At 46.5% G+C, this 57,671-nt stretch carries 46 protein-coding genes and 4 riboswitches (2 of these 50 cut by a window edge); of the genes, 38 read left to right on the plus strand and 8 right to left on the minus strand.

Going from position 1 to position 57,671, the window contains the following annotated elements; all coding sequences use genetic code 11:
- The 27 genes from MHH56_RS08020 to metE all read left to right on the plus strand — a co-directional run.
- Window positions 1-13 carry the final stretch of a hypothetical protein gene (locus MHH56_RS08020; protein ID WP_339207614.1) on the plus strand. The gene continues 194 nt to the left of window position 1, outside the view, so only the last 13 of its 207 coding nucleotides appear in the window; its start codon lies off the left edge, out of view; the stop codon is at window positions 11-13.
- Window positions 14-193: 180 nt separating this feature from the next.
- Window positions 194-2,026 carry a histidine kinase gene (locus tag MHH56_RS08025; protein ID WP_339207615.1) on the plus strand — a complete coding sequence of 611 codons (1,833 nt, stop codon included), beginning with the start codon at window positions 194-196 and terminating at the stop codon, window positions 2,024-2,026.
- A 3-nt stretch (window positions 2,027-2,029) separates the two neighbouring features.
- Window positions 2,030-3,595, plus strand: a complete 1,566-nt coding sequence (locus MHH56_RS08030) for a response regulator (protein ID WP_339207616.1) — start codon at window positions 2,030-2,032, stop codon at window positions 3,593-3,595.
- On the plus strand, window positions 3,573-4,901 hold the full coding sequence (locus MHH56_RS08035) for an ABC transporter substrate-binding protein (protein WP_339207617.1): 1,329 nt from the start codon (window positions 3,573-3,575) through the stop codon (window positions 4,899-4,901). Before MHH56_RS08030 ends, MHH56_RS08035 begins: the two co-directional genes overlap by 23 nt.
- Before the next feature lie 112 nt (window positions 4,902-5,013).
- Window positions 5,014-6,381 (plus strand): extracellular solute-binding protein, encoded by a 1,368-nt coding sequence (locus MHH56_RS08040; RefSeq protein WP_339207618.1) that lies wholly within the window; start codon window positions 5,014-5,016, stop codon window positions 6,379-6,381.
- Window positions 6,382-6,441: 60 nt separating this feature from the next.
- Window positions 6,442-7,335, plus strand: coding sequence for a sugar ABC transporter permease (locus tag MHH56_RS08045; RefSeq protein ID WP_054028439.1), 894 nt, complete (start codon window positions 6,442-6,444; stop codon window positions 7,333-7,335).
- The gene (locus MHH56_RS08050; protein ID WP_339207619.1) at window positions 7,332-8,147 is read left to right on the plus strand and encodes a carbohydrate ABC transporter permease; all 816 of its coding nucleotides are present in this window, start codon (window positions 7,332-7,334) and stop codon (window positions 8,145-8,147) included. Before MHH56_RS08045 ends, MHH56_RS08050 begins: the two co-directional genes overlap by 4 nt.
- Before the next feature lie 41 nt (window positions 8,148-8,188).
- Entirely contained in the window at window positions 8,189-10,318 is a 2,130-nt protein-coding gene (locus MHH56_RS08055; RefSeq protein WP_339207620.1) for a right-handed parallel beta-helix repeat-containing protein, read from the plus strand.
- Between the two features lie 334 nt (window positions 10,319-10,652).
- Window positions 10,653-15,083: an S-layer homology domain-containing protein gene (locus MHH56_RS08060; protein WP_339207621.1), complete on the plus strand. Its 4,431-nt coding sequence runs from the start codon at window positions 10,653-10,655 to the stop codon at window positions 15,081-15,083.
- A gap of 39 nt (window positions 15,084-15,122) precedes the next feature.
- Entirely contained in the window at window positions 15,123-16,145 is a 1,023-nt protein-coding gene (locus MHH56_RS08065; protein ID WP_339207622.1) for a discoidin domain-containing protein, read from the plus strand.
- A gap of 283 nt (window positions 16,146-16,428) precedes the next feature.
- Complete coding sequence (locus tag MHH56_RS08070) at window positions 16,429-16,755, plus strand: hypothetical protein (RefSeq protein ID WP_339207623.1); 327 nt, start codon at window positions 16,429-16,431, stop codon at window positions 16,753-16,755.
- A 139-nt stretch (window positions 16,756-16,894) separates the two neighbouring features.
- Complete coding sequence (locus MHH56_RS08075; protein ID WP_339207624.1) at window positions 16,895-17,689, plus strand: Nif3-like dinuclear metal center hexameric protein; 795 nt, start codon at window positions 16,895-16,897, stop codon at window positions 17,687-17,689.
- A gap of 20 nt (window positions 17,690-17,709) precedes the next feature.
- The gene (locus MHH56_RS08080; protein ID WP_339207625.1) at window positions 17,710-19,293 is read left to right on the plus strand and encodes a response regulator; all 1,584 of its coding nucleotides are present in this window, start codon (window positions 17,710-17,712) and stop codon (window positions 19,291-19,293) included.
- 47 nt (window positions 19,294-19,340) lie between these two features.
- Window positions 19,341-21,116 carry a sensor histidine kinase gene (locus tag MHH56_RS08085; protein WP_339207626.1) on the plus strand — a complete coding sequence of 592 codons (1,776 nt, stop codon included), beginning with the start codon at window positions 19,341-19,343 and terminating at the stop codon, window positions 21,114-21,116.
- Window positions 21,117-21,248: 132 nt separating this feature from the next.
- Entirely contained in the window at window positions 21,249-22,958 is a 1,710-nt protein-coding gene (locus tag MHH56_RS08090) for an ABC transporter substrate-binding protein (protein ID WP_339207627.1), read from the plus strand.
- Window positions 22,959-23,150: 192 nt separating this feature from the next.
- Window positions 23,151-24,125 carry an ABC transporter permease subunit gene (locus MHH56_RS08095; RefSeq protein WP_339207628.1) on the plus strand — a complete coding sequence of 325 codons (975 nt, stop codon included), beginning with the start codon at window positions 23,151-23,153 and terminating at the stop codon, window positions 24,123-24,125.
- Window positions 24,126-24,140: 15 nt separating this feature from the next.
- A complete protein-coding gene (locus MHH56_RS08100) occupies window positions 24,141-25,085 on the plus strand; it encodes a carbohydrate ABC transporter permease (protein ID WP_339207630.1) in 945 nt (314 codons plus the stop codon).
- 18 nt (window positions 25,086-25,103) lie between these two features.
- A complete protein-coding gene (locus MHH56_RS08105; RefSeq protein WP_339207631.1) occupies window positions 25,104-26,123 on the plus strand; it encodes an endo-1,4-beta-xylanase in 1,020 nt (339 codons plus the stop codon).
- 28 nt (window positions 26,124-26,151) lie between these two features.
- Entirely contained in the window at window positions 26,152-28,200 is a 2,049-nt protein-coding gene (locus MHH56_RS08110) for an alpha-glucuronidase family glycosyl hydrolase (RefSeq protein WP_339207632.1), read from the plus strand.
- Between the two features lie 185 nt (window positions 28,201-28,385).
- Window positions 28,386-28,871, plus strand: coding sequence for a hypothetical protein (locus MHH56_RS08115; RefSeq protein WP_339207633.1), 486 nt, complete (start codon window positions 28,386-28,388; stop codon window positions 28,869-28,871).
- Between the two features lie 32 nt (window positions 28,872-28,903).
- Window positions 28,904-29,683, plus strand: coding sequence for an SDR family oxidoreductase (locus tag MHH56_RS08120; protein ID WP_339207634.1), 780 nt, complete (start codon window positions 28,904-28,906; stop codon window positions 29,681-29,683).
- Between the two features lie 123 nt (window positions 29,684-29,806).
- The gene (locus MHH56_RS08125) at window positions 29,807-30,838 is read left to right on the plus strand and encodes a DUF2332 domain-containing protein (protein WP_339207635.1); all 1,032 of its coding nucleotides are present in this window, start codon (window positions 29,807-29,809) and stop codon (window positions 30,836-30,838) included.
- 270 nt (window positions 30,839-31,108) lie between these two features.
- Window positions 31,109-31,717: a TVP38/TMEM64 family protein gene (locus MHH56_RS08130; protein WP_339207636.1), complete on the plus strand. Its 609-nt coding sequence runs from the start codon at window positions 31,109-31,111 to the stop codon at window positions 31,715-31,717.
- A gap of 227 nt (window positions 31,718-31,944) precedes the next feature.
- On the plus strand, window positions 31,945-32,775 hold the full coding sequence (gene kduI / locus MHH56_RS08135) for a 5-dehydro-4-deoxy-D-glucuronate isomerase (RefSeq protein WP_076267940.1): 831 nt from the start codon (window positions 31,945-31,947) through the stop codon (window positions 32,773-32,775).
- Window positions 32,776-32,800: 25 nt separating this feature from the next.
- Window positions 32,801-33,595 carry a DeoR/GlpR family DNA-binding transcription regulator gene (locus MHH56_RS08140; RefSeq protein WP_339207637.1) on the plus strand — a complete coding sequence of 265 codons (795 nt, stop codon included), beginning with the start codon at window positions 32,801-32,803 and terminating at the stop codon, window positions 33,593-33,595.
- A gap of 4 nt (window positions 33,596-33,599) precedes the next feature.
- Entirely contained in the window at window positions 33,600-34,355 is a 756-nt protein-coding gene (gene kduD / locus MHH56_RS08145; protein WP_339207638.1) for a 2-dehydro-3-deoxy-D-gluconate 5-dehydrogenase KduD, read from the plus strand.
- Window positions 34,356-34,498: 143 nt separating this feature from the next.
- A riboswitch (cobalamin riboswitch) is annotated at window positions 34,499-34,693 on the plus strand.
- A 142-nt stretch (window positions 34,694-34,835) separates the two neighbouring features.
- Window positions 34,836-37,148, plus strand: coding sequence for a 5-methyltetrahydropteroyltriglutamate--homocysteine S-methyltransferase (gene metE / locus MHH56_RS08150; protein WP_339207639.1), 2,313 nt, complete (start codon window positions 34,836-34,838; stop codon window positions 37,146-37,148).
- A gap of 73 nt (window positions 37,149-37,221) precedes the next feature.
- Here metE and MHH56_RS08155 read toward each other — a convergent pair whose 3' ends face one another.
- Both MHH56_RS08155 and MHH56_RS08160 read right to left on the minus strand, forming a co-directional pair.
- Entirely contained in the window at window positions 37,222-37,647 is a 426-nt protein-coding gene (locus tag MHH56_RS08155; RefSeq protein WP_339207640.1) for a hypothetical protein, read from the minus strand.
- A gap of 3 nt (window positions 37,648-37,650) precedes the next feature.
- Window positions 37,651-37,812, minus strand: a riboswitch (cyclic di-AMP (ydaO/yuaA leader).
- A gap of 46 nt (window positions 37,813-37,858) precedes the next feature.
- Entirely contained in the window at window positions 37,859-38,287 is a 429-nt protein-coding gene (locus MHH56_RS08160) for a hypothetical protein (protein WP_339207641.1), read from the minus strand.
- A 439-nt stretch (window positions 38,288-38,726) separates the two neighbouring features.
- Window positions 38,727-38,925, plus strand: a riboswitch (cyclic di-AMP (ydaO/yuaA leader).
- Window positions 38,926-39,016: 91 nt separating this feature from the next.
- Window positions 39,017-39,187, plus strand: a riboswitch (cyclic di-AMP (ydaO/yuaA leader).
- Window positions 39,188-39,305: 118 nt separating this feature from the next.
- Between MHH56_RS08160 and MHH56_RS08165 the strand changes: the two genes are divergently transcribed.
- The 5 genes from MHH56_RS08165 (at window position 39,306) to MHH56_RS08185 (ending at window position 46,621) form a co-directional block, all read left to right on the plus strand.
- Window positions 39,306-39,704 (plus strand): NAD-binding protein, encoded by a 399-nt coding sequence (locus MHH56_RS08165; RefSeq protein WP_339207642.1) that lies wholly within the window; start codon window positions 39,306-39,308, stop codon window positions 39,702-39,704.
- A 219-nt stretch (window positions 39,705-39,923) separates the two neighbouring features.
- A complete protein-coding gene (kdpA, locus tag MHH56_RS08170; protein WP_339207644.1) occupies window positions 39,924-41,603 on the plus strand; it encodes a potassium-transporting ATPase subunit KdpA in 1,680 nt (559 codons plus the stop codon).
- Between the two features lie 18 nt (window positions 41,604-41,621).
- Window positions 41,622-43,655 (plus strand): potassium-transporting ATPase subunit KdpB, encoded by a 2,034-nt coding sequence (gene kdpB / locus MHH56_RS08175; RefSeq protein ID WP_339207645.1) that lies wholly within the window; start codon window positions 41,622-41,624, stop codon window positions 43,653-43,655.
- Window positions 43,656-43,686: 31 nt separating this feature from the next.
- A complete protein-coding gene (gene kdpC / locus MHH56_RS08180; RefSeq protein WP_339207646.1) occupies window positions 43,687-44,295 on the plus strand; it encodes a potassium-transporting ATPase subunit KdpC in 609 nt (202 codons plus the stop codon).
- 4 nt (window positions 44,296-44,299) lie between these two features.
- On the plus strand, window positions 44,300-46,621 hold the full coding sequence (locus MHH56_RS08185) for a histidine kinase (RefSeq protein ID WP_339207647.1): 2,322 nt from the start codon (window positions 44,300-44,302) through the stop codon (window positions 46,619-46,621).
- A gap of 71 nt (window positions 46,622-46,692) precedes the next feature.
- On the opposite strand, the gene MHH56_RS08190 is transcribed toward MHH56_RS08185, so the two are convergent.
- Window positions 46,693-47,016 (minus strand): helix-turn-helix domain-containing protein, encoded by a 324-nt coding sequence (locus tag MHH56_RS08190; protein WP_076267930.1) that lies wholly within the window; start codon window positions 47,014-47,016, stop codon window positions 46,693-46,695.
- A gap of 147 nt (window positions 47,017-47,163) precedes the next feature.
- Between MHH56_RS08190 and MHH56_RS08195 the strand changes: the two genes are divergently transcribed.
- From MHH56_RS08195 to MHH56_RS08205, 3 genes are all read left to right on the plus strand, one after another.
- Entirely contained in the window at window positions 47,164-47,928 is a 765-nt protein-coding gene (locus MHH56_RS08195; RefSeq protein WP_339207648.1) for a class III extradiol ring-cleavage dioxygenase, read from the plus strand.
- 31 nt (window positions 47,929-47,959) lie between these two features.
- On the plus strand, window positions 47,960-48,706 hold the full coding sequence (locus MHH56_RS08200) for a GTP cyclohydrolase II (RefSeq protein WP_339207649.1): 747 nt from the start codon (window positions 47,960-47,962) through the stop codon (window positions 48,704-48,706).
- 245 nt (window positions 48,707-48,951) lie between these two features.
- Window positions 48,952-49,914 (plus strand): aldolase catalytic domain-containing protein, encoded by a 963-nt coding sequence (locus MHH56_RS08205; RefSeq protein ID WP_339207650.1) that lies wholly within the window; start codon window positions 48,952-48,954, stop codon window positions 49,912-49,914.
- Between the two features lie 67 nt (window positions 49,915-49,981).
- Here MHH56_RS08205 and MHH56_RS08210 read toward each other — a convergent pair whose 3' ends face one another.
- Window positions 49,982-50,284 carry a hypothetical protein gene (locus MHH56_RS08210; protein WP_339207651.1) on the minus strand — a complete coding sequence of 101 codons (303 nt, stop codon included), beginning with the start codon at window positions 50,282-50,284 and terminating at the stop codon, window positions 49,982-49,984.
- 158 nt (window positions 50,285-50,442) lie between these two features.
- Between MHH56_RS08210 and MHH56_RS08215 the strand changes: the two genes are divergently transcribed.
- Entirely contained in the window at window positions 50,443-51,762 is a 1,320-nt protein-coding gene (locus MHH56_RS08215) for a VWA domain-containing protein (protein ID WP_339207653.1), read from the plus strand.
- Window positions 51,763-51,900: 138 nt separating this feature from the next.
- On the opposite strand, the gene MHH56_RS08220 is transcribed toward MHH56_RS08215, so the two are convergent.
- The 3 genes from MHH56_RS08220 to MHH56_RS08230 form a co-directional block, all read right to left on the minus strand.
- Entirely contained in the window at window positions 51,901-53,280 is a 1,380-nt protein-coding gene (locus MHH56_RS08220) for a Glu/Leu/Phe/Val dehydrogenase (protein ID WP_339207654.1), read from the minus strand.
- A gap of 279 nt (window positions 53,281-53,559) precedes the next feature.
- A complete protein-coding gene (locus tag MHH56_RS08225; RefSeq protein ID WP_339207655.1) occupies window positions 53,560-54,846 on the minus strand; it encodes a glycoside hydrolase family 27 protein in 1,287 nt (428 codons plus the stop codon).
- A gap of 109 nt (window positions 54,847-54,955) precedes the next feature.
- Entirely contained in the window at window positions 54,956-55,837 is an 882-nt protein-coding gene (locus MHH56_RS08230) for an AraC family transcriptional regulator (protein ID WP_339209532.1), read from the minus strand.
- 50 nt (window positions 55,838-55,887) lie between these two features.
- Here MHH56_RS08230 and MHH56_RS08235 point away from each other — a divergent pair, with 50 nt between their 5' ends.
- Window positions 55,888-56,322: a gamma-glutamylcyclotransferase family protein gene (locus tag MHH56_RS08235; protein ID WP_339207656.1), complete on the plus strand. Its 435-nt coding sequence runs from the start codon at window positions 55,888-55,890 to the stop codon at window positions 56,320-56,322.
- 65 nt (window positions 56,323-56,387) lie between these two features.
- On the opposite strand, the gene MHH56_RS08240 is transcribed toward MHH56_RS08235, so the two are convergent.
- Window positions 56,388-56,546, minus strand: coding sequence for a hypothetical protein (locus MHH56_RS08240; protein ID WP_339207657.1), 159 nt, complete (start codon window positions 56,544-56,546; stop codon window positions 56,388-56,390).
- Between the two features lie 149 nt (window positions 56,547-56,695).
- Here MHH56_RS08240 and MHH56_RS08245 point away from each other — a divergent pair, with 149 nt between their 5' ends.
- Window positions 56,696-57,671 carry the 5' portion of a CopD family protein gene (locus MHH56_RS08245; protein ID WP_339207658.1) on the plus strand. Its footprint extends 434 nt past the window's final position, so 976 of the gene's 1,410 nt are visible here — the first part of the coding sequence; its start codon is at window positions 56,696-56,698; its stop codon lies off the right edge, out of view.

The raw sequence follows: 57,671 nt of genomic DNA on the forward strand, positions 1-57,671 counted from the left end.
AGGCATTGAATAAGATTAGATAGCGAGAAGGCCATTCACGTTGGGGAGACCCGACTTGATGGCCTTTTTTCTGCTCCGTAAATTTTCCATACCGCCATCTGTAGATTGTCCTGTTCACTCAACACTCCTTATTTGTTACATTAGTAGAAGCAATATAGAATGCGCTTACTTTTTCGCGCGGCAAGGGGGCGGCATGTTCGGATCGTTAAGATATCAGACTAGTATATTTTTGACATTGTCCATCTTCCTGTTCTCCGTGATTACGATCGTTAACGTCATTCATTATTTCCGTAATGAATCGTTGATCGAAAACGATATGGCGCAAAACAAGCAGCAGACGACGATCAAGCTTCAGGAGCAAGTCGACGACATGCTGGAGGAAATGGACAAGCTTTCAATCTCCGTCAATGCATCAGACTCGATTTTGGGTGTGCTGAAGGGGATCGCGTCCAATTCCGAGGAGAACTACTTCACCGCACACCCGGAAATTAGTGCGGAAGTGCGCAATACACTGCTATCCTTCACGTCGCTGCAGCCGCTCAAAGGACGAATTAGCATCGTCAGTCGCTTCGGCGATTATTTGGGATTAAGCAATAAGATGGACAATGTGAAAGCCGACAAATTCCAAGTTCGCGCCATGCCTATGTTTCGAGAATACTTGAACATGGACGATTATAAACGGTTTTTACCGCCCCATCCTGATCCATGGTCCGAATCGGGAGATAAGGTCGTCTCGATCGTACGTCCGCTTAGGGATAACTACAATGTGTACGGATACGTGGAGGTCAGCTATTCGGTAAAAGAGCTGGAAAACCTCTTTTTCTTCCGCAACGACCTGTCCTTCGGCAACGTGCTTATTCTCGGTCCCGACCGCAGCGAATTGTTCAGCAGCTTAAGTCCGGACATTGCCGGCAATATTGAGGAGAACGACCGCTTGAAGATGCTGCTGGATGAAGAATTCGGGCATTTTCAGATGCAGTTTTCCGGGACAAACGAGATGTTGTTTTATTCGAAGCTGACGGAGGTGGATTGGACTGTGCTGCTGATCGAGGACGTATCCGTTTACCGCAGGCCTATCGCGTATTTGCGCCATAGTTCCGTTACGATTTTTTTGGCGGTGATGGCCGTATTGTTGCTGGCGCTCTATCTCTATACCAGCCGCGTGACAAGACCGCTAAGTAGACTGAAGGATTCTCTGGCTAATGTCGATCTTGCGAAGCTGGAGCTGCTCCCCTCAAAGCTGAGAACCCGCAACGAAATTACACTGCTCGGCTTGGCGTTTCAGGGCTTGCTCGACGAGCTGAAGCGGACGATGCGCCAAGAGGAGGTGGCCAAGCAACGAGAGATGGTCGCGCAGATGAACGCGCTGCAAGCGCAGGTCAACCCTCACTTCCTCCATAATACGCTGACGGTAATCGCGGCCAATGGCAGAAGCTCGGGCAATCCGAAGGTGGTGGAAATGTGCATTGCGCTTTCGGATATGCTTCGCTACACGATGAAGTTCGACCGAAAGGATTCCACCGTCGGGGCGGAGATGGAACATGTGGAGCAATATTTAACGTTGATGCGGAGCAAGTACGAAGGATTTCTGGAGATCGAAATGAACATCGATCAGGCGATCGGTCCCGTTTCCATTCCGCGATTATCTTTGCAGCCTCTCGTCGAAAACGCATTCCAGCACGGATTCGCGGGAATCGAACCGCCATGGAAGCTTGCCGTGTCGGGTACGGTCGGCGAAAGCACGTGGACCGTCTCTATCGCCGATAATGGAATCGGCTTGTCGCCGGAGCTGCTGGAGAGAGTACGACAGCAAATCGGGCGACTCCGAGACGACCCCGGAGCGGAAACGGATCGTCTTGCTGAAGTGGCAGAAGCGGATGGCGGCTTGTCGATACGCGAGGGCAATGGCATCGGCCTGGCGAATGTGGTTGCCCGACTACACTTATTTTATGGCGAGGCCGTCGAGGTTCGGGTGGATCAATCTCCGGCCGGCGGCACGGTATTTACGATAACGGGGAGGCGATAAGGCATGAACCGAATTATGCTCATTGAAGACGAACCGCCCATCCTTCAAATGATTAAGGGAATGATCGAGTCTTCTCCCCAAGGCTTTGCCGTATCGCATACGGCGTTCAACGGTGCGAAAGCGCTAAAGCTGCTGGAGGACGGAGCGAAGCCGGACTTGATCGTGACAGATATCCGGATGCCGGTTATGGACGGGCTTCAATTGATGAGGGTGCTGTCCGGTAGAGGGTACGAGATCCCTTGCATCATCTTGTCCGGATACAGCGACTTTAACTACGCCCGCGAAGCCCTGCAGCAAAACGCATGGGATTATTTGCTTAAGCCGCTGAAAGAAGACCATCTGGAGCAAGCGCTGGCCAAAGCTTCCGTCATGCTTCGCAAGCGCAAATCTAAAGCGGAACGAGCCTATATAAAGCGGGCATTGCAGCTCTCTGATGACTTTGGAGAGGAACCCGCTAATCCGGGGTATCTGCATTATCAGCTGCTGCTTATAAGGAGAGGACCCTACCGGACAGGCGCTTGGGAAGATCGGCTGCCTTCGCCAGGCGACTTCTATAGCCAATGGGATGATGACGCCATGGAGGCGGAGATAAGCCCCGAATGGAAAGCGGATCCCGTATGGTGGATGAGCGGTTGGGCGTCGAATGAGAGAGTCATGGTTCGCGCCTTAATGGGCCCCAAATCGGGAAACGTTCACCGGGAGGCTGCGGAATCCATGCTGGCTGCATGGACATCCCGTGCGAAAGCGGATGAAGGGGTTGTTAATATGGCCGTCTCCGAGCCTGTTGCCGAGGAGAATCTCGCGGTTACGCTTCGTAAGCTCAGGGAAGCATTGGCCCGTGAGACGAGATTCGGCGAAGCGCGTGTATGGATGCAAGGCGATATGCGGCGTCCTAGCTTCGTCTTGTCGTCTGAGCTGGATCAAGCCTGCCGCAGTCTGACTCATTCGGCCTACTATGAATCGTTCGAGAAGGCTATGCAAGGATGGGTCAGAGAGTGGCGTAAAGAAGGCTACGGGCAGCCCGAGGTGGAGAGCTTATTCGCAGCGATCGTCCGTTCCTTCCATGCACATTGGCCGAAGGAAATCGCTTCGACAATGGCCGCTTTTGATGCGAACGAGCTTTTATCCGTCTGCCGAACACTGGATGAAGCGGTAAAACAGTTCTGCGGATATATGAAGGAGGGATATGCGGCTTTGGCTAAGAGCCGCCCGGACCGTTCGGCAAAAGACTTGATGGAAAGCGTCCGGCGTTACTTGGACGAACACTTCATGGAGCCGATCGGAAGCGACAAGCTTCAGCAAGTGTTCGGCTATAACAAAACGTATATCTCAAACGTGTTCAGCGACGTAGTCGGCATGCCGCCTGGAAAATATTTGGCGAAGCTCCGCATTGACAAAGCGATCGCGCTCATCCATGATCGGCCGGAGCTGTCGCTCCGCCAGATCGCGGAGCTCGTCGGTTACGAAGACAGTCTGTACTTCAGCAAAGTATTTAAAAACGCGACGGGGATCAGCCCTAGGGAATACAAGGATAGGAGGGCGAAGGATGGGCAGAACGGGGGCTTGTAACGGGCAGTTCATCCGTACGAGTGTTATACTGATGCTCGTCTTCGCTGCACTCCTCTTCGGATGCAGCACAGGAAATAATGAGACGGAGGTCGCACTGGGCAAGTCGCAGGCGATTACGCTAACGCTGATGGGCAACCAGGATTGGACGGTCAAGCCGATTCTGAAGCGGGCTATCGCGCTCTACGAGGAGCAGACCGGCAACCGGATCGAGCTGCAGGCTCTTCCGATCGATACAGTCGATACATTAATCAGTAAGAGGGTCGCGATTGGCGAAATTACGGACCTGGTCATGCACTTCGGAGGGGCTGCGCTCAGCGACTTGCATCCGGAGCGTAACTTCGTCGATATGAGCGGTGAGGACTGGGTGGCAGACCTAACCGAAGAGGTGAAGCCGCGCCTGTCGAAGGACGGCAAGCTGTACGGCTTGCCCCTATGGATGGCCTCCACCAGTGGGACTTTATATAATAAACGCATATTTGAAAAGCTGGGCTTGCGGGTTGCTGAGACGCAGGAGGAATTTTTTTCCTTATGCAAGAGGCTGTTTGAGGCAGGCATCGTTCCGGTCTATTTGGCTAGCAAAGACGTATGGCCGCTAATGCCTCAATTCGGCATGGATTATGCAGCCAAACGAACGCCGGGTTTGGTGGAAGCACTGAATTCGAACCAAGTGAATTTGGCCGACGTGCCGGCTGTCCAGGAAGTCGTAGATTGGTACAAGACGATGTATGATCATGGGTATTTCGGTAGCGATTCGGCCAGCAACAACTGGGACGGCTTGCCGACCGCGCTGCATAGCGGCGATTACGCTATGGTCATGTCATGGGACGATTATTTGTATTCCGATCTGGACGAGAAATATCCCGGTTTGGCAGGCGATTTTGGGATAATGCCCCTCTTCGTAGGCGGCAAGGACGCCAAGCTGTACGAAGGACCGAATGCAGCCATGCTTATGGTCAACAAAAACGGCAGCCATGCCGAGGAGGCGATGCAGTTCATCCGTTTCCTTGCACAGCCCTCCGTGCTGAATGACATTTACCGCGATCTGAAGACGGGAACGTATTTCTACAGCGTGACGACGAATCAGCCAACCCCTCAATATGTGGAGAACAAGGAGCAGATCGATCGTCACACTTCTCCCTCCGTCACTCCGTTTATCGTAGGCTACAGCCAGTATGAGATGGCCAAGTGGGTCCGGCAAGCGATGACAGGCGCCATTACGACCCGGGAGGCGCTCACCGGTATGGACAATTACCGCAAGCAAGCCGCGATTGATCGCGGCATCCCCGAGTTCCAATATCCCCGCTAAAACGATGTAAGATTTCCATATCGACTCATGTGGAATGTCCATAGGTGCCCCCTTCGGCGCATGTTATGCTTGTTTTGCAAGCGCTTTATACATGCTCGAAGGGGGTTTATTCATGAAGAAACCAGTCAACAAAGCTTATTCGTTGCTAAGCGTGCTCCTCGTATTTGCCATGACGCTGGCCGCGTGCGGCACATCGAACGGGGACGGCGAGCCAAATGCCAGTACACCGGCTGAAAGCGACAAGCCGTCCGCGACGGTGAGCGGCGAGGAGTCTGTCACCTTGAAATTTTGGACGTGGCATCCGTCCGCGGATCTCTACAAGCCGGTTATCGAGAAATTCGAAGAAACGCATCCGGGCATTAAAGTCGAGCTTACGGTAATGGAGAGCAAAGACTTCCAGACGAAGATGCCGATGGCGCTCAGCACGCAGGAAGACCTGGATGTCGTAGGCGTTCAGACCGGGGCGATGCCGAAGCAAATCCAGGCGGATCTGCTGCCGCTGGAGGAGCTGCTGTCCGAAGCGCGGCCAGATTGGCAATCGGTCATTAACGAGAACAGCGTCGCGCAAGCGAAGTCCCAAGCGGACAGCCTGAAGTTCTTACCGATGGCTTCTGTCGGCTCTATGGTTATGTATTACAACAAAGACATTTTGAATGAGCTTGGTCTGCCGGCACCGCAAACCTACGCGGAGTTGAAGGACGTATCCGATAAGCTTCGCGAGACGAAGAGCGACAAGTTGTCCGTAGCCGTCGGCGGCAAGGACGCATGGATTTTGGATGAGCTCGTCTGGACGATCGCCGGTCAGCAATCCGACCTGTTCAACCAGTGGCGATACAACGGAAAGAAGCTGGACGGACCCGAGTTTACGCAGGCAGTTGCTAGCTTCCAGAAAATTTTCGTTGACGGCATCATAAGCAAAGACGACGTACTCGATATGGACTATACGTCTTCCCGTACCGCCTTTACTTCCGGCCAAGCGGCGTTTTTTATCCAAGGCACTTGGGAGGCGAACCTGCTGCTGGAGAGCTTCCGCAAGTCCAACCAAGTGGACGTGGGCGACGTAGGAGTCCTGCCTATTCCGGCCATCGAAGCAAACGGCAAACCGTCGATCCGATCCTTCATCGATCTCGGCATCGGCATACCGGCGCATTCCAAACATCCGAAGGAAGCGATGCAGCTGATCGACTTCCTCGTATTCGGCGAAGGCAACGACATGCTCGCCTCGACGTTCGCCTTCTCGACCAACAAGACGGGCTTCGCGCCGGATGCTTCTCTTCTAACGACACCGACGGCGCAGCAATCCTATAAGACGTTAACCGATCTGCTCAGCTTCCCGACGGCCGACCGGAACAACAATTCCCCGTTCTCCGATGTCGCGGGCCAACAGCTTCAGAAGCTGCTCATAAGCAGCCAGACACCTGAAGAGACGGCCAAAGCGATTGAAAAAGAATTTCAGACGGGCAAATACCCGAACGAATGATAGCCCGGTAGGAGCGGCATGTCGCTGCTCCTGTCCTGCTAAGGAGGGAGTGTGCATCTTATGAAAATCACAGGCAGGGAACATGTAGTCGGGTTTATGTTTATCGCTCCGCTGCTGCTTTTGTTTTCCGTTTTTTTGGTTTATGGATTTTATTTTATCGTGCATGCCAGCTTCTACGACCAGACGCTGTCGTTCAGGGATGCGACGTTCGTGGGCTGGGACAACTATGTCACCGCATTGTCGGACAACCGATTTTTGCGCTCTATTGTCAACAATTTGGCTTATTCGGCGGCCGCCATTCTCATCAGCTTGTCGGTCGGATTTTTGGTATCCGTCGTTTTGAATATGGGGATCAGAGGCTCTAAGCTGCTGGGATCGCTGTTTTTTATCCCGTCTTTCATGCCGCTGGCTCTGATCGCGATGGTATTCTCCATCATGCTGGAGTTTCGCTTTGGCACGCTGAATCAGCTGCTGCACGGCATCGGTCTCGATTTCCTTGCCCAACGGTGGTTAAGCGATCCGACGCTCGCTTACATGTCCATCATCTCCATCTCTGTGTTTCTAATCGGGCTACCCATGATGTACTATAACGCAGATATGACGACGATTAATGCCGGCATACTCGAAGCGGCCGTTATCGATGGAGCGGGACTTGGACGTATGCTGTGGAGCGTTATGTTTCCGCTGCTCAAGAACGCCCATAAAACGATAATATTGTCTACGCTGCTCGGGAGCTTCCGTGAATTCGAAAGGGTGTTCCTGCTAACGCAAGGCGGTCCGGCGGGCACAACGGAGAATTCGAGCGTCTATATCTATTCCTTTGCCCGGTCCGCCGGGGCGAATATCGGTTACGTCTGCGCGGCATCCGTCATCGTGCTCCTTATCGCTTTGGGGATATCCGTCATCCAGCTTATCGCTTATCGTCCTCGGACGGGAAAGGGGGGACGGGCATGAATTTCGCTATCGCAAACCGCAAGCAGAAGAGAATCATTAGCTTATTTTTGTATGTTTTCGCTCTTGTTTGGCTGTTTCCGTTTTATACCGCTATCCGCAATTCGCTGAAAGTGAACGGGTTTCAGAATTACGTCGATTTGTTCACCAGCGATTTGAACGGCATTTCGCTTATAGGCACGTTCTGGAACTCGGCGCTTATTGCTAGCGGCTCGACATTTCTGCTGCTGTCGATAGGCGCGCTTGCTGCCTTCGCCTTCTCCAAGCTTCGATTTTTCGCGAAGGAAGCCATTTATGTATCGGTTCTACTATGTCTGGCCGTACCTGGCGTCGTCATTTTGATTCCATTTTATTATATTTTGAAAAACTTGGATCTCTACAATACGCTTTGGGCAGTCATCTTCTCGGAAGCGGTTCTTACGCTGCCGTTCGCCGTCCTGATGCTGCGGAACTACTACGACAATCTGCCGCCCGAGCTGATGGAGTCGGCTTCGATCGACGGTGCTTCCAAGCTGCAGGCGTTCATACACATTTATTTGCCGCTATCCATCCCTGCGCTAATTAATCTCGGGGTGCTTTCGATCATGTGGTCGTTCCAAGATTTTCTACTGCCGCTTATGTTCCTGACGGATAAGTCCGTGCTGACGGCTACGGTTGCCGTCAATACGCTAAAAGGCTTGTTCGGCTTTTCTCCCGCCGACCTGGGGAAATTCAACGCGGCGCTAGTTGTGCTGGGGATGCCGGGTGTCGTCATCTTTACGTTTGCGCGCAAGTTCATCACAAGTGGAATTACTTCTGGAGCAGTCAAAGATTAGGCAAATGCTAGCGAAGCCAAAGCGTTTAGGAGGATGGAACAATGCGACAGGAAGAACAGACGCAGGTCAATTATTACGTTAGCCTGCATGGGGACGACCGCGCTCCGGGAACGGAGAGAGAGCCGTTCGCCACCTTGGACCGGGCAAGAAGGGAACTTAGAAGTACGGGAACCGCGGGGGTGCGCTCGGCAACGGTATGGCTGCGGGAAGGCACACATTACGTGGGCGTGACGTTCGCGCTGACGGCGGAGGATTCCGGGACGGAAGAAGCTCCGATTCGCTACCGGGCCTACCCTGGCGAGCGTCCCGTCATTAGCGGAGGCATGCGGCTTCACGGGAAATGGGAGCCGTACCGGGACGGCATCTGGGTATGCGAAATCCCGGAGTGGCGAGGCGTCTCGAAGGAGAGCTTGTTCACCGAGCTGTACGTGAACGGCGCGAGGCAGATACGGGCACGCTATCCGAATACCTTAAATGGCGAACCTGCTTATTTGCGTCCTCTCCATGAACCGGCCACGTGGCCTCATGCCGAATTCGCCTTCGACCCCGCCACATTTACCGGCAAGGATTGGGCTCATCCGGAAGATGCGGTCGTACACATCTTCGGCAAAAACAGATGGGGCAACCTGCAATGGCGCGTGAAAAAAGTCGACCGTGAAGCGGGCTTCATACGTCTCGGCGACGGCGGCAATCAGATTAACGACATTATGCAAGGGGCCGATGGCACCGGCATCGACGAGCGTTCCGATTATTACATCGAGAACGTGTTCGAGGAGCTGGATGCGCCGGGCGAATGGTATGCGGACCGGGAATGTGGACATCTCTATTATTATCCGCCTGTCGGCCTCGATCTCCGTGCTGCCGTCGTGGAAGTGCCGGTCTTGGATGGTATCGTCTTATGCAGGGGAACGCAACGGAATCCCGTTCGGCATGTATCGTTTATCGGACTAGCCTTCAGGCATGCGGCACCGACTTACCTTCAAACTTACGAGGCGCCATCGCTTGGAGACTGGACGATCCATCGAGGAGGAGCCGTCTTACTGGAAGGGGCGGAGCATTGCGAAATCGCGTATTGCCGCTTCGACGCCGTGGGTGGAAATGCCGTGTTCATGAGCCTGTACAACCGGGGGAACCGGGTACATGGCTGCTGGATGCATGACATCGGAGAAAGCGGCATTTGTCTGGTCGGCTCGAAGCCGCTCACGCTCGGTAGCCAGCATGCTTACCCTGCCGAAATTACGGTCAGCAACAACAAAATCCACGATATCGGCGTATACGGGAAGCAGACAGCCGGCGTGTTCATCTCGGTCAGCCGGGACAATATCGTCAGCCATAACGAAATATTCCGGCTGCCGCGAGCTGCTATCTGCATAAACGACGGCACTTGGGGCGGGCACGTCATTGAGTTTAACGATATCTACGACACGGTTAGGGAGACTGGGGATCACGGCCCCTTCAATTCATGGGGACGAGACCGATTCTGGTGCATGTCCCAATCCCACGGACCAGCGTCGCATGGCGCCGGGGATGTTTGTCTGGATGCCAGGAAGCCGGTCGTCATCCGCAACAATCGGTTCCGCGATCGCAAAGGATGGGGCATCGACCTGGATGACGGCTCTTCCAATTACGTCGTGCGGGAAAACTTGTGCATCGGCGTATCGATTAAACTGCGGGAAGGCGATCACCGAACGGTCGAAAACAATATTTTCGTGAACGGGGCCAATCCTCCCGGCATCCATATCGGATACGAGGGGAACAGCGACCGGTTCATCCGGAACATCGTCGTCGCGGACAGCGAATGGGACAACCCCGAGGTCGACATCGATTTCCAGAAAGGCGTGTCCAAAGGCGTATTGTATGAGTTCATCGGCCCTCCCGTTCATGGCGCGTGGGTGCGGGAACTGGATGGCAATGTATTCTACAACGATGTGGGACGGTTTCTTGCTAGAGTTCATTACCGTCCGTTAGGGAGCCGGACCGAGACGTACGAATGGTCCGATTGGCAAGCGATGGGTTGGGACGTCCATTCCGTATTTGGCGCCCCGTTGTTCATCGATCCCGAGGGAGGCGATTATCGCGTTAGACCGGATTCCCCCGCGTTGGCGCTTGGATTCCGCAACTTTCCGATGGATCAATTCGGCTTGGAAGATGACTTCCCTGACTTTGGCTGACTCGGATACTTAGGAGAGGAAGATGCGGACATCCGTTCCGATAACGAGGGTATTTTGTAAGATCGAACCCGTATTTCATTGGAATAACGGAATGGATGTCCGCTGAAGGTGGTGACGAGGCCATATTTTTTGAAATAACGGAACCCATGTCCTATCTGCGCGAAGGCCAAGCATTGAGACGTTCTCACCTTAACCCTGCTTAATACTATTAAGTGGGGACTTTAATGGCATTAAATGTAAGCGCTTTCGAATTTGCGAAAAGGAGGTGAAACCGTTATGCCATAAAGGATCAGCTTCTATCATGAGTGAAAAATAAGAGGGAGGCAAATGAAAAATGAGAGCAAAAAAGTGGTTGGCGATGGTATTGGCGTTAGTCTTGGCACTTCCTTTCCTGCCGGCGGCGAATGTGTCGGCACAAGCCCAGCAAGGCGGAACGTTTGTGCTTAACCCGGCAAAAACGATCGATAATTTGGAGATGCTGCCGGCGGCGGCGGCGGAACGGGACGATGCGATCACCATATTTAACGCCGGGGTACCGAAATATTTTTGGATCAACAATTTTGGTGAAAGAAGCAGCGACTATTTGAAATGGACTGTGCGTTCGGATTTGAACGAAACAACCGATTATTTTGCTTGGCTGCATTTGAAAGCAACGGCGGGTACGCAGTTCAAACTGACTGTTAAGCAAAATCAATCCTCTACCGAAACGAATTTCACCAAAGAGCACAATGGTTGGGAAGTAGCGGAAGTCGGCGCACTGCAAATCCCGCCGGGGGAAAGCACGATCACGCTTACGAAGGTGACGAGCACCAATCAGAATATCTCCATTAAGGGGCTTGATATGATCCGCCTTTCCGACAAGGCGGCATACTTGGACAGAGCAGCCTCTTATAAAGCCGCGGGAAGCGAGCAACGGGCCAAATTTGGCAATTCCGGCTACGGTTTGTTTTTTCAGTACGGCACATGGGGGTACCCGCAATTCGGATCGAAAAAGAACGCGGAAGATTCCACAAATGATTTTGATGTCGAAGCGTTTGTGGACATGTTGGAAGATACGGGCACAAGCTTCGTCATCTGGTCGATTACATGGTGGCAGTACAGAATGCAAATGCCTGTGCAGGCGGTAGATGACATTATGGGCGATTCTTCGCTAACGACGGAACGCAATTTGGTGGGTGAAATCGCAGCTGCAGCCAAGGCCAGAGGCATCGACTTTTATTTGTATTACCACCAAGGTATTCAGCAGGAGCCGGCTTGGAAGTCGAAACAAAATTGGCCGAACGATTTTACGAAATACGGAGTCGGAGATCGCAGCACATTTATTAATAACTGGGAAAAAGTCGTTAAGGAAATAGGCACAACTCTGGGAACGAATTTGGACGGCTGGTTTTTCGACGATGGCTGCGTCTATTATCCTGCACCGTTCGAGAGAATGGCCCTCGCGACGAAGGCGGGCAATCCGAATCGGATTGTATCTTATAATTCCTGGGAAGGGACGAAGATCACTGAGTTCCAAGATATGATTTTTGGCGAAGGCACTTGGGGAGACATTACGGAGCCTACGGCGAACGGTATATTCCAGGTGGGCAGAGAAGCAGGCCTGCAGCAAGTGGGGATGCCGATGCTGAATAACGACAACTGGGGCATTACGAGCCAGAATGAAACGATTGTTCTGACGGTCAATACGAATACGTTGATTGCCAATGTAAAGAGCGCATCGGAGAGAAAGGTGCCAATAGCGCTTAACATCAAAATGTGGGAGGGAGGCACGACCGGGGATTCTACCATTCAAGCTCTCTTTGCGTTGAAGAAAGCGATCCGTCAAGCAGAGCCTGAGCCGGAAGTGTTGGTGAACGATAACGACGCCCGGATCAGGTACTCCGAGAATACCGGCTGGACCTATGGCCCGAACGTCTACAGCGGCTACTATAACAACGACACCCACTATTCCAAAAATACGGAGGCATCGCCGTCCGTCGAATTTGAGTTTATGGGTACCGGCATCGGCGTGATCGGCAATAAAGCGTCATGGTCTGCGAATATGGACGTCTATATCGATGGAGATATCGCGACGGGCACGATTACGGGCAGCGGGGACTTTAACGGCAGCCCCGAACAAAACCGTTTCGAGGCTTACAAAAAGACGGATATGCCATACGGGCTCCATAAAATCAAAGTGGTGTATAAGTCCGGAGCCCAAGAGGCGCAATTGGATGCGTTTAAAGTGTATAACAATACGACTCAGCCGCCAGAAGACGATTATCCTGTAAAAAATGTGCTTATTTCCAGCGAAAGCCATGAGATGGGATTATCATCGTCTATGCAAATGACGGCTTCGGTCATCCCGCAATACGCAAGCGACAAGTCGGTCGAATGGTCTGTCGGGGATGTTAACGGCAGTACCACAACTCTCGCCGCGATCGACAGCAGCGGATTGCTGACATCCAATCAGGTAACGGGAACGGTTAATGTTATTGCCAAATCCAAATCAAATGGGGCAATCGTTGCAGAGAAGCTTATTACGATCAAAGTGCTGCCGAAAGTGACAACGGTCTTCGGAAACGACCCGGCTATCGTGAAGAAGGGCACGTGGACGACGAGAGCTACCAATAAATCGATCGATTCAACTGTGGCGGGCGCATCGGCCAGCTTCAGCTTTATGGGCAATATCATCGAATGGTATGGCGTTATCGGCGACGATCATGGCATTGCCGATGTCTATATCGACGGCCAATATGTGACGAACGTAGATCTGTATTCGACGAGCCGAGAGACCGGAGCTTTGCTGTTCCGTTCGGAACATTTGGGAGGCGGTCAGCACACAATCGAAATTGAGGTGCAGGACAGCAAAAATCAAGCGTCGTCGAATAGCTATGTAGAGGTGTATTCTTTCCGAATAGAAGAATCTGTTAATAGTCCATCTACGCACAAAAAGGAGATTAAAGATTTAATCGATTATGTTGAAGAACAAAAATTAACGCTGGATTATCCCTATCTCGTACCTGTGGTCAAGGAAGCTATCAAAAAAGCGCTGGAAGAAGCATATGTCATCTATATGAAGGATGATGCATCCGAAGCAGAAATCACGGCTGTATATGAAAACCTTCTTGCGAAAGTGCATTTATTGAGTTTTACAGGCAATAAGACGGAATTGAGCCACTTGTATAACTTACATGAAGACCTCGCGCAAGGCGATGTGCCTGACGAAGTATGGGGAGTATTTCAGGCGGCATTGGCGATAGCGAAGGATATATTAGCTGATGTGAATGCATTACAGACTGAAATCGATCTGGCAAAAAACGAACTACAAAGAGCAATCGATCGTTTGGGGACGACAGCGCCAGCCAACTATACCGTAACTTTCAACAGCAATGGCGGCAGCGATGTTTCTGACCTGTCCAATGTTACTAGCGGCAGCACGATCACGGCACCTATAACTCCTGCCAAAACAGGATATACCTTTAACGGTTGGTATAAAGAAGCGGCATTTAAAACCGCATGGAATTTTTCAACGGACAAAGTAACGGGAAACATTACTCTGCATGCGAGATGGGTAGAGAATACACCGACACAGCCAACACAACCGACACAACCGACACCATCAACACCAGAAATATCGAAAGATGGGATTGTTGTTGAAAATCTAAAACCGAACAAAGACGGAAATGCAATAGTAGAGTTCGGTGAGCTGGATATGAATGCGGCTATAAAAGCTGCAGAAGTCAAAAAAGATGGAAGTAAGCAAATAACAGTACGACTTAACAGCAAGGAAGATATACAACAATATACGATAACCATTCCTTTAGATACGGCAGCAAAGGAAAAGGTTGATATTGTGCTGGAGACAGCAATTGGCAGCGTTTCATTACTGAATCATGTCGTAAAAGAGCTGGCAAATGATAAAAACAGCAAGATTGATATAATCATAAGTCGTTCTGACAAAAATCAATGGACTAAGGAGACACAGCGACTTGTAGGAGATAGACCGATTGTGGATGTGAAACTTTTGCAAAATAATAAAAAGATAAATGCAACCGCAAAAGTGTCCATAAATTATGCTCCAAATGAAAAGGAACGGGCTGATTCAGAACATATTGTAGTATATAAAGTGGCGAAAGACGGTTCAATTGCCATTGTAGCTAATGGCAAATATGATGCGGCAACCGGAACAGTTACAGTATCAGGACAAGCAAATGCAATCTATGCTGTAGGTTTTGTAAAAAAGACATTTGACGATACATCAAACGTTAAATGGGCTGAAAAACAGATATCGGTACTCGCATCGAAAGGCATCATAAATGGAACAAGTGAAACTAGCTATTCGCCTGAAAAGAGTATAACAAGAGCAAACTTCTTGAAGCTGTTAGTAGACACTTTGGAGCTTAGCGCAGACGCCAAAAATAATTTTCATGATGTGGCTGAGGATGCACACTATTATAAGCAGATTGCAATAGCCAGGGCGCTTGGCTTGGCATCCGGTGTAGGAAACAATCATTTTAATCCGGAATCCGAGATTAGCAGACAGGATATGATCGTACTGATAGATAGAGCGCTGAAGATTGCAGGAAAAGCGCCTAGCCTAGGGGATAAGTCTGATCTAGATTCATTTGCTGATGTGGAGGAAATATCTCAATATGCATTAGAGAGCGTAGCGTCATTGGTTAGAGAAGGAATCATATCGGGCACCGGCAGTGGAATTGATCCGAAAGGATCGACAACAAGGGCGCAGGCAGCTGTGGTGCTTTATAACTTGTATAATAGGTGACCGCCAACGCTCGGAACAAATTTACGGGGAGTGAATGCAGTGAAAATAAAAATGATTAGCACGTTGCTATCCGTTGTTATTTTGATGACAGTGATTTTTTCGAGTTTTTTTTCTGTATATGCCGAAGATAAACAAGCCGAGATGCAAATACGAACAAAATCGAATGAAAACCTTGCAAGACAATCAGGCGTAACATACCAAGCGAGCTCGGAAGATCCTCTTTATCCGGCTAGCAAGGCTTTTGATGGAGATCGTATAGATTGGGAAAACAGTCGATGGGCTGCCAAAGCATTTAATGACCAGTGGCTAGAAGTGGATTTTGGATCCGTCGTCACTTTTGACAAAATCGATATTTATGAATTTGATTATCTTAAAACGATTAGAAACTGGAGACTTGAGTACCATGACGGTTCAGATTGGAAAACAATAAAGACGGGAGATCGCTTTGCCAAAGGGTCTAATGTATTTACGTTTGAATCGGTACAAGCCCAAAAAGTGCGATTGTTTGTTGTACAAGCTGAAGGGGACTTTCCAAGCATTTGCGAATTCGAGGTTTACAATACGAAAGAAGCTCAGCCGGTCAAGTATACGGTTAGCTTTAACTCAAACGGAGGCAGTGCAGTAGCCGCGGTCAGCCCGATTACGGGAATTTTACATGGCGCCACAATCCCTGAGCTTCCAACATCAACATTATTGGGCGGCTTTATATTTGAAGGCTGGTTTCTGGATGACCATACGTTTAAACATGAATTTACAAGCGAAACAGCTATTACCGCAAGCATTACCGTATACGCTAAATTTTCTTTGAAAAGTTCTCCCGAAGTGAATAAAGCTTGGCTTGATGCCCATATTGAATTTTCCCAAAACCTGAATCTTGATCATTATCTGGAAACAGGAAAAGCAGAACTTTTAGATGCTCTTGCAAATGCTAAAGAAGTATCCGAAAACCCGAGCGCACTTCAAGAGGATATTGATTTAGCAAATCATAATCTTAAATACGCGCTTTATAGAATGAGAATGAAACCAAGTAAGGAGAAACTAGAAGAATTAATTAGTAATTAAAGTAATCAATAGCTGGCGATATGGTGGCTAACAACGGAAACTAGAATGGCATGCAATCAAACGGGCGGGACATGATCCATTCATGTCGCGCCCGTTTCCGTTGATGCGTTTTTTCTTTTACTTCTCCGCATCTAGTTCTCATGTCTGCACCGACCGGAGGTGCTGGAGGTAAATGATGAGTTACTATCCATCACGCGCGCAAGGATAAAAAAATCTATGATGAGTATTCGTTAATTGGCTTATTAAACAGCGGGGCATGGACTCTAGGATCGGACTGTAGCTCATGATTGAGCATGCTATAAAAGATCCAGACCCATCAAAGAAGGTATGGATCATTTCTAAGGAAACACACGTTGAAAATCCAGGTGCTAAAAAGATTTTCAACGAGCTACGTGATACGCTCACAGCGAACTTTCCGTGGATGGAGTATCACATTGTCGAACCAAAAGAAGATAATATACTTTTAGTTTGTAGTATAGGTAAGGGATATGAAGCTCCCAACGTTACCTTTAAGTATGGTGTCAGCCGCCTGAAAATCGAACCTGCGCGTGATTTTCTCGAGGCTGTGTTTCTTGCAGATGGTGGAGAATTTTTGTTGCAAAATATATAGTTTATAGGGTTGACACTATACTTTTTACATTGTGTAGTTTATTTTTTGAAATTACAATTTAATTAAATATGAATACGCTTTATTTCATCTTTTTATTCAATTACATGTCATAATAAATCTGAAGGGGTGCACCTATAAAATGATAAAAATACAAAATGTTGTGGATGATTTATTGGCCCCTGTTACTCCAATTACAGGCAGCGTGGATACGTTAAAGTTCGGAAATCCACAAACGGAAGTCAAGGGCATTGTCGTTGCGTTTATGGCCTCGCAGCAGGTGCTCGAATGGTCTGTCGCAATGGGGGCGAACCTCATCATTACGCATGAAGGAACCTTTTTTAGCCACCATGATGCCAAGGAATCTACTTACGTGAATGATCCTATTTATAAGGCTAAAAGCCGATTTATTGAAGAATCGGGTTTGGCGATTTATCGCTTCCACGATTATTGGCATCGGTACGAGCCAGACGGCATTATGGAGGGGCTTATTCACGCCTTGGATTGGAATGATCGTGTGACGGAGCATTTGCCCGCCGCATCAATCGTTGCCGTTCAACCGATGAAGCTCGAGCAAGTGATCGAGCATATCAAAAAAAAACTGGGAATCCGTTATGTGCGTACAGTAGGGGATTTATCCATGAGTTGCAGCCGGATTGGATTGTTGGCCGGCTACAGAGGTGGAGGGGACAACGCGATTCCTTTATTTGCAAACTATAAGCTGGACTTGATCATATACGGTGAAGGCCCGGAGTGGGAGACGCCAGAGTATGTAAGGGATGCCGTCCACCTGGGCAGGCACCAAGCACTAGTTGTTCTAGGTCATTCCGAAAGCGAGCAGCCGGGTATGAAACTGCTGGCTGATCGGCTTCGCCATAAATATTCTACTATTCCTGTTCATTACTTGCCTGTAGATCCCGTTTTTAAAGTGGTCTAACCCCCAATAAGAGGAGGAATATGATGCAATTACATCGTGCTATTCTAGTTGATGATGAACCATTTACCCGCAAAGGCTTAATGAAGCTGATCGATTGGGAAACCTGCGGCTTTCAGATCGTAGGGGAAGCTGACAATGGAGAGGATGCGCTTGAGCTGATCAAGCGTGTGCAGCCAGAGCTTGTCATAACGGACATTCGTATGCCGGTCATTGATGGACTTGAGCTGATTCGATGCGTCATGCTGGAAAATATAGCAGTACCTTATTTTATTATCATTAGCGGTTACAATGACTTCAATTATGCCCAGCAAGCGATGCGTTATGGCGTTCATGATTTCGTTGTTAAACCGGTCGATGAGATTGAATTCGCCGCTACGTTAACTAAATTAAAAGATAAATTAATACTGCAGCAAGAGGAACTGGCTAGAAATGAAAGGCTGCTTGGCGGTGAAATGATTAAATCACTCATTCTCGGTGAAGCGAGCGAGGCGTCCATTGCAGAATGGGAGCAGCGTTTGAACCTGAGTAAAGCTGATCGTTTATATTATTTGCTTGCTGAGCTGAACGATAACTACAACTGGCATCCGTATGAGGAGAAAGTTCCCTACACGCGCTTCAAGGAGCTTGTTCAACAAGAGCTTACGCGTATAACCTCTGCAGATCAGCCTATTTGCTTAAATGAGCATCGCAATCGTATCGGGATTTTGCTGCCTAGTTATTTACTGGCAAGATGCGGTGGAGATCTCGAGCGATTGTTAACGGCCTTTCGAGATGCGCTGGATGCACATTTGGGAAAAGGTGTATTTCTTTACGCAGGTTCTGCTGTTCAACATTTGTCGGAGATCCGAGAATCGTACAAGACCGCCAAGGAAGCCAGCTTACACAAATATATATACGAGGACAATCGCATCGTTAGCTTCGATCAAAAAAAGCTGGAGAGGCTCAATTATATCGGGTTTGATCCTGCTGAATTTAATTTATTTATGGAGCAAATGGAAGAGCTGCAGCTGGAGGCAGTGAAAACAATTGTTGATAAATGGTTTATAGATTTTCGCGAGAAACGATATGCTCCAGAAGCGGTTAAGATGAACATCCAGCTATGCTTGATGGGGATTTTGAAAACGATCCGCAATATGGAGGGGGATGAAAACTCCTTGCATACACTGGGACCGCTCCTAAACTGGCATGATTCTAATTTATCGCTCGGTGAACTAAAAAAACTGTTTCATGCATTTATCGAAGAGAGTCAGCAAAGTATTGCAGAGCTTAGGAAGGAACAGCTGAAGAGTGATATTCAAAAAATTAAAAGCTATATTGAAGCTAATTATTCGCAAAACATCAGCTTGAAGAGCATTGCTGCGCTATTTTATGTCAATCCGGTCTATCTAGGCCAATTATTTAAAAAGACATACCGCGTATATTTTAATGAATTTTTACTCCAGCTTCGAGTGAATGAGGCAAAAAAGCTGCTGAGACAATCGCGCACCATGCGTATATATGAGATTGCAGAGAAAATTGGCTTCAGCAATGCAGATTATTTTGTAACGCAATTCGAGAAGATCGAGCATATGACTCCTACAGAATACCGAAATAAGCTTTTGTAGGCGTAGTTTCTTAAACCATCCGTTAGCACAAGAAAAGGAGAATATCCGTGAAGCTGAGCCTAAGTCTCAACAATGTTCGTCTGCGGAATAAGCTGCTCATCCTTTATATCTTTTCGGTGTTTCTTCCAATCGTGTTAACCAATGTTATTTTTTATAATGTGACGACGGATAATGTGAGAAATCAGCGGATGAAGGATATTACACGAGCAGTAGAACAGATCAACAACGAATTCCGCGCCGAAGTCGAGGATGCCGTTACCATTTCCGCTGTGTTTTATACCGATTACAACTTAAACGAAATTTTAGAAACGGACTACCAAGAGCCTGCTGCTTATGTAGAAGCTTATGATACGTATTTCCGGAGAATTTTGAATAGCTATACTCCTGTTTATGCCTCCATTCAAAGCATAAAAATTTTCGTAGAAAATCCAACAATGCTGCATTCAGGCGGCGTTGGTTATTTATCAAACGAAATTAAACAGTCTGACTGGTACCAATTGCTCAAAGAAAGAGACAATTCTTACCCTATTTTCATTCGAACGCAGCAGGAGGATTTGTATCTGAAAAGCGATGGCGCGGATAGGCGGAACACATTCAGCATTATCCGTGAGATGAATTATTTTGAATCCAAAAATAAATGGCAAAAGTATTTGAAAATCGATTTGAAAACGAGCACGATTGACCAAATATTTCGAAATCAGAACCTGCAGGGCAACATTTATTTAATTGATGATAAAGGTCATGTGGAGTATACGACAGACCCTGAGGTGGACTGGAGCGGAAAACCGGTATCGTTTGATGAATTGGTTTTTCCAAAGGATTCGATCCAATTTCCTTCAACGAATTCCTATGTGAGTTATTTGGAAAATTGGCGCATTGTAGGGACGATTTCGGAGGAAGAGGTGCTTAAGGATGTTAGACAGTCCAGAGAATTTGTTTTCGTGCTGGCTTGTTTAAATATTGTTATACCGACACTGATTATATTATGGATATCACGTTCTTTGCATGAACGGCTTATTCGTATTTTGAGACATATGAAAAAAGTGAAAAACCAAAACTTTGATACGATAAAGCAAGGGGAATCCTTGGATGAAATTGGACAATTAACGAGTGAATTCAATCGAATGACGATACAAGTGAAAAGCTTGATTGATGATGTTTATATTGCGGATATTCAGACAAAAACATTGGAGCTTGAGCGGAGGAAAGCGCAGTTGAATGCGTTGCAAAGCCAGATCAATCCTCATTTTCTGTTTAATGCGCTGGAAACGATTCGAATGCGAAGCCTTATCAAGGATGAGATGGAGACGGCCAAGATCATACACAATATGGCAAAAATATTTAGAACCTCGCTCACTTGGGGCAAGGACCGCGTTATGGTTAGTGAAGAAATTGAATTTATTTTGTGTTTCCTCGAAATTCAGAAATATCGATTCGAAGATCGGATGAATTACCATATTCATATCGATCCTTCTGCTAAAGAGTGTAAGGTGCCGAAAATGATGTTTTTGCCGTTTGTAGAAAATGCAAGCATCCATGGCATTGAGCCGCTAAGGCATGGAGGCAGCATCCAGGTGCAAGTTGAGCGCGAGGAGGACACGTTAATTTTCTCGATCCGAGATAATGGGATTGGCATGAATGAACAAAAAGTAAAACAGTTTTATGGCTATTTGGATAGCGACGAAGAGCTGGGTGAAAGAATTGGCGTTCAGAACGTCATTTATCGCTTGAAGCTAATTTACGGAGACCGTTTTCAACTATTAATTGAGAGTGAGCCTGGACAAGGTACATTTATTCGGGTTGCTGTTCCTGTTGAAATATGAGGTGCTCGTAAAACGAATATCGTATATGTTTTTTAAAGTTTGAACTATAGTTTATTGGGTAAACAAAGTATTTTAGATTACTTATAATGAAAGTGCTTACAAAAAAGTTGCACTCGAAAGGGGCTGGGGAAAGTGAAAAAGAAAATATTATTGACTTGTATGACTGCCTTTATGATCTTTACTGCTGCATGCTCGAACAGCGGCAATGGCGGAGAAACAAAGCCAACAAACAGCACAAACACACCTGCAAATACTGCAAGTGAAGGGAAAGAAACAGATAAGCCGGTTGAAAAAGTTACTTTTTCTTATTTCAATGGTGTTGCAGCAGCTAAGGACATTAACAGCAACGAGACGACGATTGGTAAAATTTTGGAGGATCAAACGGGCGTTAACTTTAAAATCGAGCATTTGGTTGGCGATTTGAACACAAAGGTTGGTACGATGATCGCATCCAACGCTTATCCAGATGTTATGATTCCGGATGCTGCAATCGACAAGATTTTAGATGCAGGTGCGTTTATTGCACTGGACGATCTTATTGAGCAATACGGCCCTAATATTAAACGGGTATACGGCAAGTATTTCAATCAAATGAGAGCCGCGGACGGCAAAATTTACTTCCTGCCATTCTCTAATACAGTTGGCGAGTATATTCCGGATCCGAACATTAACCAAGGTGCATTCTGGGTACAACGCAGAGTATTAAAAGAAGCGGGTTATCCGAAAGTAACAACGCTTGATGGTTACATGGATCTCATTAAAAATTTCGTAGAGAAGCACAAGGATGAGGATTTGACTGGTTATGTTTCACTGACACATGACTGGAGATTTTTCGCAACTTCCAACCCTCCAAACCATTTGGCAGGTTACCCGAATGACGGCAACGTCATCGTGGATATGAACACCTTCGAAGCAAAAACATACGCTGCGGATGAAAATACGAAGCGCTGGCTTCAAAAGCTAAATGAGATCAATGCTGAAGGCTTGTTCGATAAAGCTTCCTTCGTAGATAATTTTGATCAATATTTAGCTAAATTGACTTCGCATAAAGTGGTTGGCTTCTTCGATTACGGCTGGCAGTTTGCTAATGCTCAAAATGCGCTCAAAGACGCCGCTAAACAAGATCCAACACAGGATGATTTCGTATACTTCCCGCTGCCAGTTACTTTTGACGGCCAAAAGGATCAATACCTGGATCCTCCAGGCTTTGTTAAAAACCGCGGCATGGGTATTACCGTGAGTGCGAAGGATCCTGCGCGTATTGTTCAATACTTGGATAATCTTCTAACAGACGAGAACCAAATTCTTCAGAAATGGGGAATTAAAGGGGAAACGTACGAAGTAAATGAAAATGGCAGAATGTACCGTACAGCGGAACAAATCGCCAAAATCGATGAAGCTTTCAATGAAAAATTTGGATTTAAATATTATTCTTGGAACTGGCCGCTTTACAACAATGGCTCGTCTCTGCCGGATGGCAACTCCGTATCACCAGGAATGCAAGCAGAAGTATTCCAAATGAGCCTAACCAATGAAGACAAGACTATTCTTGAAAAATATGGCGTGAAAACGTATTCCGAACTGTTTGCAGCACCGGACGATCGTCCATGGTACCCTGCTTGGGGCATTCCGAAGGAGCAAGGCTCCACGCAGCAAATTTGGGAAACGAAAAAAGATGAGCTTACGAAAAAATACTTCCCTAAACTTGTCCTTGCGAAACCAGCTGACTTTGAGAAGGTATGGACAGAATATACAGATGCATTCGGCAAGCTGGATACAGCTGCCTACGAGAAATGGACAACAGATGAAGTCAAGAAATTGATTGAAGCATCCAAGCAATAAAATAGAAGGATCGGTGAAAGGCCGGCTTGCGCATGCAATATGCCGGCCTTTCTTCAAATATAAGAATTTATAAGTGTAATAGCTTATAAATGCCTTATATTTCTCCGTCAAAGCTGCTTCGGCGTCCAGAGGTCGCCGAAGACGCTTTTGCTTGCTATCCAGCATCATTCAGTCCGGAAGGAGAGATTCAAGATGGAACATAAGCCCGATATGTCATCGTCAAACCTGGTGCTGCCTAAGAAGCCGTCGGGACTGAAGAATTTTGCGAAAAAGCTCATTGAGCAGCGCGTGCTTGTTCTTATGTCTGTGCCGTTTCTAGCGTGGTTGTTTATTTTTAAATATATGCCTCTATGGGGGTGGACGATCGCCTTTCAAGCCTATAAGCCAGCGAAAAGCTTTAGTGAGCAGAAATGGGTTGGGTTTGATCATTTTAAATTTTTATTCGAGGACGAAAGGTTTCTTCGGGTCTTAAGAAATACAGTAGCGATGAGCGGAATCAATCTGGTTCTCGGCTTCGTTACGGCAATCACACTCGCTTTGTTGTTAAATGAGGTCAGGAAGGTTGCTTTTAAACGCATTGTTCAAACGGTCAGCTATTTGCCCCATTTTATTTCATGGGTAGTTGCGGCAAGCATTATTCAAACAACGTTATCTCCAGATGGCATTATTAATCAAATGCTGCTTTGGATCGGATGGGTGGAAAAAGGCGAGGAAATATTGTTTCTCGGTATACCTGAACAATTCTGGACCATTTTTGGAGCAAGCTCTGTATGGAAAGATGTAGGCTGGAATACAATCGTCTACCTAGCGGCAATGACGATGATTGATCCTGCGCAATATGAAGCAGCAGAGATGGATGGAGCAGGCCGAATTAAACGGATGTGGTATGTAACGCTTCCGGGTATCAAACCGGTTATTATCGTATTGCTCATTATGAATATCGGGTATTTGCTGGAATCGGGCTTCGAGCCGCAGTATTTGCTGGGGAACGGCATGAACGTCGATTTTTCCGAAAACCTTGACATATTTGTTCTTAAATACGGGATTGCGCAAGGCAATTACTCGCTATCAATTGCAGCGGGTATGTTTAAAACCATTATCAGCTTTATTTTATTGTTCGCAGCGAACAATCTTGCAAAACGTATGGGCGAGTCCAGACTGTTTTAGAGGGAGGGGTACAACATGAGTCATTCGGCATCGGAAGCTGTGTCAAACAAACCAAGCCGCATCCGCTCATCACGCGGCGATCTCATATTTGATATTTGCAATTATATATTTCTTACTTTACTGATGGTTGTGACCTTATATCCTTTCTTGAATACGGCCGCCGTATCACTTAACAATGCGACGGATTCGATTAAGGGCGGCATATATTTGCTGCCAAGGATATGGACACTGGACAATTATGCCTATGTGCTAAAAGAAGCAACGATATTCCATGCAACGCTGATTTCAATCCTTCGAACGGTTATTGGAACGATTGCTACCGTTTTTTGCTCAGCGATGGTCGCTTACACGATTACTAGGCAAGAATACGTTCTTAGAAAATTCGTAACGATTGCGTTCATCTTGACAATGTATTTTAATGGCGGACTTATTCCCAACTTCTTGTTAATCCGTGATTTAGGCTTGATCAACAATTTTTGGGTCTATATTTTCCCAGGCTTAATCGGCGTATTTAACTTAATCATTATTCGTTCCTTTATTGAAGGGCTGCCAGAGAGTATTTTGGAATCAGCAAGAATAGATGGCGCAGGCGACTTCAAAATGTTCTACAGCATCGTTCTGCCGCTTTGCGTACCTGTACTTGCAACGGTTGCTTTATTCTCAGCCGTGTATCAGTGGAATCAATGGTTTGACGTGTTCTTGTACAATTCCTCGAATATCGATCTCAGTACGCTGCAGTATGAGCTGCAAAAAATTCTTCAGAACTCCAATGCATCCTTGACGGCGAAGACGGCTGCCGATGCATTCTCGGGCGCGGCCAATTCTGGAGGGAATTCGGTGACACCGCTTGCGGTTCGGGCAACGATGACGATTGTGGCTTCCTTGCCGATCATTATGGTATATCCGTTTCTACAGAAATACTTTGTAAAAGGTATGACCGTAGGCGGCGTGAAAGGTTAATAGACAGGGGGAAATAAGATGAGCAGCAATACAGCGAGTTCTGTTCCTAAGTTATACGAAGCATTTAAAGATTCATTTGATATAGGCGCAGCGGTTAATCCGCGTACCATTGTTCAGGCTCGCGATCTCATTGCCACCCATTTTAACAGCTTGACTGCTGAGAATGAAATGAAGTTTGTTAGTTTGCACCCTTCCGAAGATACCTATACGTTCGAAGAAGCAGACAAAATCGTCGCATTTGCAAGAGAGCATGGGAAAAGAATGAGAGGGCATACACTGGTCTGGCATAATCAGACATCCGATTGGCTGTTTGAAGAAGCGGATGGTAGCCCAGTTAGCCGCGAGAAGCTTTTGGATCGATTGAAATCGCATATTCATACCGTTGTTGGCCGTTATAAAGATGATATTTATGCTTGGGACGTCGTAAATGAAGTCATTTCTGACGAAGGCGCAGCTATGCTGCGTCCAACCAAATGGCTGGATATCGCCGGAGTGGACTATATTGCCAAAGCGTTTGAATTCACACATGAAGCAGATCCTAAAGCTCAGCTTTTCTATAATGATTATAATGAGTCGAACCCTATGAAACGCGATAAAATCTATCAATTGGTTAAATCGCTGCTAGAGCAGGATGTCCCGATTCATGGCGTTGGCCTTCAAGCGCATTGGAGCTTATATCATCCTCATTTAGATGAAATACGGGCTGCTATCGAGAAGTACGCTTCACTTGGCCTAAGACTGCAATTAACCGAGCTTGATATATCGATGTTCCGCCATGATGATGTACGAACCGACCTAGCAAAGCCTACTGAAGAAATGCTGGAGCTGCAGGAGAAACGATATGAGGCTGTCTTTCATTTGCTGACGGAATATCGCAATCATATTGATGCTGTTACGTTCTGGGGAGCGGCGGATGATTATACGTGGCTCAGTGATTTTCCTGTACGTGGACGGAAAAATTGGCCAATGCTATTTGATGAGAACCATGAGCCAAAAGGTTCGTTCTGGCGCATCATGAAGCAGCACTCATCTCTCTGAGCCAGCTTACAAGGAGGCACGTTAATAAATGGACAGTCACACGTATAAGGCTTGGCTAAATCCTCAGCGGATAGAGGATTTGCATTTGAAAAAGGAGTATTTGGCTCTTTTTGGTCAGATCGTCTTTAGTGGCGTGGCGACTGGCGTTTTGGAAACGGCAATCAAAGAGCTGCAGCATGGCATTCATGCCTTAATCGGCATAATTCCGGCAGTAAAGGAGCGGGCTGAGCCTGCGACGGCTGGTTTCCTTCATATTATGGTGGACTCCGTATTAATGGATTCGGATAGATGGGAGCCGTCCAAAGCGGGATATATGCTTCGGTACAGCTCTCAGCAGGGCGATGGCAATTTATCTCTTGTCGGCGGATCAGATACAGCCGTATTATATGGTGTGTTTCATTTGCTGCGTCTATTAGGCGCCGGTAAGCAAGTGAAAGAACTGAATGCCGAGCAATCTCCAGCCATGTCGCTTCGAATGATTAATCAGTGGGATAATGCTGACGGTTCGGTAGAGCGAGGGTATGCGGGCCAGTCCATATTTTATCAAAACGGAGAAATAACGAGTGATATTAATCGAATAAACGATTATGCGAGAATGCTCGCATCCGTTGGCCTCAATGCGATTTCTATCAATAATGTGAATGTCCATGCGATTGAAACGATGTTCATCACAGAGGAAAAGCTTCCTGCTGTTGCGGTTATTGCAGACATTTTCCGCAGGTACGGAATTACGCTGTTTCTGAGCGTTAACTTTGCTGCCCCTCTGCAAATCGGAGGTCTGGCCACTGCAGATCCGCTGGATGCTGGTGTGCAGCAGTGGTGGAAGGAAACGGCTGAACGGATTTACTCGTTTATTCCTGATTTCGGTGGTTTCGTCGTGAAGGCAGATTCCGAGCATCGGCCGGGGCCATTTGCTTATGGACGTGACCATGCAGATGGAGCGAATATGCTCGCTGAAGCGCTGGAAGCTCACGATGGCATCGTCATTTGGCGCTGCTTCGTTTATGACTGCATGCAGGATTGGCGTGATCGGAAGATCGATCGAGCGCGTGCGGCATTTGACCATTTCAAACCGCTCGATGGTCGTTTTCGGAGTAATGTCATTCTACAAATTAAGAATGGACCGATGGACTTTCAGGTTCGCGAGCCCGTATCCCCGTTGTTTGGCGCGATGAAGAAAACGAACCAGATGATGGAGTTCCAGATCACTCAAGAATATACCGGTCAACAGAAGCATCTTTGTTATCTCGTCCCGCAGTGGAAGCAGGTAATGGATTTCGATACCTATGCGGAAGGTGCATCGACTGAAGTTAAGCGAGTGGTGGATGGTACATTGTACGGCATGAAATATAGCGGAATTGCAGCAGTAAGCAATATTGGGAATGAAGAGAGCTGGACAGGGCATATTCTCGCACAAGCCAATCTTTACGGATATGGCCGGCTGGTCTGGAACCCGGCTTTAACAGCCGAGGAGATTTCGCACGAGTGGATAGCCGCAACGTTTGGCAATGATCCTGAGATAGCTTTAGCAATCGGTGACATGCTGATGAAGTCGTGGCTGTTATATGAAAGCTATACGGCACCGCTTGGCGTAGGCTGGATGATCACACCTAACCATCATTTTGGTCCGGATGTCGATGGCTACGAGTATTCAAGATGGGGAACCTACCATTTTGCAGATCGTGACGGTATCGGCGTTGACCGGACGCAGGCGAGCGGAACAGGATATACCGCACAGTATAATGAACCAAACCGTTCGCAGTATGATAGTTTGGACACTTGTCCAGATGAGCTGCTGTTATTTTTCCATCATGTGCCTTATACCCATGTACTCCATTCTGGCAAGACGGTCATTCAGCATATCTACGATACCCATTTTGCGGGTGCGGAGGAAGCAGAGCAGATGAAGCGGGATTGGGCTGGTTTGGCCAGCAAAATCGATGAAGCAAGGTTTGCACATGTTGCTGAGCGATTGGCCTTTCAAGCTGATCATGCGAAGCACTGGCGCGACGTGATCAATACGTATTTCTACCGCAAATCGGGCATTGCTGATGCGGCTGGTCGGAAAATATTTTAATGAGTTTGGATGCGAGGTGGAGATTTGTCCACCTCGTTTTTTGTTAGGACAAGCACAATATTCAGTCCGCTGCCGCGTTGGTAGAGGGCTGTTTTTGTCTATAGATAAAACCTTTACAAATGAGGAAAGCTTTGCAATCATAAAGTAATGGGATTTTATTGGGAATTGCGATGAGGAGTGAAGCTATGAAAGTCATGAGAATATCAGATTGGTTAGCTGCTGCAATGAAGTTAAGTATAATAGCTGCTTTTGTTATATTGTTAAGTGCTTGCAGCAATACAGTCAAGGTCGAGCATGTCGAGGCATTTAGCATAGAAATTTTTTCAGAGAAAAACAAAGATGGCTTTTATGAACAAGCAGGCTTTAAGAAGGTGAACTCTATTACTGCTTTGGCAGAAAATAAAAATTATACAAGCTCTGAAACCAAAATGGTCGTGGATTATTATGATCTGGATGGAAAATACGTTAAATCAGAAATCGTACATTCGAAATTCAGCAAGTCCCATATCACGATGGTTGAAGATGGAGATGATCGAAAAAAAGAGCTTCAGGAGCCATCAACCATTATCATCCCTGATGACAATTTACAAAATTTTCGACCCAGTGCTCTATCAGATGACGATAAAAAACAGATTAAACAACATATATTAAATTTAATAGATAAATTATAAGTTTAGGACAAACGAATATGGAGGAATTGCGAATGATCTCATTAAAAAATAAAATAGCAATCGTTACAGGAGCGAGCAGATCCACGGGAATTGGAACAGCGATTTGCCGTTCGCTTGCACGCTTAGGTGCAGACATTTTCTTTACGCATTGGCATGCCTTTGATGAAGCGGAAGGCAATGGGGGAGAGAAGGACTGGCCTGAGCAGCTGCGTAAGGAATTAGAAGACTTAGGCGTGAGAGCAAGTCATATGGAAGCGGATTTTACTAATGTGGAAACACCTTCCCTTATTATGGAACAAGTAGAAAGGTCGTTAGGCCACGCGACTATTTTAATTAACAACGCCACCTATTGCGTACCTTCCAATTACAAAAGCTTGGATATAAATATACTGGACCAACATTATGCGGTGAATAACCGAGGGCCGATATTGTTAAGCACAGAGTTTGCGAACCGATTCGAAAAAAACCAAATTAAAGGGACATCGGGCAGAATTATTTTTATGGTTTCAAAAGGGCCCGATCCTAATAATTTGGCTTATATAGCAACTAAAGGCGCATTGATCGGGCTAATTGAGCCGTTATCTGTAGGGTTGGCTCCGCTTCTAATTACAGTGAATGGATTTGATCCAGGCCCCACGGATTCTGGCTGGATGGATGAGCAGATGAAAGCAGGCTTTTTGCCAATGTTCCCTATGGGACGCATCGGTTTGCCGGAGGATGCAGCTAAAACAATCAGCTTCTTGGCGAGTGACGAATCACAGTGGATAACCGGGCAAGTCATAAAATCTGAAGGCGGTTTTTTAGGTAAATAGCTGATTTTGTCCTTTATCATCCTACGTACACGTGATAAAAGAAATCTATATAGTTTATAAAATCATTGAAATATAATTTATCGATAGCCATGATACAATGCCGTTAAGTGGGAAAATGGAGGGATGGCATTGTTGAACAAACCTATTTTGACTGAGCAATTTATGGTGTTCGCGACGAGGGAATGCAAAGGCTCAAGCCGTTTGTATGAACAGCTATCATTAGCCATTGCAGATGATGATGAAATGCTTCAGATGGCTTCTTATTGCAGAGAAGGCCAGCCAGTACCCAATCTTTTTTTTGCTGTGGTTCAGTACTTGCTGCGCAAAGAGAGCAGCCACGAACTGCAAAAGTTTTACGGCAGCATAGTTAACGATCCGAGAGAGGCAGCAGAGGCATTCCCTTTTTTCAAACACTTTTGCCATCAGCATAAAAACGAGATTGTTCATCTTCTCCAAAACAAGCTTGTACAAACGAATGAGGTTAGACGCTGTGCATTCTTGTATCCTGCATTTTGTTACATGTATCAAAAAACGAAAAAACCATTAGCAATCATTGAAATCGGAACAAGTGCGGGGCTGCAGCTTTTTTGGGATAAGTATAGTTATCAATATAACGATAGTGAAACCTATGGAAGTATAGATGCTGAACTGGTACTGCACTCGGAAGTTCGTGGAGACGTTGCCTTGCATCTCCTAAAACAAAGTCCGCCAGTGATTACAAGGATAGGAATAGATTTGCATGTTAATAATCTGGAAGAGGCAGACGATTATCTTTGGTTAAAGTCGTTGATATGGCCTGAGCATAATGAGCGGATTGTGAATTTTGGCAAAGCAGCTTCTTTATTAAAAGGGCAGCAGATGGAGTTGTTTCAGGGGAATGGCGTGAAACGACTTGCAGAAATGGTTGCTAAAATAACGGAGGATTGTGTTATTGGTGTGTTTCACACCCATGTAGCTAATCAAATGACTCATGAAGACAAAGTTGAATTAACAGACAGCATTAGGAGAATAGGGCAACAAAGAGATATATTTCACCTTTACAATAATATGTGGGACCCAAATCTTCATCTTGATTATTATTTGGAGGGCAAGGAGCAAACGGAAACGTTAGCGGAAACAGATGGTCATGGCCGTTGGTTTCGGTGGATGCTTTGATCCTAATCGTTCATTGTGGATTTAACGAAAGAGCATAATTTCAGCGCTCAGGGATAGAGGTCGAGAGTTTTATGGAATGGGATGCGGGTGCTAACACCATTGCATGGAAAGCACAAAAGATTGTACTGCTTCCGAAGGAATATGCGCTGCTGCATTTAAACAAGAACTGAACGACTGATCACTGGCGATCTTAAATTTGACACAATGCATTGCTCGTATTTATCATCAATAATGATAAGCTGGAGATATCTACTATTCAGGGGTACAACAATGCTCAAAAAAACAGGTTTAGCTGCTTTGTATGCCAGTATTGCTTATCTTATTTATCATTATGGCGATGTGATTTTGACGTGGTTTCAGCAAGCGGATAATGTGCCGCTCGTCGTCATTATGGCAACGCTCGTCGCACTATTTCCTGTCATCCCGTATCCCGTAATCGGCGGGCTCATTGGTGCTGCTCTTGGCCCAGTGTTAGGCGCGGCAGTGACATGGATTGGCTCAGCGGCAGCATCCATTGTGATGTTTCTGTTTATCCGCTATGGCTACCAAGAGTGGGGGAAGAAGTTTCTCTACCGTTATCCAAGCATCGGCAAACTAACGGTGATGTTTGAGCAGAATGCTTTTCTAACGATTATGTTTGCTCGGCTCATTCCGTTCATTCCATCCATTGCAGTTAATATGTACTCGGCGCTAAGCCGTGTTTCCTTTACCGTTTATGCGATCGCCTCATCGATTGGCAAAATTCCAGCGATGCTGCTGTTCGCCACGATCGGTGATACGCTTATGACGGATCCAAGAAACGTATTCGTTACCGTCTTAGTATACGGCATGTTTATGGCGGTATCTCTTTATGTTTATCGAAGGTGGAAGCTTCATTAGATTTCCTCTAAAACAACAAACGGCTTCTTCGCAAATGATGTGCGCGGAGGTCGTTTTTTTTGTTGTACAATCTTCTCGATAATAAAATGTTCATGCTAATCCAAAATGTTTAAAATGTTCTTTTTATGTTCGTAAATGTGTGTTATTATAAAAACGAACAATAACAAACATTAGCGTAGCTTGCGAGGCGAGTCTAACGCAAATAACTTTTAGGAGGCTTTTATCCAATGGAAGTACGCCATACTACGAATCCTACTGATGTGAAGCAATATGATACGGAACGTCTGCGCAGCGAGTTTTTGATCGAAAGCTTGTTTGAGCAAGATCAATTAAAAATGACATATACGCATTATGACAGAATGGTTGTAGGCGGAGCATTGCCTGTGAACGAGACGCTTGAGCTGGAGGATGCTGCAACGCTAAAAACCGAATATTTCTTGGAGCGCCGCGAGGTTGGCTTCTTGAATATTGGCGGACCTGCTTCGATTTCTGTTGATGGGGAAGTATACGAGCTGAATAAGCTCGACGTGCTTTATGTTGGCAAGGGCAAACGTCAAGTGCTGCTGTCAAGTGTCGATAAAGCAAACCCTGCGAAGCTTTATTTCTGTTCCGCGCTTGCGCATGCTGAAATTGCAACACGCAAGATGACGATGGAGGAAGCGAATCCGACTCATCTTGGTTCGCAGGAGACTTCCAATGAACGTATTCTTTATAAATATATCCACGCAGACGGCATCCAAAGCTGCCAGCTTATGCTTGGTGTAACGAGCTTGAAAACGGGAAGCGTCTGGAATACGATGCCTTCGCATGTCCATGACCGCCGCATGGAAGCATACTTATACTTCGACATGAATGATGATGCTCGCGTATTCCATATGATGGGCGAGCCTTCGCAGACGAGACATCTTGTTGTTGCCAACGACCAAGCGATTCTTTCACCGCCATGGTCGATCCACTCAGGAGTGGGCACAAGCAATTATACATTCTGCTGGTCGATGGCTGGAGAGAACTACACATTTACAGATATGGACGCCGTACCTGCAAGCGAGCTAAAATAGAAACATTCGCTACAGGGGGTGCACTATGCTTGCTGCCGAACGGCATCGTAAGATTATAGATAAATTGGAGCAGCTTGGCGCGGTTAAAGTTTCCGAGCTAAGCGAGCTGTTTCAAGTCACGGAGAAAACGGTTCGTGAAGATTTAGAGAAGCTGGAAGAGAAGGGATTGCTGAAACGGACTCATGGCGGAGCTGTGCCCCAGCATAGAGGTGAAGACAGCCTTTATCCGCTGCAATTCCCAAACAGCAAGCATCAGCGGGAGAAGGCGGCGATTGCGGAGCTTGCTCTTTCCTGCATCGAGCCTAATGATATTATTGCGCTTGATGCTGGCAGTACTACGCTCGAAATGGCAAAACGTCTGCCCAACATCCCGGTTACGGTGCTTACGAACGATCTGCTTATCATTCGGGAGCTGACTGCGAAGGACCAAGTAAGGCTTGTTATTCCCGGGGGCTACCGGCATAACAATTTGCTTATCGGCGCAGAATCGCAGGAATGGATTAAACGACTGAATGTACACAAGCTGTTTCTATCTACAACCGGCATTCATATGGAATATGGGCTTACCATATTCACAGAAGAATTGACGAAGCTGAAGAAGCTGTATATGGAAAATGCCAAGGTCGTCTACTGCCTTGCCGATCATAACAAATTCGATAAGGGTGCACTAATAACGTTTGCCGGTTTGCATGAAATTGACTATATCATCACAGACGAAGGTATAGATGCGGACGTTGTGGCGAGGTATGAGTCACAAAATATAAAAATGATGAAAGCAGCGCTTTCGGAAAATGGGAAGCGTACTAAAGGTAGGAGCTGAGCCGATGAGTTTGTTTGATTTGACGGGTAAAACAGCTGTCGTCACAGGTGCAGGGCGCGGGCTTGGGGAAGCAATTGCGCTTGGATTAGCACGAGCGGGTGCGGATATCGCGCTTGTCACGAACCAAACGCCTGCTGACAAAACGGCAGCAGCGATAAGAGAGCTTGGACGCAAAGCGATTACAATTCAGACCGATATTGCTGACCGAACGAAGCTTGCTGGAATTGTTGATCGTACAGTTGAAGAACTGGGACGCATCGATATTTTGGTCAACAACGCGGGTATCATTCGCCGCACGCCCGCTGCAGAGCATAGCTACGAGGACTGGCAGGATGTACTCGATGTTAACTTGAATTCTGTATTTCTCCTTTCCCAGCTGGCCGGGAAACATATGATTGAACAGGGCTCAGGGAAAATTATTAACATTGCGTCGATGTTAACCTTCCAAGGCGGAATTAATGTTCCGGGTTATACGTCCAGCAAACATGCCGTTGCCGGTCTTACCAAAGCGCTTGCTAGCGAATGGGCAGCTAAAGGCTTGCAGGTAAATGCGATAGCCCCAGGCTACATGAGTACAGACAACACCGAAGCGCTTCGCGAGGATCCTGTTCGCAGCGCTCAAATTTTGCAGCGCATACCAGCGGGACGCTGGGGTACATCGCAGGATTTGATTGGACCAGCGGTATTCCTAGCCTCTTCAGCTTCTGATTATATGAACGGCCATATCTTGGCTGTTGATGGCGGTTGGCTGGTTAGGTAATTATATAAAAACCAATAAGGCTTTCCTTTTGCAGCGCAGGCTGCTTAGAGGAGAGTCTTTTTTTGATATTATAATGATTTCCATTGTATGGTTATTATTTTGCGTGTATAGTTATTCGTGATCCTAAAAAATGCGATCAACAACTGAAATAAGTGGAAATAGGTGCTCTTGCTGTATAGCTTGAGCTTAAAAGGGAAGTCCGGTGCAAAACCGACGCGGTCCCGCCACTGTAACAGAGGAGTCTAAGCGCTAACGCCACTGATCTTAACCGGTTGGGAAGGCAAGCTTACGATGATGATTCTAGAGCCAGGAGACCTGCCTATTTGAACGACACTGATTTTACCTACGGGAGATAGGGAGGTGTTAAGACAGAACCGCTGTTTATTAAAACGCCGGGCGTCTTTACCTTTGCTTCTTTAAGGTAACGACGCTCTTTTTTGTGCTTTTATTTCATAATAATTACATTTATTAGGAGGAAATATGAACGTGAGCAAGCTGCAAAACAGTGTACTTGGATATCCGCGTATCGGCGAAAATCGGGAATGGAAAAAAGCGCTTGAAGCTTTTTGGAAAGGTGATTTGGACGAAACGGTATTCCTTCAAACCCTTGAAAGTATTCGTCTTAACAACTTGAAGCTGCAAAAGGATAAAGGAATTTCTTTAATCCCTGTTAATGATTTTACGTTATATGATCAAATGCTGGATACTGCAGCGATGTTTGGCCTTGTGCCAGATCGTTTTTCCTATGATGGAGGTCCTGTTCCCGTACAGACCTACTACGCAATGGCGAGAGGGACACAGGAAGCACAAGCCTGCGAGATGACCAAATGGTTTAATACCAACTATCACTATATCGTGCCAGAACTTGCGGATGCAGCTCCGGTACTGACGGAAAACCGTCCGCTGATTGCGTACCGCGAAGCCAAAGAAAAGCTTGGTATTGAAGGTAAACCTGTCATTATCGGTCTATACACCTTCCTCAAGCTGTCGAAGGGCTACGATGCCAAGCAGCTTCCGCAGCTCATTGAGCAGTTTATACCGCTTTATGCTCAGCTGCTTAAGGAGCTTGAGCAAGAAGGCGTACAATGGGTGCAAATCGATGAGCCCATCCTTGTTACCTCTATTTCTGAGGAAGAGATGCAATGGGTTGAATCGATTTATGCAAGGCTGAACCAAGCAGCGCCAGCGCTTAACATAATGCTTCAAACGTATTTTGAGGCAGTTGAGCATTATGAAGCTGTAGTTGCTCTCCCGGTACAAGCGATCGGTTTGGATTTCGTTCATGGTTTGGAGCAAAACTTGAAGTCGCTTGAGCAATTTGGTTATCCGAAGGATAAGCTCGCTGGTATCGGACTTGTAGACGGACGCAACATTTGGCGCTCAGACTATAAGCAAAAGCTCGAATTGCTGCAAAGGATTTCGGCATACATTCCAGCTGAGCGCACGATCGTTCAATCGTCATGCAGCCTGCTGCATGTGCCGGTAACGGCAAAAAACGAAACCAATCTGCCAGTAGAGCTGCGTGAGGCGCTTGCATTCGCGGAAGAAAAGCTGGATGAAATTGTGTGGCTAAGTGAAACAGCGACAGTAAATGAGGCGGACATCTCAGAACTGCGCAAGCTTGAGCTTAAGCTTAACGGCGAGCGGATTCATCATTTATCCATTTCTCCTGCCCGCAATCGTCAAGCTGCTGATGCAGCAGCGGTTGCGGCGCATCCTTCAACGAGGCAGAAGCCATTTGCGGAGAGACAAAAGCTGCAGCAGAAAAAGTGGAATTTGCCTTTCCTTCCAACAACGACCATCGGCAGCTTCCCGCAAACGCTGGATGTACGTCAAGCAAGGCAAAAATGGAGAAAAAATGAGCTCAGCTCACAGGACTACGCTTCATTTATCAACGATAAAATTAAAAACTGGATTGAAATCCAAGAAGAGCTTAACATTGACGTCCTCGTTCACGGTGAATTTGAGCGTACGGACATGGTCGAATTTTTCGGAGAAAAGCTGGATGGGTTCGCATTTACAAAAGGCGGCTGGGTTCAATCGTATGGTTCCCGCTGCGTAAAGCCGCCGGTCATTTATGGCGATGTTGTATTTACTGAGCCAATGACAGTAACCGAAAGCGTGTATGCGCAGTCGCTGACAAGTCGTCCGGTAAAAGGGATGTTGACGGGTCCGATTACGATTTTGAACTGGTCATTTGTCCGCAACGATATCACACGGGAGCAGGTTGCATACCAAATTGCGCTTGCACTTTCAGAGGAAGTAAAGGCGCTTGAGACTGCAGGCATCGAAATGATTCAGGTTGATGAGCCAGCTTTGCGAGAAGGCTTGCCGCTTAAACGCAGTGATTGGGATGCTTATTTAAAATGGGGCGTGCATGCCTTCCGTCTATCGACTTCAGCTGTGCGTGACACAACACAAATTCATACACATATGTGTTATTGTGAGTTCCATGATATTATCGATTCCATTCTTGCGCTGGATGCGGATGTCATCTCCATTGAAACCTCGCGCAGCCATGGCGAGCTGATTCATAGCTTTGAGGAGAACACCTATGACCAAGGCATCGGCTTAGGCGTTTACGATATTCACAGCCCGCGTGTACCGTCCGTGGAAGAAATGGTCAGCATGATCGAGCGCGCCATTAAAGTGCTCGATCCTACGCTCTTCTGGATTAATCCGGACTGCGGCTTGAAAACACGCGGAATGGAAGAAACGGTTGCTTCACTGCGCAACATGATGCTGGCTACTTACCAAGTCAGAGAGCAGCGTGCTGCATTAGCGAAGGTTTAAATCCTAAATACAATAAGACAGTCCAGAACTAGGTTATCTGTTCTGGACTGTCTTTTTTTTCTTATGAACGAAATTAATCCAAAGAGATGTAGGAGACGGAACGTTGACGCAAAACAGACTCTTCATGGTCGTTGCTGTACGGGGCTGCATCGGCGGATTGTGCTAGGACATGCTTGACGGCGGAGACGAATAAGTCGAGAACGCGCCCATCCTGATCCGTTTTGTCATAATGATACTGGTTAAGAGGTGGTAGAGGAATGCTGCCGATAAAAGACTGAAGCAGGTCGCTCCATCGTTCTAAGTCAAGGGGCTCTTCTGTGTCGCTGGCAAATAGTTCACTCCAGCCGAAGCCTTGATTGCTTGTTAAACGAAGACATACGCGATGGCCTGCAGAATCGACGGCAAGAGCAGGAATGACGAATAGCTCGATTCGTGTGACAGATAAATAAGGGGTCTGTTCCGTAAAAAGATGCAGATTTCGTGCACAATTTGTCAACATATACATCTCTCCTTTATTCGCTTACGAGGTTAGCTGTCGGATTCGGGCTAGAGAGAAAGCCCTACCAGGGTTACAAATCCCTGGATTCACCCCTTGCGAATCGATTTCGGTCGATCGCGATGGTTCCCCCGCTTTTTCATTCGAAAAATTCAGCGTAAATAGTTTACTCTTAATTATACCCTTCATTAGCGCATCTGTAAATCAGAAGTGCTTAAAATAACGATACATAGGAGATAGCTTGTTTAAATAAAGTATGCTCTTCACGGTCATATTCACAGTTTGGAAAAGAGTAATGATTGGATTCTATATGCAATGCAGCGGCTGCAAACAAATGATATATACGCTCGTCCTTCATCATTGGATCTGTTTGAAAAACAAAAGGTGACGCAAGAGGAAGTGTGCCGATGAACCTTAGCAGCATACTGCTCCATCTGATCCAGTCGCGAGGCTTCTCGGATTTTTTAATAAACAGCTCACTCCAGCCATGACCACCAGCAGTGGAGAGTCTTAGGCAAACACGGTAACCATTCGATTCAAGCATGGAAGCCGGCAGCACAAACATTTGAATTCGTTTAATTTCAAACAAGGCAGCAGGATGATTATCCAAGCTTGGTAAGGGTACTTCAACTGGTGTAGACATCAATGAGATCTCTCCTCGATTTGAATAATTCACCGATAATACTCAGCCATATTGGCTTGCCGTCTATGGTAAACCCGAAATGCAATATTGTAAAACTGTGGTATATCGTGAAAAGGCAGCCATATGCCATATTAAAAGAAATCCATTCGTTATGGCAGCAAAAAGATATTTATTCTTCGAAATACTCGTTTATTCTCTTCCATTCTCAATTATAGAGAAATCTGATTATTCACGCATAAAATCGTTAGAAAGGGAATGAACACTATTTTTGAAAACAAGAGTAAAATTGAGAAATAGTGAGATATCGAGAGATCGAAATGAATGTAAGCGTTGCGAATCGCTCTGCAAGGCTGAAACTGGCTAAATTAGGTAGCAGGCTGCCTTTACAGTATTTATAGCGAGGAGTAATATTCGATACAGGATTTATAAATAAGTTTCGATTTACTGATCGCTGAGTTTCCGTGAAAGCGGAAGCGGGGGAACCAATAATGACGCGATGCGCCTGTTCGATGTGAGAGTCGAACAAACGCAGAGCAGGGGTGAATCTTTGACAGGTGCCATGGATACCGGTCAAAGTAGGGCGACTCTCACCGCCCGAATCCGACAGCTAACCTCGTAAGCGTGGACCGAGAGAGGAATGATGAAGCTTGTGATCGATTAACTTCGACCGCAGAGTGTCATAGACCTCTGTGGTTTTTTGTGCCCAAAAAAGCTTTATTTGCTACAAAATGTAAGAAAACGCTGAGTCCTGCAGCAGCAGGAACGGGGGAACCAACGAACGATTCGTGTGTAATCACGATTTCGCTTCATGGGGTGAATCGCTTGAAAATGATCAAGCGTAGGGCAACTCTCAAGGCCCGAATCCGACAGCTAACCTCGTAAGTGTACTCGAGAGAGGCAACAGCCATCGTGCTTCCCGCGGCTTATTCTGCTGCGGGCAAAGAAGCCGCGGGAAAAGTTCCTCTTATCCCAAGGCTTCTTTTTTGTTGCCTTTTTTACCATATGGAGGAGAATTCGGTTGCAGGAAGAGCATATTATTGTTGCTGGTCTAAACGAGGCTGGCCAATCATTTATACGAACTTTACAGTTTCATCAATTTAAATTTATCGTTTTGACCAATAGCAAACAGGAACAAAAACAGCTTCGCAAGCAGGGCATCAGCAATGTTTTGTATATCAATACGAATGATCGTCAAAGTTGGAATGTTCCTTCGATGAACATTAGCGAGGTATTTATATTCGAGAGCAGCTTGGCGCTTAGCTGCCGCTTTGTACAGTGCTGCAGAGCTTGGACCTCTAAGTCGATTTACGTCATTACACAGCAGTGGAATCCAAGGGCTATTTACAAGGGGCTCGGAGCGGATCATATCGTATTCTCTCATACCGGTGAAGTCGGTTTTCTATTAAGCAACAAATAATGCAGGAGGGGTTTACATGCAGGATTTTTATATGTTCGGGGCGTTGTTAGCTAGCTTCGGTTTATTTTACGGATTTTTAACTTGGTGCTCCAGTGTTATTGAGAAAACAGGGGGCGAGGGCCAATGACTGTCATAGCGATAGTGGCTGTATTTGTTTTCGTTTATCTGATTTATGCGTTAATTCATCCGGAGAAGTTTTAATAGAGGGGGATTTACAAGATGGATATTTTACAATTGCTTATCGTCATTGCCGTTCTTGTATTGTTAGTTAAGCCGCTTGGTACTTACGTCTATCATGTGTTCTCAAATGAACACAATCGGTTAGACAAAGTATTCGGAGGGACGGAGCGATTTATATTTAAGCTTATTGGTCTCAAAAAAAGAGAGGGCATGAGCTGGAAGATATACGCACTCAGCTTTGTTGCAACCAATTTAATTTTAGTTGCTTTCAGCTATTTGATATTGCGGTTCCAAAATGCACTGCCGTTTAATCCAAATGGCATGGCAGCCATGGAGCCTACACTGACTTTCAATACAGTCATCAGCTTTATTACAAATACGAATCTTCAGCATTACAGCGGGGAAAGTGCCTTATCTTATTTCTCCCAAATGGCGGTCATCATGATGATGATGTTCACGTCAGCGGCGACGGGCTTCTCGGTTGCCATCGCGTTTGTTCGTGGGATTACGAGTAAAGGAACGACGATCGGCAACTTTTTCGAGGATTTTGTAAAAGCACACACAAGAATTTTTCTTCCGATTTCCTTTATTATCACGCTAGTGCTTGTCGCTCTTCAGGTGCCGCAAACGCTTGATCCAACATTTACAATTAAAACGCTTGAGGGAGCCATGCAGCAAATTGCAATTGGTCCTGTAGCTTCGCTTGAATCCATCAAACATTTGGGCACAAACGGCGGCGGTTTTTTTGGAGTGAACTCGGCTCATCCATTTGAAAACCCAAATCCATTAACGAATGTGATTCAAATCTTGTCGATGTGGGCGCTGCCGGCTTCACTGCCTTATGCATTTGGGCTTTTTGCTAAAAACAAAAAGCAGGGCTGGGTTGTATTCTCCGCCATGATGTGTCTGTTTCTAGTGTTTCTCAGCCTTGCTTACACATCGGAGAAAACAGGCAATCCTGCTATGAGCGCACTAGGAATCGACGCTACTCAAGGAAGCATGGAAGGCAAGGAAGTAAGGTTCGGTATCGCGCAATCGGCACTGTTCACAACGGTAACAGCCGCTGCGACAACGGGTACCGTCAACAATATGCATGACACGCTTACACCGCTTGGCGGCTTGGTCCCGCTTGCTGAAATGATGCTTAATGTCGTCTTTGGAGGCAAGGGAGTAGGGCTTATCAATATGCTCATGTACGCCATACTAGCTGTGTTTATATGCGGGCTGATGGTCGGGCGAACGCCAGAGTTTCTGGGACGAAAAGTAGAGCCGCGAGAAATGAAACTGATAGCGATAGCAATTCTAGTTCATCCCTTCATTATATTAGTGCCTACCGCCATTGCTTTTATGACGGATTTGGGTCACGGGGCGATAACGAATCCAGGGTTCCACGGCATTAGCCAGGTGCTTTACGAATATACGTCATCGGCAGCGAATAATGGCTCCGGCTTTGAGGGATTAGGCGACAATACGCCGTTCTGGAATATTAGTACTGGGCTAGTCATGCTGACCGGCCGTTATATTTCGATGATTGCGATGCTTGCGGTTGCAGGATCTCTTGTTCGCAAGCAGCCTGTTCCAGAAACAATCGGGACGTTCCGTACAGATAATGGACTTTTCACTATATTACTAATTGGTACTGTTCTTTTAATTGGTGCATTAACCTTCTTGCCGGTCATCGTGCTTGGGCCGGTTGCAGAATATTTGACACTCCGCTAACGGATGAGGTGAACGATAATGAATAAAAATAAGAAGAATAATTTGCTGTCGGGAGATGCGGTTAAACATGCCGTCATAGATAGCTTTGTGAAATTAAATCCAGTTACGATGATGAAAAATCCAGTTATGTTTGTTGTCGAGGTAGGGACGGTTATCGTTCTGCTGATGACTATTTTTCCAAATTACTTTAATTCTCAAGAACGCATAGGCTTTAATATTACCGTGTTTTTCATCCTGCTTTTCACACTGCTGTTCGCAAACTTTGCTGAAGCCATTGCAGAGGGCAGAGGCAAGGCACAGGCCAATTCGCTCAAAAAATCTAAGCAGGAAATGAGCGCCAATAAGCTCGTCGGCAGCTCTATTGTAGTCGTATCATCAACGGAGCTCCGCAAAGGCGATATTTTCATCGTCACGCAAGGTGAGATGATTCCTGGTGATGGCGAGGTCATTGAAGGGCTGGCTTCCGTAGATGAATCAGCGATTACAGGTGAATCGGCGCCAGTTATTAAAGAAGCTGGAGGAGATTTCAGCTCGGTTACAGGCGGTACAAGGGTTGTGAGTGACAAAATTAAAGTGCGCATGACGAGTGACCCCGGGGAGTCATTCATCGATCGGATGATTGCCCTTGTTGAAGGAGCGAAACGTCAGAAGACGCCTAATGAAATTGCGCTCAATACACTTTTGACTAGCTTAACGATTATTTTCGTAATTGTAGTTGTTACATTGACACCAATCGCTGACTATTTGGGTATCCACTTAGAAATTCCAGTATTAATCGCGCTGCTCGTATGTTTGATTCCGACGACCATCGGCGGACTATTATCAGCAATCGGCATTGCTGGGATGGATAGAGTAACTCAGTTTAATGTACTGGCTATGTCAGGTAAGGCTGTTGAAGCAGCAGGGGACATTAATACGATGATTTTGGATAAAACCGGAACGATCACGTTCGGCAACCGGATGGCAAGCGAGCTTGTGCCTGTCGGTGGCAGCAATCTTCAAACTTTATCGAGTTGGGCGGCTATTAGCTCGCTTAAGGATGAAACGCCTGAAGGCCGTTCTGTGCTTGAATGGATGAAGAAGCAGGGCTTAAGCTATGATGCTTCACTTGCAGAAGGCGGCGAATTTATTGAATTCAAAGCAGAGACGCGAATGAGCGGCATTGATCTGGCAAACGGCCGCCGAGTTCGGAAGGGCTCTGTCGATGCGGTTCGGAAGTGGGTAGCTTCACAGGGGGGGACCATCCCATCCGATTTAGAAAATATTTCGAATACGATTGCTACATTAGGCGGTACACCGCTCGCAGTAGCTGTTGATAACCAAATCTTTGGTGTTATCTATTTGAAGGATACCGTTAAGCCAGGAATGAAGGAAAGATTCGATCAGCTGCGAGAGATGGGCATCAAAACGATTATGTGTACGGGAGACAATCCGCTTACTGCAGCAACCATCGCACATGAAGCGGGAGTCGACGATTTTATTGCGGAGAGCAGGCCGGAAGACAAAATAGCTGTTATACGCCGTGAACAAGCCGAAGGAAAAATGGTTGCGATGACTGGTGACGGTACAAACGATGCTCCTGCACTTGCCCAAGCGGATGTGGGTCTTGCTATGAACAGCGGGACGATTGCTGCAAAAGAAGCTGCCAATATGGTGGACTTGGATTCGGACCCTTCCAAAATTATTGAAGTCATTGCTATCGGCAAGCAGCTGCTTATGACAAGAGGGGCACTGACTACTTTTAGTATCGCTAATGATATCGCCAAATATTTTGCAATCATTCCAGCGATGTTCATGCTTGCCATTCCCGAGATGGGCGTTCTAAACATTATGAATTTAGGTTCTCCATTGTCTGCTATTCTGTCGGCGCTTATTTTTAACGCCATTATTATTCCGCTGCTTATCCCGCTTGCCATTAAAGGCGTAGCGTACAAACCGATGAGCGGAGCCAAATTGCTTAGCCGCAACGTATTCATTTATGGTCTGGGCGGTGTCATTGTTCCGTTCGTTGGCATTAAACTCATCGACTTTGCAGTGCATTTATGGATTTAATATAACCATACACGAAAGAAGGCTTACCTATATGAATGAACAAGCGAAAAACACTTCACGATTCCAGTTGTCATCGTTAATGATACCTTTACGAATCAGCATCATATTTATGATTATTTGCGGCATTATTTACCCGCTTGCAAGCACGGGAGCAGCTCAGCTGCTGTTCCCTAAGCAAGCGAATGGAAGCCTTATAAAGGATAGCTCTGGCCAAGTGGTTGGTTCAGAGCTGATCGGCCAAAGCTTTGTTGATCCGAAATGGTTTCAAGGACGTGTATCAAGCATTGACTATAATGCTGCCGGTTCTGGATCGAACAATTTTGGACCATCCAATCCTGCTCTAATTGAAAGGACCAAAGCTTCCATTGAGGCTTGGAAGGCACAAAATCCAGATGTACCGGTTTCCCAGCTGCCGATCGCTTTAATTACGAACTCGGGCTCAGGCCTTGATCCGCATATTACGCCACAGTCGGCTGATGTACAGATCGCAAGAATCAGCAAGCTGACCGGCGTGTCGCCAGCAGAGCTTGAGCAATTGGTTAAAGCAAATACGGAAGGCCGCGATTTAGGCGTTTTCGGTGACGAACGGGTTAATGTGTTGAAGCTGAATATCGCATTGTCAAAAATGTTGGGGGAATAGCCATATGGCTCCGCTGAAAAAGAAAACGCCAGAGGAGCTGCTGCTCTCCATCGCAAAGCTGCATCAAGGACGTCTGAAAATACTCATTGGAGCGGTAAGCGGTTCAGGCAAAACGTATCATATGCTGCGAGAAGGAACAGAGCTGAAGCGAGATGGCATTGATGTTGTTCTTTGCGCGGTTCCTAGGCCGCAGAGTCCGGAGACGCTCGAATTGATTGAACCTTTCGAGCGTGTGCCAAGCATCCATTGGCAGAAGGATGGTGCAGAGCAAAAGGATCTTGATCTGGATGCTTTGGTTAAGAGGGACGCTGAGGTGCTGCTCATAGATGGGCTAGCCCATCGCAATCGAGAAGATGCAAAGTTTCAAACGCGGCTAGAAGATATTATTTTTTTGCTTGGCAAGGGCATAAGCGTTATTACAACAATCAATGTGTATGAGCTCGAGGGTGTAGATCAGGCTGTTCTCAAATGGACGGGGATTCGTCCGAGCTGCACCGTGCCTGCTCATACGCTTGAGCTTGCTGATGAGGTTAGGCTGATTGATGTATCTCCTGAAACGATGCTTAAGCGGTTTGAGGATGGAACGCTCGGCGTAAAGCCCGATCCTGCAATTTCTCTGCGGGGAAATCTTGCGGTTCTGCGAGAGCTGTCGCTGCGGCTCGTCGCAGAGGGAGTCAATGAGTCGCTGGAGAAGCATCGGGAGGAGATGGGGCTCACGGGTCCGTCGGGTGCTTCCGAGCGTATTCTGGTAACCGCACAATATCATTGGAACGGCTCTTTATATGTAAGAAGAGGGCAGCAAATTGCCCGCAGGCTTAATGGAGATGTCGTAGTCGTTTCCTTTAAGGAGCCGCAAAAAAAACTGTCCAAGGAAGAGCAGGCTTTTAAAGCTTCAATAAAGAAGCTTACTGTTAAAGTAGGGGGCACATTTGAGGAGCTGCCGTTGCAAAGCCGCCGTCGTTTGCCGTCCGCTCTAGTAAGGTACGCAGAGGAGCATCAGGTTACTCGCATCGTTATGGGCCATTCCAAGCAGAGCAGATGGCAGCAGCTGAAACAGGGCTCGATTGTTGACAGCGTGCTGCGCAAGCTCAAGCAGATCGATTTATTTCTTATGGCAGACCGCTCAGAGCAAGAAGGCGAGCGGATTTTGCCTGTTAAGCAAAGAAGTGATTCGCGGAAAGCGTTGTTTCGAAGGTTCAGCCCAGATGAGCGCGAGCAGCAAATGGAATCCATGAGAAGAGGCAGCTTCAATCTATATATCGGGGCTGCGCCAGGCGTCGGGAAAACGTATCGGATGCTTGCTGAAGCGAACATGATGTATCAGAAAGGTATAGATGTTGTTATTGGCATCGTGGAAACACATGGGCGCGAGGATACCTTGAAGCAGATTGGAGAGCTGCCGATTATCGCTAGGCAAACGATTCAATATCGAGGTACTCAGCTCGAAGAGATGGATGTTGAAGCGATAGTTAGCAGAAATCCCGATGTTGTGCTGGTGGATGAGTTAGCTCATACGAATGTGCCGGGCAGCTTGAGGAAGAAGCGTTATGAGGATGTCATTTATTTGCTGCAAAAGGGAATATCGGTTATTTCGACGATGAATGTGCAGCATATTGAAAGCTTGAATGACGCCATTGAACAGGTTACTGGCGTTCGTGTTAGAGAAACGGTACCCGATGCGATCATAAGGCTGGCAGATCAAGTAGAGCTGATCGACGTGACACCGCAAATGCTACAGCAGCGTATGAGAGATGGGAAAATATATGCCAAAGCCAAAGTGGAACAAGCGCTCGGTGCTTTTTTTACGACGGGCAATTTAATTGCGCTGCGAGAGCTTGCCCTTCGCGAGCTTGCTGATGATGTGGATGAACGGCTTGAAGCATGGGATCGCAATCAGACGCTGCGTGGAACGCTGCGCCGAAGAGAGGTCATCTTTGTCGGCATCGATATTCTCGCGGACGCAGAGCGGCTTATTCGGCGGGGCTTCCGCATCGCGTATCGGCTGAAGGCGCAGTGGCATGTGCATCATGTGCAGGATGGCGCACCTTGGACAGACGAGGCGATCAATAAGCGTGATCTGTTGATGAAGTTGACCGAGAGACTTGGCGGAGTATTTGAAATGTCCAAAGCGGAGAGCAGGGAGCATATTGCGGGTACACTTCTAACGGCAGCCAATCGCATCAAAGCAACGCAGCTTATCGTCGGGCAGCCTAGCAGAAAGGCGTGGTATGCAAGCTTTCGCGGCAATATCGTCCGTGAATTACTGCAAGCCGGCCGTCATATGGATATGCTCATTGTGGCGAACCGGATTACGGATAAACATTAAAAAAAGGGATTATCTAGTCAGCGCTTAAACCCCGCTGAGCAGATAATCCCTTTTATGCTGTGTAGGATGGATTAGACTTTGGTTATCGGTTCAATCCAGTCTTGAGACCACACTTGTATTTCACGGATAATCGGCTCAAGAGCAAGGCCTTTTTCCGTTAATGAATATTCTATGCGTACAGGTATTTCAGGGTAAACATGTCTATCGACAATACCTTCATTCTCTAGCTCTTTGAAACGTTCTGACAGCAATCTGCCGCTGATCGGAAGGGCGGACTGAACGGCGCAGAAGCGCTGCGGGCCGGACAAAAGCTGGAATATGATAAGGCCGGTCCAACGCTTGCTTATAAGTTCCATTCCCTTCTGAAAACGGGGACAAAGGTTAGATTGATCCATGCGCATCACCTCTTTTTACTTCTAATAAGTATAACTCCAATATCTTATTTATACAAGCACACTTGGATATTGTTAATTACTTGACTATCTTTAGTTATAAAATTATAATTAGTTACAAATAGTAAGTGAATTTAAGGAGGCACCGCAATGAATCCTTTATTTCTAGCGCATGGATCACCGATGCTCGCTGTCGAGCAAAATGAATATAGCGAATTTCTGAAACAAACAGGTGCGAGTCTAAAGCCGGATGCGATCGTTATTTTCACGGCGCATTGGGAGACGGATATCGTTACGATTTCATCCAAGGATGATGAATATGAAACGATTTATGACTTTTATGGTTTTCCTGATGAGCTCTACCAGATCAAATATGCTGCTAAAGGCTCAGTAAGAGTCGCTGAGCATGTTGGCCATTTGCTGAGTGAAAATAATATTCAGGTAGCATATGATAATGAAAGAGGACTGGATCATGGCTCATGGACGATGTTGAAGCATATGTTCCCGAAGGCGGATATTCCTGTCGTGCAGATTTCTGTAAATCCATATCGTGCTCCAGAGGAGCAGTTCCGAATTGGCGAGGCGCTGCGCAGCTTGAGCTCACAAAATATTTTGCTCATTGGCAGCGGCGTGACCGTTCATAATCTTCGTGCTGTAAACTGGGGACAGAAGGAGCCGGAGAGCTGGGCTGTCCAGTTTGATGATTGGCTAATAGAGAAAATGAATAAGCACGATACAAATTCGCTATTTCAGTATGAACAGCTTGCTCCGCATGCTAAAATGGCAGTACCCCGTGAAGAGCATTTTGTTCCATTATATATAGCTTTAGGCAGCGGCAGCCCAGAGTCAGCTCCAAAGGTCATTTATCGAAGCTATGAATTTGGTACGCTCAGCTACTTATGCATGCAATTTTAATTGCGTATTCTTTTAGAGAAGGTGAACTAGCATGATTAAACCTAATATAGCAGCACTTATTAAAAATAAACTAAAACGTACGCAAAGCGGCAATGATGACATTTATGTGATCGGTCCTGTTAAGCTTCCTGTCGACCTTGACGGAGAAACCAAGATTTTTCATTGGTACAGCTGGCTCCGCAAAGAAGCAGGCGAGGAGCTGTCTCCCGAGCAGCTCGTTGATGATTTAAATCGATTCTCTTATGCGGATCTGCAGCAATCAAGCGTTCTCGTATATGGCGATTTTGAAAATAATGAAGACGCGCTAATTCGGATGCACAGCATCTGCCATACAGGCGATATCTTCGGAAGCGCAAGATGTGATTGCGGCTTTCAGTTAAAGCAATCGATGCGGATCATTATAGAGCATGGCACGGGGGCGCTCTTTTATTTAGCCAATCATGAGGGCCGTGGAATTGGTTTGTTCAGTAAAGCGATTGCCTACTTGCTTCAAGAGGATGGGTTCGATACGGTTGATGCGAATACAGAGCTTGGTTTCGCAGATGATTCACGCGATTATAGTGATGCAATTGCTGTACTTAAGCTGCTGAGGAAGCACCCGGTATCGATCATTACCAACAATCCGCGGAAAGTGGATGCACTGCGCAAATCGGGCATGAACGTGGCGGGTAGAGTGCCATTATGGGGCAATTCCTCTACTTATAATGAAAAATATATCCAAACGAAAATGAAGCGATCGGGTCATTATGGACAAGAGCCTCATACGCTTGTTAAATAATTTATTTGTGAAAGCAGCCAAAGAAGCCGGTTTCTGCGTTAAATCGTTGAGACGGCTTTTTTGTCTGGACATTGGTCATAATAGTCAAAGTAGATGTCCTATCGCTGGCCTAGAAGGTGTTTGCAGAGTAGACAAAACTGCTTCTAAATTAACCATAAAACGACAAAATTATTTTGCGTTCCTCTTTCTTTTCAAGTATGATGAGATAAAATGAACTCATGTTCACATCAAAGGAGTAACAAAGCATGCAATCAAAAACAAGCCACTGTAAAATTGTTGACTGCACGATCCGTGATGGCGGACTCGTAAATAATTGGGATTTTAGTGTCGAGTTCGTTCAGCATTTGTATCAAAGCTTGAACGAAGCCGGCGTCGATTATATGGAAATCGGCTACAAAAACTCTCCAAAACTGCTTAAGGGTGCTGAAAGTGCAGGACCTTGGCGTTTTCTAAATGATGATTTCTTGAAAAAAGTTATCCCTAACAAAGGAAATACGAAGCTTTCCGCACTTGTTGATATCGGTCGTGTTGACGAGAACGACATTTTGCCGCGCAGCGAGAGCTTGCTTGATCTGATTCGCGTTGCTTGCTACATCCAAGATGTAGATAAAGCGCTTGAACTGGTTAAAGTATTCCATGATCGCGGATACGAAACGACAATTAACATTATGGCTCTCTCTAACGTAATGGAGAACCAGCTTATTGAAGCTTTCCAGCTTATCAATGAGAGCGTAGTTGACGTTGTTTACGTCGTTGACTCCTATGGCAGCTTGAAGCCAAGCGATATGAGCTACCTCGTTGACAAGTTCCGTCACCATTTGCCTAACAAACGTCTAGGCGTTCATGCACACAACAATTTGCAGCTTGCATTTGCTAACACACTGCTAGCAGCAGAACAAGGCGTTGAGCTGCTTGATGCATCTGTTTATGGCATGGGCCGCGCAGCGGGCAACTGCAACACGGAGCTATTGGTATCCGAGCTTCAAAACACGAAATACAACATCCGTCCTGTCCTTGATATGATCGAGAAGTACATGGTTCCGCTTCGCGAGAAGGAAGAGTGGGGTTACATCATTCCTTACATGATTACAGGTATTTTGGATGAGCATCCACGTTCCGCTATGGCGCTTCGTGATTCTGCAGACAAAGATAAAGGCGTAGAGTTTTATGATCGCCTTACAACGCCTGAAATTGCTCACGGCAAATAATAATAAATCAAAAGAAGCTAAGGCAAGTCATTAACATGACTTATCTTAGCTTCTTTTTTTGTGTGAATTATGTTTCAAGCAGCTCGCCATCGCCCCGAACAGCAGCAGCTTGATGAGGCTCATTTGGATGAAAATAGCCTTTGCCTCGGAAGGTTTGCCCACTGCTGGCGACAGCAGTAAGCTCAATTCCGATATCCTCATTTCTGCCAAACCATGCTAATAGCTCACGATCGCCAACGCCATTTATATCTACGTACCATAATCGATCCCCATACTCCGTAACTCGAACGAGCTCAGCGGAAGTAAAGGAAAGCTGAATCGTCTCTTGCTGATAAGTCATTTCAAATGCGATTAATTCGAATGTTTCCAAGGTGAAGTCCTCCTGAATAATTGCTTCATGCAGTCGATCATGGGACTCGCAGCATGTCTGTTAACGATTGTAATGTTACTGGCTTATTAATGCAACATTATACTTCCAATAATCGTCAGATTAGGAAACATAAATATAAATAAAAAGGGGCTGAAAGAATGAAAGCGGGTCATTCTCTCAACAAGGATGTTAGACAAAGAAAAAGATTGGGCTGGATTTCCGTTGTTTTGGTGGCTCTGGTGCTTGTATTAAGCGCGTGCTCTTCCTCTAAGAATGATGCCTCGAACAGTGGTAACCGAGACATGAAATACAAAAGCAGTTCGGAGAGCGGTGCTCCGAGCAAAGGAGAAGCTACTACAAGTCATGAGGATCGAAAATCCATTAGCGTGGAGCCTCTAAGACAAAAAGAGGGGGGCAAACGCGGGTATTCGAATCCAGATCAAGTAGAGCAAGCAGGCCAATTAACAGCTGGCGAGTGGGATGATTTAGCTGCTTGGGATCGCTTTGGCAATTTACTCAACTCGCAAGAAGGGGATAGCAGCAAGCGGGTATGGCAGTTCTGGAATTTTAACCGCCTTGAGGTTATCGTCACAGCTGGAGGCAAAGCAGTGTCTGATGCACAGGTAGAGCTGTACGCAGGCAAGAAGACGATATGGAAGGCGCGTACAAACACGGAGGGCAGAGCCTATGTGTATGCAGGTTTATTTGAAAGTGATACGGCGAACTTAGGCCGTTATACTGTTAAAGTGCAATCGGGTCAAGAAAGCAAGACGACGCAGGAGATGGACATCCCACAGCAAGGCAGCATTAAAGTTGATTTAAGTAAAAGTACAGCGCTGTCAGATCAGGTAGACATTATGTTTGTTGTGGATACGACTGGCTCCATGGAGGATGAGCTGAATTATTTGGAAGCGGAGCTTAAGGATGTTGTGAAGCGAGTGTCCGATGAGCATGCAAATCAGCTTGGCATTCGTATTAGCGCAAACTTTTACAAAGATAAGCATGATGATTATATCGTTAAGCCGTATCCTTTCACTACGGACATAAATAAAGTGATAGATCAATTTAGCAAGCAAAAGGCGGATGGGGGCGGAGATTATCCCGAGGCTGTTGATCAGGCGCTGCGCGATGCGCTTCATGAGCATGAGTGGAGCAAGGATGCTAGAGCGCGTCTGCTGTTTCTCGTTCTAGACGCACCGCCTCATGATGAACCACAGGTTATCGACGAGATAAAGCAGCTTACAGAGGATGCGGCAGAGCAAGGGGTTAGAATTATACCTGTAGCTTCTAGCGGTGTGAGTGCAGAGACGGAATATTTGATGCGTTTCATGGCAACAGCGACGGGCGGCACCTATTTGTTTTTAACCGATGACAGCGGTATCGGCAGTGATCACCTAGAACCAGCAGTAGGCGAATATGAGGTTAAGCTGCTCAATGATTTGCTTGTTGAAGTCATTAATCGTTATGTTCAGCAGTAGTTTTCTTCATTATAAAAAGGGCAATTCCTCGGCAGCCAAAGCTGGTTGAGGGATTGCCCTTTATTTGAATCTGTAAAGTCACATTTATGACTAAGAAGCTCTTAAAGGAGCATGCAGATACCTAGTCAGGAAGGCATGTTAATAAAGCTTGCCTTGACGATACAGCACGGTTGACAGCTTCATAACCGCGTGATTATAACAATTTTGACGGAGCGGGAAAGGGTCGCCGAAGAAAGCGGGCAGAATGCCGTTTAATGTTGTTTGCATTTTCTCATACAACATCTTATACACCTGTTCCTCGGTAAAAAATTGGGTTTCTCTCCCTTGCAGCCATTCGAAATAGGAGACGATAACACCGCCGGCGTTTGCAAGGATATCGGGAATGATGATGGTGCCCTTTGCAGTCAGCACCTCATCAGCCTCGCCAGTGACAGGGGCATTCGCACCTTCTACAATGATGCGGGCTTTTACTTGATCGACATTGTCCTTGCGAACTTGCTCCTCAAGTGCGGCAAGAATAAGCACATCTACATCTAAATAAAGGACCTCTTCGCGGCCAAGAATTTGGGCTTTCATATCAAGCTCAGACAGTGCGGCTTCGTCCGAAGGCAAATCACCTTGGTGAAGCGATGCGTATTCAAGCAAAGAAGGGACAGAGAGACCGTCTGGATTGTACAACGTGACGTTGCGATCACTTACAGCTACTACTTTATTGTTTAAATAAGAGCATTTATATGCTTCCATTGCAGCGACTGATCCAACGTTGCCGAAGCCTTGAACGGCGATCGACAGCGGCTTGTCCGCATGCGCTAACGCGGTTTGCACAAACGGGTTTGTGCTGCCGGCGAGCCAGCTGCTTTGCTCTTTAAGAAAATCATAAAGCATGTAACGGAAAGTGAAATAAACGCCTTTTCCGGTTGCTTCTCTGCGGCCCAAAGATCCGCCGTTAATGACGCTTTTGCCGGTGAAGCTGCCGAGGTAAGGATGACCAGGATGAATGCTTTTGTACTCGGCCATCATCCAGTCCATTTCACGCTCGCCGGTTCCCATATCAGGTGCCGGAATATCTTTGTCAGGCCCGAGCACGTCACTGAAATATTGCACGTATTTTTTGCAAATGAGATAAAGCTCTCTAGCGGAATAGGAGCGTGGATTAATAACGACTCCACCTTTACCTCCGCCGAAAGGCACCTCGTGAAGCGCGTTTTTGAGCGTCATTAGCGCAGCTAGATTGGTTACTTCATCTTCGCTTACGGATTCGTGAAACCGAATTCCGCCTTTATAAGGCCCGAGTGTATCGTTATGCTGTATGCGATAGGCCGGAATTCGAACGACATTGCCGTTATCTACCGTAATGCGCAAAAAAGCTTTATGAACTTTATTTGGCGTGGAAAGAATAGCAGCAAGTGATAAGAAAGCTTGCTCACGTGCTTGAGCTTGTAAATTTGGTAAAAAAGCAGGGTCTCCCATTAGTGCGTTTAAGGATTGCTGTACGATGGCTCCTGTTTGGCTTGCCATAACTAAACGACCTCCTATGTATTCAGGAATGAGATTTTTTCAAGCTGCAGCGTATTATTGCCAAAGGATATGAGGCAGATACGCTAGCACTTGAACTCTAACTGTAACATATTGGAACGTTATAAGCCAAAACTAGGGAAAGCTTGATGTGCGAATGGTTATAGGAATTAACGGGAGTTTTTCCATTTCAGCATCTCTGCAGCAGCATTTGAGCGAGTTTAACAGCAGAAATTCCTGATAGAATAAACAATTGGCGGCCATGCGTGATCATTAAATATGCTATGTTAATTTTAGCAATAACGATCCGTGTGGAGGCAGAGAGAATGACAGCTCGTTCAAGCTGCCGAGATTCTCGCGTGTCCAAAGATTGCGTACGAGCGGTGCATCGGCTAAACCAAGCTGCGCAAGCGTCACGGCAACCGTATCCTCTTGATCACTCGCATTAAACAAAGCAACGTACAATGCATCATCGCCCTGTGCTGTCCATGCAATACGGTCCTGCTCTCGATAAAGCTGGCGTGCACCGCGTCCATTCCGATGAAGGGATAATACTTCCTCATTTGTGAGCAATGACAGCGTCCATTCGTCGTTGTCCCGCATTTCACCGCCAAACATAAGCGGCGATCGGAAAATAGCCCATAGCGACATCATCGTTACCTGCTCGTCCCGTGTAAATCTTGTCCAGCGATCGCTGCCTCCGCCATCCACAGAACGAATGCCCAAATGCCCGAGCGGCAGCATATCGCAATCCGGCCATGCTCCATCCCGAGCATGCGGCGCCCACTTCTCGCAGCGCTCAAACATTTCATAAAGCAGGTGCCACAAATCCCAGTAATCATCTGTCATTCGCCACATATTCGCATGCTCTGCAAGCGGACCCGCATGTTCAAGAGGAGCAGGACCAGGGGATAGGCTAAGCACCATCGGTCTGCCGCATTGTTCTATTGCGTGATGAATAAGCTTGATTTCATCCAAATGAATGCCGTAAATTCTAGAAGCGGCAATATCATCCACTTTAACGAAATCGACTCCCCATGAAGCGTATAAATCAAATAACGAATTATAATATTGCTGTGCGCCGTCTTTGGAAGCATCAACGCCATACATGTCTGTGTTCCACGGGCAGATCGAATTCGGATGTGCAATCTGGCGAGCGGTTATGTTTGTTCCAAGCAGGCTGGTGTCTGCATGAACGGCTTGACGAGGAATGCCCCTCATCATATGGATACCGAATTTTAGCCCGAGTGAATGAACATAATCAGCTAGAGGTTTGAAGCCTTGACCGTTCGCAGCGGATGGAAATCGGTTAGCTGCGGGCTGCAAGCGGGAATACTCATCCATCTCAAGCGGAACGAAAGGACGATATTGGGATGAATTTGCCCCTGGCTCATACCACTGAATATCAACAATGACATATTCCCAGCCATAATCTCGCAGATGTTCGGCCATATATGCCGCATTTCCGCGAACCTCGTCTTCTCTCACACTTGCGCCATAGCAGTCCCAGCTGTTCCAGCCCATAGGCGGAGTTGCTGCATAGTGATGATGTTTGGAAGTTGTATACATTTGATTTCGTCCTCTCTTATCGTAATATTGCTCTATACGACAATCGTAAAACGAAACGTTAGTCGATGACTAGCGTAATTTATTGCGTTGATATGTAAAATATTGCTCTTCAATCGAACTGTAAACGATCGATTGAAGGAAGCTCCTTGGCTAAGCGGAAATCAGCAGGAGGGAAGCCGACGCGGCTTCGAAATACTTTACTAAAGTAGCTGCCGCTCGAGTAACCAACTGTATGAGCGATTTCTTCGACCGTGAGGCTGCTGCTCCTAAGCAGCTGAACAGCCTTCTCGATTCGGAGCTTCGTTACAAAGTCCATTGGTGACATGCCTGTCGTCTTCGTGAACATTCGCGTAAAATAATATTTAGACAATCCCGCTGCAGCTGCGACATCATCTAAGCTTTGCAAATGATGGAATTCAGCTTCCATATAAGCAGTTGCCTGCTTAATTTGCTGCGGCCAATTCATTTTCTCCTGCTGCTGCAGCGTGCTTGATTGCAGGAGTTCCATCATAAGACGATAAATAAGAGATGATGCTTGGTAGCTGTTCTGAATACGATTGCTGCGAGCCTCTGCATATAAATGTTGAAGGCTGCGAACGACAGCGCTTGCAGGCTCAAATGTTGGTGTGGCACCGACGGTATGCAGCAGCTCAGACCACAGCGCTTGCATATGCTGCTGGCGGAATAATACAAAATAAAAAGTCCAGTGGTCGCTCGACTGCGGCAAGCAATAGTGATGATCTCCGGGGATTTCTACAAGGAAAGCATTGCCTGCATAGAGATCATGCGTTTCATCCCCGAGCCTGAATTGACCGAAGCCGGTGACGGTATATTGGAATAAGTAAAGCGGGCCGTCAATTCGTTTCATCCCGTCCCAGTAGTAGTCAGTCTCTGTTACCTCCTGATAGCCGGTTGCAAATAACTGATAGATGGGAAGCTGCGGCGGATCTTGAAATCGATAACCATATACACCATAGGGCTGATTCATCATCACTTGGAATAATCACCTCGAAGGAAGACGGATTTTCAATCTATTATTTCATGATGGAAGGTGCTCGAGAAGAGATGCGGCAAATATCTGTTTTTATTTACGGTTCGTTACTGCCTGGTCAAAGCAATCATCATTTTGTTTCATCCTATGTGCAATCGATTCGACCTGGCAAGATCGCAGGGAGACTGGTGGATTGTGGAGAGTATCCAGCGGCCGTTCGAGATGCTATTGCTAAAGAGTGCAATAGTATTATAAGCGGTCAATGGATAGTCGTCGATAGAGAAGGACTTGCATCCATGGATGCGCTCGAGCAATTTTATGGTCACGAGGAGCAAAATGATTATGAAAGGGTATGGGTTGCTGACGCAAAGGATAAGCTTGTTTCAGGCTGGGTGTACGTTTGGGAATCCGATAGAGGCTGCCCGGCAATCGCGGATGAATACTGGCCGCGATTTTTCGCTCGCAAAATGAGGGGCATTTTATAAAAAAAAGACATAGCCTCTGTGAATTGCACAGGAGCCATGCCGTTGATTACGCCTTAATATGCTGTTTAGGCTTTATCTTTTTCATTATCTGCGTCTGCGGCATAAGCAATTAATGCGACTTCTGAGCCATAAGTTTTAGTCAATTGCTGCTCCAGCTTGCGAATGGCATCGAGTGCATCGCTTTGGTTATTTAATTCAGCGAGATGATAGTCCTTGTCCATCATTAGGGTTCACGTCCTTAGATTCATGGTTTTAATAGTAGAATGGGCTTAAAAGTAGGTTGCTATACGTATTTGCTTAACCGCGCTGCAATTGTTCTTTTTAGAGCGGTCGAGTACACTGAAACAGTATGACATAAAGGGATGTGACATCAATGGAAAAATATCTGCTCCAACTAAAACAAATGGCGTCCGGCAGATGGGCGAAATATATGGCAATGGTACTATTGTTTCTTCTGATCGCCGCTGCTGCTTCTTTGTGGGTATCGCCGCCGCAGGCTTTTGCACAGCTGCATTCCGGAATGGAAGAAACAAATTTCGATCCTCACAAGCAGGTTGGCCATGATCATTCGGACGGGACACATTCAGAAGCAGGAATTACCGTTTCGCAAGCTTTATTTTATACGGTTAGAGCGATTTATTATGCTGCCTTTATGTTCGCTGCTGGTTTAATGCTTTGGTCCATAACGCTGTCAAAGGATGCGGATTCCAGCCTGAGCAAGCTCGTGCAAAAATGGAGCATTTATTCGCTTAGGGGATTGCTGCTTGCCGTGTTGCTATTCGTATTTGTTCATGCGAGTCAATTAATGAAGGGATATGACGGCGGTAATTCGAATGAATGGGTCCGCTTGCTGACGGAGACGTCCACCGGACAATCGTGGCTTGCACTGATCGTACTTTCGCTGCTTGGATTTACGGTTCTGCGAATGCATGATTCACTCAAAATGATTTGGGCTCTGCTGCTTATTGCGGTTGAAAGCTTTAATGGGCATGTTAATGCACTTCCAAGCAATACGTTTGCTATTGTGTTCGACTTCATACATATTGTCTGCTCTGCTTTGTGGGCTGGCGGATTAATGCTGCTATTGTTATTGTGGCGGACAGATCGCAAGGAGGCAGGAAGATTCGCCGAGCGATTTACGAAAGTCGCATGGCTGACAATCGTGCTGCTAACGATTAGTGGAATTGGCATGACGGCACTTCTTCTGCCAAGCTGGCGCTATTTGTTTTATACAAGCTGGGGGTTCATGCTGCTTGCCAAATCAGGATTGGTACTGATTGTTGCTTGCGTTGGATTTCTGCTGCATCGGCGTGCCAAACAGCAAAAGCTGCCTAACGGCAAGCTGCTGA

This window comes from Paenibacillus sp. FSL K6-3182 (assembly GCF_037976325.1).
GTDB lineage: Bacteria > Bacillota > Bacilli > Paenibacillales > Paenibacillaceae > Pristimantibacillus.

Coding starts and splice junctions, on each gene's coding strand:
- MHH56_RS08025 (WP_339207615.1), top strand. CDS start 194: ATGTTCGGATCGTTAAGATATCAGACTAGTATATTTTTGACATTGTCC.
- MHH56_RS08030 (WP_339207616.1), top strand. CDS start 2,030: ATGAACCGAATTATGCTCATTGAAGACGAACCGCCCATCCTTCAAATG.
- MHH56_RS08035 (WP_339207617.1), top strand. CDS start 3,573: ATGGGCAGAACGGGGGCTTGTAACGGGCAGTTCATCCGTACGAGTGTT.
- MHH56_RS08040 (WP_339207618.1), top strand. CDS start 5,014: ATGAAGAAACCAGTCAACAAAGCTTATTCGTTGCTAAGCGTGCTCCTC.
- MHH56_RS08045 (WP_054028439.1), top strand. CDS start 6,442: ATGAAAATCACAGGCAGGGAACATGTAGTCGGGTTTATGTTTATCGCT.
- MHH56_RS08050 (WP_339207619.1), top strand. CDS start 7,332: ATGAATTTCGCTATCGCAAACCGCAAGCAGAAGAGAATCATTAGCTTA.
- MHH56_RS08055 (WP_339207620.1), top strand. CDS start 8,189: ATGCGACAGGAAGAACAGACGCAGGTCAATTATTACGTTAGCCTGCAT.
- MHH56_RS08060 (WP_339207621.1), top strand. CDS start 10,653: ATGAGAGCAAAAAAGTGGTTGGCGATGGTATTGGCGTTAGTCTTGGCA.
- MHH56_RS08070 (WP_339207623.1), top strand. CDS start 16,429: ATGATTGAGCATGCTATAAAAGATCCAGACCCATCAAAGAAGGTATGG.
- MHH56_RS08075 (WP_339207624.1), top strand. CDS start 16,895: ATGATAAAAATACAAAATGTTGTGGATGATTTATTGGCCCCTGTTACT.
- MHH56_RS08080 (WP_339207625.1), top strand. CDS start 17,710: ATGATGCAATTACATCGTGCTATTCTAGTTGATGATGAACCATTTACC.
- MHH56_RS08095 (WP_339207628.1), top strand. CDS start 23,151: ATGGAACATAAGCCCGATATGTCATCGTCAAACCTGGTGCTGCCTAAG.
- MHH56_RS08100 (WP_339207630.1), top strand. CDS start 24,141: ATGAGTCATTCGGCATCGGAAGCTGTGTCAAACAAACCAAGCCGCATC.
- MHH56_RS08105 (WP_339207631.1), top strand. CDS start 25,104: ATGAGCAGCAATACAGCGAGTTCTGTTCCTAAGTTATACGAAGCATTT.
- MHH56_RS08110 (WP_339207632.1), top strand. CDS start 26,152: ATGGACAGTCACACGTATAAGGCTTGGCTAAATCCTCAGCGGATAGAG.
- MHH56_RS08115 (WP_339207633.1), top strand. CDS start 28,386: ATGAAAGTCATGAGAATATCAGATTGGTTAGCTGCTGCAATGAAGTTA.
- MHH56_RS08120 (WP_339207634.1), top strand. CDS start 28,904: ATGATCTCATTAAAAAATAAAATAGCAATCGTTACAGGAGCGAGCAGA.
- MHH56_RS08125 (WP_339207635.1), top strand. CDS start 29,807: ATGGCATTGTTGAACAAACCTATTTTGACTGAGCAATTTATGGTGTTC.
- MHH56_RS08130 (WP_339207636.1), top strand. CDS start 31,109: ATGCTCAAAAAAACAGGTTTAGCTGCTTTGTATGCCAGTATTGCTTAT.
- kduI (WP_076267940.1), top strand. CDS start 31,945: ATGGAAGTACGCCATACTACGAATCCTACTGATGTGAAGCAATATGAT.
- MHH56_RS08140 (WP_339207637.1), top strand. CDS start 32,801: ATGCTTGCTGCCGAACGGCATCGTAAGATTATAGATAAATTGGAGCAG.
- kduD (WP_339207638.1), top strand. CDS start 33,600: ATGAGTTTGTTTGATTTGACGGGTAAAACAGCTGTCGTCACAGGTGCA.
- metE (WP_339207639.1), top strand. CDS start 34,836: ATGAACGTGAGCAAGCTGCAAAACAGTGTACTTGGATATCCGCGTATC.
- MHH56_RS08155 (WP_339207640.1), bottom strand. CDS start 37,647: ATGTTGACAAATTGTGCACGAAATCTGCATCTTTTTACGGAACAGACC.
- MHH56_RS08160 (WP_339207641.1), bottom strand. CDS start 38,287: ATGTCTACACCAGTTGAAGTACCCTTACCAAGCTTGGATAATCATCCT.
- kdpA (WP_339207644.1), top strand. CDS start 39,924: ATGGATATTTTACAATTGCTTATCGTCATTGCCGTTCTTGTATTGTTA.
- kdpB (WP_339207645.1), top strand. CDS start 41,622: ATGAATAAAAATAAGAAGAATAATTTGCTGTCGGGAGATGCGGTTAAA.
- kdpC (WP_339207646.1), top strand. CDS start 43,687: ATGAATGAACAAGCGAAAAACACTTCACGATTCCAGTTGTCATCGTTA.
- MHH56_RS08185 (WP_339207647.1), top strand. CDS start 44,300: ATGGCTCCGCTGAAAAAGAAAACGCCAGAGGAGCTGCTGCTCTCCATC.
- MHH56_RS08190 (WP_076267930.1), bottom strand. CDS start 47,016: ATGGATCAATCTAACCTTTGTCCCCGTTTTCAGAAGGGAATGGAACTT.
- MHH56_RS08195 (WP_339207648.1), top strand. CDS start 47,164: ATGAATCCTTTATTTCTAGCGCATGGATCACCGATGCTCGCTGTCGAG.
- MHH56_RS08200 (WP_339207649.1), top strand. CDS start 47,960: ATGATTAAACCTAATATAGCAGCACTTATTAAAAATAAACTAAAACGT.
- MHH56_RS08205 (WP_339207650.1), top strand. CDS start 48,952: ATGCAATCAAAAACAAGCCACTGTAAAATTGTTGACTGCACGATCCGT.
- MHH56_RS08215 (WP_339207653.1), top strand. CDS start 50,443: ATGAAAGCGGGTCATTCTCTCAACAAGGATGTTAGACAAAGAAAAAGA.
- MHH56_RS08220 (WP_339207654.1), bottom strand. CDS start 53,280: ATGGCAAGCCAAACAGGAGCCATCGTACAGCAATCCTTAAACGCACTA.
- MHH56_RS08225 (WP_339207655.1), bottom strand. CDS start 54,846: ATGTATACAACTTCCAAACATCATCACTATGCAGCAACTCCGCCTATG.
- MHH56_RS08230 (WP_339209532.1), bottom strand. CDS start 55,837: ATGATGAATCAGCCCTATGGTGTATATGGTTATCGATTTCAAGATCCG.
- MHH56_RS08235 (WP_339207656.1), top strand. CDS start 55,888: ATGATGGAAGGTGCTCGAGAAGAGATGCGGCAAATATCTGTTTTTATT.
- MHH56_RS08240 (WP_339207657.1), bottom strand. CDS start 56,546: ATGATGGACAAGGACTATCATCTCGCTGAATTAAATAACCAAAGCGAT.